Genomic DNA, 57,671 nt, shown 5'->3' on the forward strand with positions numbered 1-57,671 from the left:
GCTTAGTAGCGAGCAAGATGCTTAGTAGCGAGCAAGATGCTTAGTAGCGAGCAAGATGCTTAGTAGCGAGCAAGATGCTTAGTAGCGAGCAAGATGCTTAGTAGCGAGCAAGATGCTTAGTAGCGAGCAAGATGCTCGCACTACATACAAGAATTTCGCCATTATTGACATTAAGGTTTAAATGCCGAACTGCTTAACGTTTCCTGGCGATGAGATGATAGGCTTGCATCCCAGACTACAAACTTATCGAATTTCCCCACGCCAATTCATTTCCTGTTGGGCTGAGTTTCCCGCAAAGGAACGAGTAGCGACTAACTCAATTTCGATCGCGACTCCAGGACGCAGGTATTCGGCTTGTATGGGGAGTTTGCCTATTTCTAGGGTGTAGCGGTTGTTATGGCGAGTGACAAGTTCCGCCGGAATAATTCCTTCATACCGGGTTCTGTAATTATAGAAGCGACGGAAGCGATCGCCTGAATTGGCAGTACGATATTTTAACCAGAATTGGGTGTCTAACAAGTCGGACTTTCCGGCTAAGTCCACCACACTAAAGGTTAACTCTGAACGATTTCCGGCAAAATCTGCCCGGGTAAGCTGGGTGGCTTCCCGTTCCAGTAACGCATTGGTGACGACAAACTTTGTCACATCCCCCTGTTGTGACATTGTGCCATCAAACCAGACTTCTTTGGGCAAAGATACATCGATGCGTTGATCAGATTTGAGACTGAGGGATATCGGTTGATTATAGAAGTCGGTAATCGCCCGGTCTGCATTCCAGACTAACTCAAAAGACCGTTCTAAGCGTCCAACAAACTCCCGATACTGGTTGGCAATAATTGAATTAGGTGCGAGTAAAGCGGTTGCACTACTACGAGTTTGCCATTGATTCACAGAGAGTGCGATCGCGCCGTTTTGCAGTTGGGGTAGAGTAACGGTAGCGGTGGGTTTGTCTGGGGGTAATGCTTCAGTACGATTAATTAATGTCAGCGTCCCCATGCTTCCGTCTTTTCCGTCTTGACCATCTCGACCATCATCACCCTCTTCACCCTCTTCGCACTCAAATCGCTCAGTTTCACAGTCTTCGTCACCATTGTCTGACTTTTCACAGGTTTCTATCTCCCAACTTCGGTCATCACAGTCACAGCCATCACCCCCATAAGCGCCGCGTCCAGAACGTCCCCTACGTCCGCCCAGGGAACGCACATAGATTTGTTTCAAATCCTCTCGATTCGTATAATAAACTGTCAGCGACCCGCCATCCCCACCATCTCCACCATTTCCACCATTTCCACCATCGCCCCCATCTGCGGCTTGCAGGTCATAATCAACCTTTCGCGGCTGTCGGGAACAATCTCCATCTTCACCCCGTTTCCCATCATTCCCATCACCGCCATCTCCTCCCGACAACTCCAGATTAATCGGAGAACCATCCACAAAAATTGTCCGATTTTCCCCATCTCGTCCCCGTCTCCCCGCACGTCCATTTGTACCATCTCGACCATCTTGTCCAAAGTCACGTTCTGGGTGACGACTCCACGCAACTAAGGGACAAAAGAGGGAGTTTGAGGTGGGAGGAAAAACAAAGGAGAATGTCAGGGTTAGTAGAATGAGTGATAGCTTCCCAGAGACATGCATGAGCATTGATAGAATTCTGCAATCTGGAGGAAAAATTCCCCAGTCAAGGGATGACTAGAGTGTAGGGGGATTAGTTCCGGATTGACCCTTCACGACCTTCGAGGAAACCGGATTCGTAGGGGCGGGTTTAGGGACTACTGTTGATTGTTTTCCCTAACTTGGCTGCAAAACCCGCCCTTTTTTAATCGTGCTAATACCTAACACCTGTTCTCTGTTCCCTGTTTCCTAACTAATAACAGGTAACTCAATTTCAAAGGTAGTACCCTCACCCTCGACGGAGTGGAACTGAATTTGACCGCCATGTTTTTCAACCACAATTTTATAGCTAACCGATAAGCCCAATCCTAGAGCTGTTCCCACAGATTTTGTCGTGAAAAACGGGTCAAATAGTTGTTTTTTTTCCTCCTCACTCATCCCACAGCCATTATCAGTAATGCGAATAACCACAAAATCTTGCGCCTTTGGGGGATTTTTGAATGTTGAGTTTTGAGTAGTGAGTGTTGACCTTTCACGACCTTCGAGGGCAGGGTTTTGACCCTTCGCTTCAATCAAGGGTAGGGCTTTGAATTTTAACTCTTCGCTTTGCTCATCTGAAACGGGGTTGGTAGGAACAGGTTGAGGAAATTTTGTTTCGCTATTGATCATAACGTCTGTACAAAACTGGCGCTGACTGAGAGATGAATTAATTTCTCCATTGCTCCCAGATATCCCATCTCCTCCTCTTGCCATTTCCTCATCCCCTTTATCTCCAGATTGCGGCGGAACCTGACGACAACTAATACTGGTATCAATGGTAATGATACCCGGCATCCCTTTCATTTCTATCGCATCAATGGCATTATTCAACAAATGGATAAATACCTGATGCAACTGACTCGCATAACCCATTAAAAAGGGCAATTGACCATAGTTTTTGATTACCTGAATTTCTGGTTTTTTACCTTGAGGTTTAAGCCGATGATATATCAGCAATAATATTGAGTCAATCGCTTCATGGATATCAATCGTCTTTTGATCCAGTTCATCTAATGTTGAGAAGTTTCGCAGCGCTTGCAGTGAAATTGTGACATCCATGAGCCGTTCTGCACCCATTTGAATCGAATTAAACATCTTTTGCCAATCTTGGGCAATAAACTCTAAATCAATCTGCTCCCTAAAATGCTGAATGTCTGAATTTGGATTAGGATACGCTTGCTGATAAAACTCCAGCAATTCCAACATATCTCTAAAATAAGACCGACCTAAAACAATATTCCCACAAATCCAGGTAATCGGATTATTGAATTCCTGAATTAATGCTGTTGCCATGCGCCCTACGCTAGAGAGTTTCTCAGATTGAATCAGTTGAAATTGGGTGGCTTTTAACTCCGCTAATGCCTGTTCTAGATTGAACTTAGCTTTCTCTAACTGGCTCGAACTACTGATATCTTGAAACACCAATACCGCCCCAATCACATTCTCTTGCTTATTATGAATTGGCGTCACACTGCCACCCAGGGGAATTATTTTACTTGGCTGGGAAATTAAGAGACTATGTTTAGGTATGGAAAACGCAAAATTGGTTTCAATTGCTGTTCTTAACGGAAGGTTTACGGGTTGTCTCGTGGTTTGATCAACGATTTGAAAAACCTCAGTTAACTCTCGATCAATTGCCTCAGAAAACTGCCAGCCTGTAAAGGTTTGTGCCACTTCGTTGAGAAAACGGATGCGACATTGAGTATCCGTGACAATCACACCATCCCCCATTTCGCGAAGAATCGTGGTGAGTAGTTGTTCGCGAGAATAGCGATGTAAGGCAATATCAATCGCTACAAATAATTCTCGTTCTTTGATAGGTTTTAAAATGTAACCAAAGGGAGAAGAAAGTTTGACTCGTTCCAATGTACTCAGATCAGAATGTCCGGTGGCATAAATCACCGGAATGGAAAGACGTTCCCAAATAACCTGTGCGGCTTCAACACCATCTATATCCCCCTGGAGGCAAATGTCCATTAACACTAAGTCAGGACGGAATTTTGTTGCCATTTCCACTGCCTTCTCTCCCGATGTCGCGATCGCGCAAACACAATACCCAAAAGCTTCTAACTGTTCTTTCAGGTTTATGGCGATAATTCGCTCATCTTCAACGATGAGGATTTGAATCAGTTTCCGAGAAAATAGTTTTGATAATTTTTTCATCACAAAAATCCTGAAAAGACGATAATCTAGTTATTTCAACTAGCTAGAGAAAATAATTCAACATTAAATCTAGGGACAATTCAGTAGCCTTAATGTACTATTTTGATCCAGTTTTAAACGAGAATCAAAGTAGTGGACAGACATGGGTTTTGGGAAATGGTAATGTAACGGTAAACGTTGTCCCAACCCCCAAGGCGCTCTCAAAGGCTATTGTTCCCCCATGTAAATCAACAGCTTTCTTAACAATCGCTAATCCCATACCTGAACCTCGGATAGTCCCAGCATTGCTGGCGCGGCGGAATGGATTGAATATATGGGGTTGATCCTCTGGCGGAATCCCAATACCATTGTCTTTTACCTCTACTTTTAGCCTATCAGTTTCACAGCTCAATGTCAGATAAACGGGACTTTTTTCGGAAGAATATTTCAAGGCGTTGGTAAGTACATTCCGCACGATCAGTTGCAGTAATTTTTTGTCCAGATAAGCCATTTGACCTTTACCGCAACTGATCCATTTTATTTCTGCTTGTTCGCCAGCAATTAAGCGGTATTCTTCAATAAGCTGTTGACAGAAGAGGTTTAAATCCAAGGGAACCGGATCAAGTATAAGTTGACCGGCTTCAGCTTGCCCAAAGGTTAATACATCTTCCAGCAATCCCACCATATATTTAACCGCCTGTTTAATGCGCTGGCAATTCACCAGGTTATTTCCAGATTGCACCGATGAACCATTGGCTTCGATGAGGAAGGTTGAGGCTTGAATAATCGAGAGCGGTGTGCGATATTCATGGGAAACGGTGTGAATAAATTGCCGTTGAAACTGATTGAGTTGTTGTTCCTTTTCTAACTGTTGGCGCAAGGCGGCTTCGGCTTGCTTGCGATCGCGTATATCTTGGAACACCATTACCACCCCCGCGAGGTTTCCCTGCTTATCCCGAATCGGCGCGGCGCTGTTTGCGATCGGTAGGGGTTGACCCGTCTTGGTTATCAAGACAATATCATCGGTAAGATAGACAATTTTATCCTGTTCTAACGCCAGAGTCACCGGGTTATTAACAGGCTGCTGGCTTTGGACATCAATGAGTTTAAATACATCCGTTAACTCCCGATTTTTGGCGTCTGTAAATTGCCACTCAGTTAGAGTTTCTGCCACCCGATTCATAAACTGAATCCGACAATCTTTGTCTACCAAAACTACTCCATCCCCAATTCCCCGTAGCACCGCACTCAAAAACTGCTCCCGTTCATAGCGCTGCAAGGCAATTTCAATCGCAACGGATAATTGCCGTTCATTCACGGGTTTGAGAATGTAACCAAAGGGTGCGGTTACTTTTGCCCGTTCCAACGTAATTTTATCGGAATGTCCGGTTAAATAAATCACCGGAATTTGTAACTCATCCCAAATCTGTTGTGCCGCACAAATCCCATCCATGTCTCCCTGTAACCAGATATCCATTAGCACTAAATCAGGATGCAGTGCCAAGGCTTTCTTTACAGCTTTTTCTCCAGAGGCGGCAATTCCGACAACGCCGTAACCCAAAGCTTCTAAATTTTCCTTCAGGTTCAGTGCAATAATTCTCTCATCTTCCACAACCAGAATTCGAGCCATTGTTGCTATGTCAGTTTCAGATAAACAAATTTCACTGATCATGATCATGCTCCACCTCCGTCCCCTGGGATTGTAAACTTGGAATAAAAATTGTGAACATTGTCCCGTCGCGATCGCTCATCACCTCCATCTCGCCCTGGAGTCGATGCACTAAGGTTTTCACCATTGTCAATCCTAAACCTGTTCCTCCTTGGTTCCAAAAATAGGAACTCGGAATGCGATAGAATGGCTTAAAAATTTTCTCTTGTTCATCCGGGGGAATTTCTACCCCAGAATTACTCACCTGAATCTCGACAGTACAAAACCTGTTCCCCTGACGTAGAGACGTTGCATGCAACGTCTCTACATTGCCATCTTCCCCAACCCGCACTGTTACCCCAATATTCTCCCCTGCTGGCGTGTATTTAAATGCATTATTTAGTAATTCGGTCAAAATCCGAGTCAAACTCAACTGATCAGAAACCAAGGGGGGTAAATTCGGATCAATATCAATATGCAATCGTTGCTGTTGAAATTGTGCCCAGGCTGCAAACGGTTGCATCAACTCAGGAATCCAATCGGGGAATTGAATCCACGTTAATTGTAAGGGATAAACTTCTGTCTCAATCGCACGGATATCCAGCAAATCGTTAACCAGCTTCAGTTTCTGATTACACTGCTCCTGGACAATCCGCCAATAACGAGCAATCACTATGGAATTAGAACGGACTTGTGAACTTAATAAACTCTGTTGATCTAAAATAGTTTCCAGAATCCGAACTGCCATTTTTATCTTCGCTGGAGACGTGGGCAATTCTAATGACGCTGTACTTAAACTGTCATCGTGGAACAGATCCAAACATTGGAGTTCTGCCAGATCATACTCTAATTGGCGGGCGCGTTCCAGGGCGCGATTCTGTTCCTGGGCTAAACGCTGTTGCGTCGCATCTCGAAACACTAAAACTGCTCCCGCGATCGCACCGTCGTTATTTTTAATCGGAGCAATGCTATCAGCAATAGGGATCGGCTTTCCTTGCTTAGGGATCAACAAAATTTGCTCTTCTAAATAAATAATTGTCTCTTGTTCCAAGACATTGGTGAGGACATCGCCGACAGGTTGCTGGGTTTGCTCATCGACAATATTAAAAACCTCCGTTAATTCCCGATCCCTGGCTTCCGCTAATTGCCAACCGGTTAACGATTCCGCCACCTGATTCAGAAACTGAACCCGACAGTCTTTATCGGTAACAATCACCCCATCTCCAATCCCTCGAAGAATGGCGCTGAGTAATTGTTCTCGTTCATATCGCTGGAGTGCGGTTTCAATCGCTACGTAAAGCGCTTGTTCTTTAACGGGTTTGAGGATATAGCCAAAGGGAGCAGTGATTTTTGCCCGTTCCACCGTACTTTGATCTGAATGTCCGGTGACATAAATTGTGGGAATTTTTAGGCGATCCCAGATTTGCTGCGCCGCTTCAATCCCATCGATAGCCCCTTTTAGCCAAATATCCATCAACACTAAATCGGGACGAAACTCAGTGGCTTTTTCAATTGCTTTTTCTCCCGACGCTGCGATTGCGGGTACGGTATAACCGAGGGATTCTAAGCTCTCTTTTAGATTAATCGCGATAATTCTCTCATCTTCAACGACGAGAATTTTCATTGTTTGTTTTAAGTTAGGCGGTGGTTTAGTATACATAATTGGATGATCCTTGGTTCTATACATTATCGAATTCTGAGTTTATGGTTAAAGGTGATGGTAAATTCTGTTCCCGAATCACAATTTAGGTCTAAGGTTCCATCGATTTGATCGACTAATCCCAAAACTAGCGTCAAACCTAATGAAGTGGTTGTTTCAATATCAAAGGATTTGGGAATTCCTACACCGTTATCCTGGACAAGCAGGGTCAGTGAGTTATTCTCCAAATTTCGTTGAAATTTAATCTTGATTTCTCCCTTCTGATGCTCTGGAAAAGCATATTTTAGGGCATTAGACACCAATTCATTTAAAATTAAGCCACAGGGAATCGCCGTGTCAATAGCGAGAGCAATCTCCTCAACCTGATAGGAAATTCTAACTCGACTGGAACTGATGTTATAAGAATCAAATAAATGAGTGATTAAATCGGGAACATATTGGGCAAAATCAATCTGAGCTAAATTTTCAGACCGATATAACTTTTCATGCACTAGGGCAATGGAAGCAATGCGATTTTGACTGTCTTGCAAGACTAACGCCACGTCTTTATCTTTAGTCCGCCGCGACTGCATTTGCAACAGACTACTGACAATTTGCAAATTATTTTTAACCCGGTGATGAATTTCCTTGAGCAAGACCTCTTTTTCTTGGAGGGAGGCTTTAAGTTGATCTTGAGTTTGCTTTTGCACGGTAATATCTTGTTGAACAGCAACCATGACAGTGCCATAGTCGGGATGCTCAAAACGAGACGTTGTCGCTTGACACCAGAAGGGAGTTCCATCTTTCTTCACGTTATGGATTTGGTAAGTATATTCCCCATTTTTCATAATTTTTTGAGTAATCAGCTGTCGAGCTTGATCGGCGTCAACTTCATCATCTTTATAGTTAACAATCGTCACCGGTTGGTTGTTTAGTTCACCGATTTCATAACCAAACATCTGCTCAAACTTGGGATTAGCATAAACGATCATCCCGTCAGTCGCACGAACCAAACAAATGCCTTCTGCCATGTTTCGAGTAATCACAGCCTGTAGTTTTAGCTCTTTTTCTGTTTGCTTGCGATCTGTGATATCAGTAACCCGAACTAAATTAATAGCTGTATCAGCAATATGAATTCGCTTTACCGCTAAGTTGCCCCAAAACTGTTTTCCTTTTTTAGTAATATATTCAACTTCTTTACTCCAAATACCATATTGATTAATCATTTGATTGATTTTGTCTAATTCTGCGGACGTAAATTTGCATTTTTGTAGAGTATGTCCTTCAATATTAATCAGTTCATCTTCCCTAGCAGCTTCAAACAAATAAACAGCAGGTTGATTACAGTCAATCGTCAGTCCCGTCTCTGGATCAACTAAAAATAGGGCATCAGTGGATTCATTGAAAATCGCTTCTTTGAGTTCTCGACTGCGACTTAGGGCTAACTCCGCTTGTTTGCGATCGCTGATATCCACGAAATACCCAACAACCTCAATAGGTTGACCCGTTTCATCCCGAATTAACTTCCCTTCATCCAAAAGCCAGCGATAGGTTCCATCCTCATGGCGGAAACGGTATTCAAAGGAGTAATTCCCCCGCTTTAACCGTTGGGGTAATTCCTGGAGAATCAAGTTAATATCCTCAGGATGAATATGATTGAGCCAGAAATTAGCCCCGTTCAAAAATTCCTGTGCGACGTAACCCAGAATATTCGCGACATTTTCACTAATATAGGTCAGCTTATAATTTGGATTAGGCTGGGTGCTAAAAATCACAGCAGGGCTGGAGGTGAGGAGATATTGCAGATGTTGCTGATGTTGACGTAATTGATCTTCGGTGGATTTGCGATCGCTAATATCTTGAATCTGAGTGATAAAGTAGAGCGGTTGATTCTGGGAATCACGCACCAAAGAACAACTTAACAGAATCCAGACGATCTGCCCCTGTTTGTGGATATAGCGTTTTTCCATTTGATAGAAGCGAATTTCACCCGCGAGTAACCGTTTTGCCAAGGTGACATCGGCGGCTACATCGTCGGGATGGGTAATCGCCTGAAAGGTGGTAGCGAGTAATTCAGATTCCGAATAACCGATCATCTGACAGAGGCTTTGATTAACTTTCATGAAACGCCCGTCTACATGAACCAATGCCATGCCAATCCTCGCATAGTCAAAGGCATTGCGGAATCGTTCTTCGCTTTCTTGTAGGGCGGCTTGCGCCTGGATAGATGGCTGAGTTTGCCGTTCAATCTCCCTCATGGCTGGAGGGTCAAGTCCCACACCTGGCACAGCGTCTGGGTTGAGCGCCAGCAACTCCACCTCAGCCCGGTGTAAGCGATCGCGCAAATCCTGTATTTCTTTTTGGAGTTTTTCTTTAACTTGATTATTCATATATCTGTCTCCAACTAACATAAATTTTTCATGTTAATTTTGCGTTTAAAATTATTACAATAAAGTTTTACTTCTCTACGGCAGACCTATATTGATATGTTCAATCTAGCATAAATTATAAATTATTAAACCTAAAAATTAACAAAAATTAACTTCATTAACGAACTAATAATAAATAACTCAAAAAAAGCAAAACTTGCTTAACATTAAAATGTAAAATTTTTGTGAATATATCATGGGGCAAAAAGGTACCATCTAGCTATCAATTGAGCAACTTTCCTAGTAGAGACGTTCCGGTGGAACGTCTGGGAACTTGTCATCCCGCCAAAGCGAGAAAGCTACTTTCTTCCGGCAGAGCCGCCGTGTGGAAGCGTTATCCCTTCACCATTATTATGAAAATTGAGGTGAAAAATCCTGTTGAGAAAGTTGGCTCCAATTTCTTTTATTTCAATGGAACGGGTACGGTTCGATACTCAGCGACTCAATCACCCGGAAATAGCTGGTATCGAGTATCAACAAGGAGAACTTTTGGGTTACGAAGTCCGGGAGTATCTATTGACCAAATGGAATCGCCAATGTGCTTACTGTGGAGCTTCTGACGTTCCCTTACAGGTGGAACATATCCACCCCAAATCCAAGGGCGGCAGCAATCGGGTTTCTAACCTATGTTTGGCTTGTCAACCCTGTAACCTCAAAAAGGGAACCCAACCGATTAAACAATTTCTCGCGATGCAATTAACCAGCGACCTGCGGTACAGCGTGGGTTAGCACTTTTGAGTGAAAAACGGGTCAGCAACATGGATAAAAAAGCACGAGAAGCCTTATTTGGTTCCCGTCAATTAGATCAGCGATGATTTGTCATTGGTCATTGGTCATTGGTCATTGGTCATTGGTCCTTTGTCCTTTGTCCTTCGTTATAGAGTTCATCTGTCATGCTGAGTGGAGTCCGGAGCGAAGCGGAGGAACGAAACGAAGCATCTATCCAGATTCTTCGCTTCGCTCAGAATGACACGTTAGAACAGAACTGTTAACGCTCCAGTAATTACGATTGCCGAAGCCAAAAATGAAAAAATTAAATCAGGATTTGGTCAATGTATTGCCGAAATGGTCGCCGCCCAGATATTTAATCAAAGAGCCGGAAATGAAATTGATAAAATTTATGGTGCTGTAACAACAGGGACAGCTTGGCGATTTTTGGTCTTAGAGGAACGTACCGTATTGATTGATCAGTTAGAATACTATATTAAGGAAGTCGATAAGATTTTGGCAATCCTCTTACAACCCATTCAAGCTTATTTGTCAAGAAGCACCGGAGGAAATGAGATATGTTAAAAAATCTGACGATAAAAAATTTTCGCTGTTTCAAACATTTTGAGCTTCAGCAGCTAGGTAGAGTTAACTTGCTTGTTGGCAAAAACAACAGTGGGAAGACGTCAATACTAGAAGCCATTCAACTTCTATGCTCCAAGGGTAATCCTGAACCATTACTTGAAGCTCTGACGAACAGAGGTGAATATTGTTGGAGTGATGATATTAGAAGAGAGCGTGAACTTGATATCTGTCATCTTTTTCACGGTCATGAAATTGAATTAGGCAGTGAATTTTTAATATTGGCTTCAAATGATAATATTGAAAATAAACTGTTCGTATCTATAGTCAAACAATCGATTAATTCCAAGGCAGATTCGGAGATTGAGTCTGATGAATCTACCAGTGTCGTTGAAGAATTTTCAGATAACTTAATAGAACTTGGGTTTAAAATTTTGTGGACTGATGGCAATAAGCCAGAGAATTGGAAACACATTTTGTCATCTAATGGAGGACTATCTGAAGATTATATTCGTCGATGGCGATTTAGAGGTAAGCAATCAAAAAATGCAGCAATAAATCAATATATCACATCATCATCTTTAACAACCAAAAACATGATAGAGCTATTTGATCAAGTAGTTCTAACAGCCGATGAAATGCTTGTCTATAAAGCACTTCAGACGATTGAACCCAAAATTGAGCGCATTGCTTCTATTACATATGAATATGAAAGCCGCAGAACTTCAGAGTCTCGTGGTGGATTTGTCGTGCGTCTTGCTGACAGTGATCAGCGCGTTCCAATTGGAAGTATGGGGGATGGAATATGGCGGATGTTGGGTCTAGCATTATCAACGGTATCTGCTAAAGGTGGAGTATTGCTAGTTGATGAAATTGATACCGGACTTCATTTCACCGCGATGGAGGATATGTGGAAACTTATTTTGGAAACAGCCAAAAAACTCAATGTTCAAGTTTTCGCGACGACTCACAATAGTGATTGTTGGACTAGCTTGGCTAGCATTGCCAGTCAGGAACAAGACACTGAGGATGGAATTACAATTCAACGAATAGAACCGGGGAAAGAAACAGGTGTCGTTTTCACTGAACGTGAGATTGTCATTGCGGCTCAACGAGGGATTGAGGTACGTTAGAAATGGCAAGCAAAGAAATGGCAAGCAAGTATTATCCGAAGAAGCTTATTGTAGAGGGAGATCAGGACAAACGAGTTATACCAGAGCTAATTGAAGCTAATGGAATTCCTTGGATAGACATAGGGGAAAAAGTCCCCTACATCGACTCCTTTGGAAGTGATAAATTTATTGATGCAGATGTAATCTCCACAGAACTGAAAGCGTCAGAATTGACAACATTAGGGTTAATCGTGGATGCGGATGATAATTTATCTGCACGCTGGGACAGTATCAGAAACGCCTGCTTAAAAAGTATGCCTAACTTTCCGGAACAATTGCCAAAAACTGGATTAATCCATAGTACAAATGGAATAAAGTTTGGCGTCTGGATTATGCCCGATAACCAAAAGTGCGGAATGCTAGAGACATTTTTAGCCTACATGATACCCGATGAGAGTGAACCATTTTGGCAATACGCCCAAGACGTTGTAACAGAAGCCAAACATAGAGACGCACCCTTTATAGATGCTCATTTGGATAAAGCGAATATCTACACCTGGTTAGCATGGCAAAATCCACCCGGACGACAATTGCATAACGCTATCATGGAGCGTATTTTGAATCCCCAACATCCCCAAGCTCAACTGTTTATGACTTGGTTTAAGGACTTGTATGACCTATAATTTGACAAGTTTCCAGGACTTACCCCTGATTATCGCCATCTGAGACGTTACTGTCTGAGTCTTTCACTCAACATACTTTTTCACAAGAAAAGATACATCCTCTTGATGGGAATGTCTCAACTCTTGAGCTTTATTTATGGCTGCCTTCATATCATCATAAGGACCTGCCCAGAGGTATGATTTAACTAATTGATCATCACCAGCCAGTGACCCATAAACCGTATAATAAACCCCATAAAGCGTATTTTGATCCGAGTCAATAACTTTTCTAAGCATAAGAGTTCCTCGATTGGACTTTCACACGAAATCGAATCGTATTTGGCTGGATAAGACTGTATGATGCCTAACAGCGTAAAGTCAAATCGAGTGCGGCTGATTCCCCCGATAGACTCATCTGACTGTTTGTAGTCAGCGCTGTCTTCGCTTCTGGCACTAAAGTGCCTACTACAAAACCCGCTTAAGTCAGTGAGATTTAAATTAAAATAAGAATTTCCCCGTTCCATCATGTCCCCAACCATTGCCTTAATTGCCCACGATCGCAAAAAAGACGATATTGCTAACTTTGCCAAACAATACACCCCCATCCTCTCCCGTTACCGCTTAATCGCCACCGGAACCACCGGACAACGCATTCACGACCGGAGTAAGTTAGAGGTTGAGTGTCTATTATCCGGTCCTTTGGGCGGAGATGCCCAAATCGCGGCGGAAGTGGCTACAAGTCAGGTGGTTGCGGTGATTTTTCTCATCGATCCCCTTTACGCTCAACCCCATGAACCGGACATTCAGGCATTGTTACGCATCTGTAATGTTCACAATGTCCCTCTGGCTACTAATCTTGCCACGGCTGAAGCCATTATCGCCAATTTTGCCAAAAATCGCTTTGCTTACCTAATTTTTAACCCTGTTTCGGGTCAAGGCAACGCCGAGAAGGATTTAACGCTGATTCAGCAGCTTTTAAAACCCCAATTGCATCTAGATATTCACCTAACGACGCCCGATCGCTCTTCGGTAGAGTTGGCGCAAGAGGCGATCGCATCGGGTGCCGATCTGATTATCGCCTCCGGTGGAGATGGCACCGTCTCGGCTGTCGCGGGTGCTTTAATTGGTAGCGAGATTCCCTTGGGGATTATCGCCAGAGGAACCGCTAATGCGTTTGCAGTGGCGTTAGGGATTCCCACAAATCTTCGCGCCGCCTGTGAACTGATTTTATCAGGCATTACTCGGGTGATTGATGCCGCACGGTGCAATCAGCATCCGATGATTTTGCTCACAGGGATTGGCTTTGAAGCCGAAACCGTAGAACGAGCGGATCGAGAGACGAAAAAACGCTTAGGTGTCTTAGCGTATATTTTGGCAGGGATGCAGCAACTCAACGAACATAGTGTGTTTGAGACAGAATTAGAGATTGCCGGGATTACCAGTCAATGTCAAGCCGCCGCCATCACCATCGCCAACGCAGCACCACCAACCTCTTTGATGGCACAGGGAATGGGACAAGTGATTGCCAATGATGGGTTATTGGAAGTCACGATTAACACCCAAAACACCAAAATCGAAGCCATGGATGCGATCGTGGATTTACTCGGTGCTGCATTAATGCGGAGAGCCGCCCGTCGAGAGGATACAATTTGTTTACGGACGGGACAAATTAAGGTAAGTACCAATCCTCCCCAAAAAGTGGTTGTTGATGGGGAAATTATTGGCACCACTCCAGTCACGATTGAATGTATTCCCCAGGGATTAACCGTGATTGCTCCCCTGGAGGTGTCAAAACCTGCGGATGAACAACCACCTGTCACTGAACCAGAGTGAATACTAGGAGTTACAGATGAGTAATCAGCATGATCTCGATCAACGCAAGCTTTTATCCGCGCTATGCCATGGCTCAATCTTTTTGAGTTCAGTTGTTATTTCTGTGGCGATCCCCATTGTAATTTTGTTCGTGACGGATGATCCGATTGTCAAGGCAAATGCCAAAGAAGCCCTCAATTTTCACATTAACCTTTATATCTATGCTTTTGTTTCGATCCTGCTAATCGCTGTCATCATTGGCTTCTTCTTACTGGCTATTTTAGGCATCGTTAGTCTGATCATGCCGATTATTGCTCTGATTAAGGTTCTGGATGATCCCAACCAACCCTACCGCTATCCGTTTATTTTCCGCTTGGTGTAGGTGATGACGATTGGGAAAGCTCTTTGGCATCCTCCACCCTCTACTTTAGTCCTCTCCGCTCAAGAGATTCATGTCTGGCGGGCGGATCTAAATCAACCGATCGCACAGATCGAGAGATTAGCACAACTCCTTTCCCCGGATGAACAGCAACGGGCAAAGCGATTCTACTTTGAGCGCGATCGCAACCATTTTATTGCAGGTCGGGGAATTTTACGGACAATCTTAGGTCGCTATTTAAACCAACCGCCCGATCAAATCCAGTTTGACTATAGTCCCCGTGGCAAACCCACTCTGGCAACCAGCAACCCTAATCAAACACTGGGCTTTAATCTGTCTCATTCTCATGGATTAGCCTTGTATGCTCTATCCTCAACCCTGAAACTAGGGATCGATCTCGAATATCGGCGTCCGATGCCTGATGCAGAGAAACTCGCACAACGTTTCTTTACGCCAAGAGAATATGCAGCAATTCAGACTCTGGCTGGGGATCAACAACAACTCGCATTTTTCAACGGTTGGACACGCAAAGAAGCCTATTTAAAAGCAACCGGTGATGGGTTAGCCAAGTTGTCAGAGATTGAGGTATCTCTGATGCCAGGAGAAGCGGCTAAACTGTTGAGTATTGCGGGAGACTCTAACGCGGCGTCTCATTGGTCACTTTTTCCCCTGATCCCAGCATCGGATTATGTGGCGGCTGTTGCGGTATTAGGGCAGAATTGGCAGATCAAATGCCTTGAGGTAGAGACGCGCCATGGCGCGTCTCTACTTTGACTTTCAGGTTGTTACATAAGACATAAGACATAAGACGAATGACGAATGACATAAGACATAAGACTTACACTATTTCAACGCGATCGCAGATTGTTTGACCAAACAGTGAATCTTGCTCAACTTCTGGCGGGTGAGGAGGAGCCACCAGAATTACAGCATTATGCTGAGAGACGATCACCTCTGGATCAAAAATAAATTCACTATAGTCAGCCAAATCATCTAATCCCAACACATTTAAGACGATCTCAGATAAAACCCAAGTCGTCACTTTGAAACATGCCTTTTTCCACTGCTTATGCCTATTCATCGGTTTTAGGCTCCTGCGATCGGTGGTTGAGGTTTTGCCTTCTGGCTCGAAGATTGGTGTTTCGAGCAGTACCATCACTGTTAGCGGCTCAATCCCTACTGGTACATTCAGTGCGATTACCTTGATTTCAGCAATCTTTACAAAAACTTGTCCAGAACTTACGCATTTCTTTATCTTGACTGTGTTGAAGGCTACACATCTTGACTACACCCTGTTTCCTGCGTTAGTTCCTTGTTGATGCCAAGCCCTAAATACTCACAACTTGGCTTTCATTCAATACCCTAACTAAAGTTATGTAAAGCATCACACCTTCAACCTGGCGCTTTAAGTAAAGTTTTGATGAAATTTAGCGTGGGGAGATAAAAATCAGCAATACCCTGCTAGTCGTCAGGGTTTCCAGGGAGATGGGGTGAGGGGGTGAGGGGGTGAGAGGGTGAGAGGGTGAGGGGGGGTTCATACCAAACCTGGCGATAAATAAGTTCTAATTCACTTCCCACCTCTGCAAAGTAATCCATTTGCTGGGAGTGTAACGTGACGATAGTTCGGAGAATTAAAAGCGCAATAATTGCCACAATCATACCCGCTGCTGTAGTAATTAGCGCTTCACCAATACCTCCAGCTACTTTTGTCGCCTCAACGGTTGTCCCACCTCCACCAATTTTTAGGTTATTGAATGTACTAATTAAACCCGTAACCGTTCCCAATAGACCCAATAGAGGCGCAACCGCTACAATAGTTTCCAGGAGTTTTTCACCTTTTCGCATTTTGATCAATTCTTTATCACCGGCAGCTTCCATGGCTAAACGAAAGGTTTCTGGTGTTGGCTGTTTCAGCTTGAGGGGTGCATAGAGAAAGCGACCAATGGGCAACTTTTGAGCCGATTCAGCGATGTCTTTAGCCTGTTCTAAATTCGACTGTGCTGCCTCTAGCACATCGTTAACCAGGGTCGCTTCTTGGCTTAATAATCTAAACCAAAACCAAGCACGGTCTAGCCCACATGATATCGTTAGTATAGATAATCCCAGCAGGGGCAGCATGACGAAACCGCCTTGGATTAATAAATCATAGACTCTTGTCATTTTAAATCTCAGACTAATTCCGCACAATGAACCCTGGTAACTTTTATCTTATAACGGTACAGACCTATTGTCCAACAGGTAAGGAATTAGATTCCCGACGGACTCGGGTAGTAGATTTATCTTCAGTTTAAGTCTTTCGCGATCGAGCCTGGAGTTGATTTAATGTGCTTTTGAGTTTATTTCACTGTCAAATTACAAATTGTAACTTTATGTTCTTTTCCTGTTTTTTTTAGATTCAATGAATGACAGCTCTTTAAAAAAGTTACGAATTTAGCGCTGATGTTTAAACCTTTAAGTACCTGAGTAATTCCTTGCTTATGCTGTTTGCAGAATTCACTGCCTACATTAGAAATAGGAACATAGGTTTGACCTGAAGCCGCCATGAGTCTTTTGACAATTCTAGCTAACTCTTGTTCTAACTCAACTTTTGATTCAATCGTTGTATGTAAAGAACTATCTAAATCTGTAGATTCAGGCAAGGCACTCGGATTAGGAGCGATAACTGAAGTATTCATTTCAAACAAGGTTACATATAACCCTGACGGTTCCGGTAAATCATGTAACACAAACTCCTTCGGATAATCGCGAAAAAAATCTTGAACGGTTTTGCCAGGACAGTAAAATGAAACTAAGTGACTGATCCGGGTCTGGTGATGGCTGCAAAATAAAGTGGAAACCTGAGACAGTTTCACCCAAAGATTCCCGGTGCGAGTTTGTTCAAGTCTAATAATTGCTTTGATTTGATTAATAAATTCTTCTAGACCAGGGATTTCCGGGGGCGGATTCAGGGAATGCCGTTTAGTTTGGTTGGTGTCACTATTTAAAACGGTGATAGTATCCCCTTGTTTGCGAACTAAATAGACGGTAAATCCATGGGTTTGCAGCGTATTATAAAGATGAGTCATCCCGCCATCTGAGGAGCAAACCAATATTTCCCTTGCATTGGGATAATGGATGAAAATTGATGCTCCCACCGTTGCCATTTTCATATCGGCACTATCTTTACCCGGTGGGACGTGAATCAATTCATATCCACGACTGTGGAATTCTGCGTCTTTTTTGCCAAGGCTGCGCCAATTGGCAAAGGCAACTTTAATTTGAATCGGATAGGTACAGAGTTTCCCTAGGAATTTTTCCGTTTTGATATCCAGTTTTAGGTTTTCGGCGTCGAGTAAAAGAATGGCAATACCGGGGGAAGGATTAGTCACTGAAGCCGGAGATGAGACAGATTCAGAACTATCTGAACTGACCAATTCCGGCGACGAGGATGGGGACGTTTGGGGAATTAAGGATTGTAGAGTTTGAGTCAATTCAGCAAAACTGGGTTGGGTAAAATAGCTGGGAAGGAGTAAGATTTCCAAGAAACGCCGTAGGTTTATCAGTTTGGCTTCCTTGTCCTCAGCTTGAGTCAGTCTAGCTTTTAGCTTCGTGATCAAGACAGACTGATTGTGGGAGGTGTGCCAAGGAGTCGTCCTATACTTTTGTTTGAGGAGTTCCGGATGCTGCTGTTGGATATCCAGGACGATTTGGTAAACGCGATCGCAAATTTGATCAATAGTCACTGTATCAGTTGCCAATGGCACGCTGGACGGATCGGACATATCACAAAGTAGTACAGAGAATGGCGTATGCATCCATAATAAAAGAAAGAAAAAGCTTTACACATCTTAACTATGGCGAGAGATCTGCGGACATTCATCCAGCTTTTAGAGGAACGGGGACAGTTGCGTCGGATTACGGCGTTGGTTGACCCGGATTTAGAAATTGCCGAGATATCCAATCGGATGCTACAAGCAGGCGGACCTGGACTATTATTTGAGAATGTCAAGGGTTCATCATTTCCCGTCGCCATCAACTTGATGGGAACCGAGGAACGGGTGTGTTGGGCGATGAATATGGAACATCCCCAAGAGTTGGAAACATTGGGGAAAAAGCTGGGAATGCTGCAACAGCCGAAACCACCGAAGAAAATTTCCCAGGCGGTGGAGTTTGGCAAGATTTTATTTGATGTCGTCAAAGCCAAACCGGGACGCGATTTTTTTCCCGCCTGTCAGCAAGTGGTGGTGGAAGGAGACGCCCTAGATTTAAATCAACTGCCCTTAATTCGTCCTTATCCAGGGGATGCGGGCAAAATTATTACCTTGGGGTTGGTGATTACCAAAGACTGTGAAACGGGTACTCCTAATGTGGGTGTGTACCGTCTGCAACTGCAATCCCGGACTACCATGAGTGTTCATTGGTTATCGGTACGGGGTGGGGCGAGACACTTACGCAAAGCGGCGCAAAATGGCAAGAAACTAGAAATTGCGATCGCACTTGGGGTTGACCCCTTAATTATTATGGCAGCCGCTACGCCGATTCCCGTAGACCTTTCCGAATGGCTGTTTGCGGGACTTTACGGTGGTTCTGGGGTGCAACTGGCAAAGTGCAAGACGTTAGATTTACAAGTCCCGGCTGACTCCGAGTTTGTCTTAGAAGGGACAATCACACCAGGGGAGGTATTACCTGATGGACCCTTTGGTGATCACATGGGGTATTACGGCGGCGTCGAAGATTCCCCAGTGATTCACTTCCACTGCATGACCCATCGCCAAAACCCCATCTATCTTACCACCTTCAGTGGGCGTCCCCCCAAGGAAGAAGCAATGATGGCGATCGCACTCAATCGGATTTATACGCCAATTTTACGCCAACAGGTCTCCGAGATTGTGGACTTCTTCCTCCCCATGGAAGCCCTCAGTTACAAAGCTGCGATTATTTCCATTGATAAAGCCTATCCTGGACAAGCGAGACGGGCGGCTTTAGCGTTTTGGAGTGCGTTACCCCAATTTACCTACACCAAGTTTGTAATTGTTGTGGATAAAGATATTAATATCCGTGATCCGCGTCAAGTGGTGTGGGCAATTAGTTCCAAAGTAGACCCGACGCGAGATGTCTTTATTCTGCCCAATACGCCCTTTGATAGCTTAGATTTTGCCAGTGAAAAGATTGGTTTAGGCGGACGCATGGGGATTGATGCAACAACTAAAATTCCTCCCGAAACTGAACACGAATGGGGCGAACCATTGGAATCCGATGCTGATGTTGCGGCTATGGTGGATCGGCGCTGGGTCGAGTATGGCTTAGAGGATTTGGAATTAGGAGAGGTTAATCCGAATCTGTTTGGCTATGATATGCGGTGAACAGATTTATAAGTGATTAGGAGATAACCCTTGACCGAACCAAAAAAAACAATTAAACCCTCTACCCAAGACCTGGAAAATGAAGTACAAGCAATGCAGGAACGCGGCGTTACGAATGCGGAGGTTCTTCAAGCCATGGCAGTTATTGCTGATAAACAAGGTGATTCGACCTTAGCCAGAAAACTCGCCAATACAGCCGAGGAGTTAGTCAAAGAAAGCCAAATTTAAATCAAAACCATGTCCTCTTTCCGAAGTGAAGGGTCACGCGCCATGTCTTAGAGCAAAGCGAAGGATTAATCGGGGCGGGTTTTGTTGCATCTGGGTCAAAAAGAGACGATAGTAGTGAAACCCGCCCCTACACCCCTCAAAACTTACCAGTAATACACAACCGACGCTACCGAACCCGGCTTGAATGAAGATGATATGGCTTGGCTAAATACCTTACGTTAAGTCGTCAGACACCATTAAAGTTGAGCATAAGGAGAAGGGAACAGGAAACGGAAAATAGTCAAAATTTGACATCTTTTAATATTTTTTAGTACAACGAACATCATTGTTCCCCACTCCAATCCCAGAAATAGTAGAGCGCGTCAATTCAGTGCCGAGGCAATCCGCCTTGGCATTTTTCTGCAACATTATATGACATAAAACACTTATTTATTGGAATTGTATCGTTCATCTTTGGTTCATCAGATTTTGGAACTAAAGATGAGCCACAAAAACGATAATTATCTTGCCCGTCTGGAACAAATCCGGTGGGGTAAGTATCCCCAATGCCCCTATTGCCAATCAACTCACTCTCGACGCTTAAAAAAGGAACGCCGATATCAATGTAACGAATGCTTTACTTCATATAGCGTTACAGTTGGGACTCTGTTTCACAAAACTCATGTTGACTTAGAAAAATGGGTTTTGGCAATTTATCTGGTTCTCAATCCTCTGGAACGAATCAGTGTGCGTCAGTTAGCCAAGAAGATTGGAGTCAACAAGAATACCGCCTCCTATATGATTGCCCGGATTCGTCAGGCAATGACAAAAGAGGCGGACTTGCTACAGCGACTTGTTGAACTAGATTTTGATTGAATAATAAGTCCAGTGAGTTTTTTCTCCTATCTATTGTTACATTAACCCCCTAAACCAAAGCCATTGGAGTTCCCTCCCCTGACCAAGGGGAGGGTTAGGGTGGGGTCTGTCTAAAGGTATTGGAGATTGTCAACTTAATCGGTTAACTCTTTTTGGGAATGTCTAAGGAAGAAAGGTATTTAGACAGCGATTCTCCCAATTGTTCTTCGGGTGTCTTTTTTTTCTCTGGTTTTTTAGCCGTAAATCCACCAAAGAACCAAACCCAAAGCGAAGCATAGAGGAATAGTATGAAAAATGGTGACAACATAATCGTTAACGGTAGATAACCCTAATCAAACTAATCCCAGAGATAGGTAAGACTGAGGATACAGTCTTTCACTCCCTCTGCGACTACTGACGGTTAGGAAACTTTCCTTACATCCAAGTGTAGGACTGTGTGCCGAAAAAGTCTCGACCGCTAACTGGGACACTCGGAGTAGAGACGTAGCGTGCTACGTCTCTACAGGGTTTGGGGTGGATGTCAATCCAATTCTATCCGTTATATGGCATGACTAGAGAGCAAGGTTCTCCCGATTATATTGTGTGATTTTTTTTGGATATGATGGCTAACAATTTGCTGGATTTTATGATGCAAATGTTTTTCGGTATTTTTAAGGCTTGCCAAAAAGGTTAGTAATCGTTGCTTATCTAATAGCGGTAAGTCCCTGAGCAATTCTTCAGCTTCCTCTAACATTCGCTCTTGTGCCTCTGGCATTAAGTTTATCCAGTTGGAATACAATAGGTTGCGTTCGACAATCGCCAGCTTCCATTGATATTCGGGCATGATGCTTGTCCCACTTAATCATTTGCTATCTGTTGATCATCCTAAGTGAAAGATTGTGAAGGAATGGCAAAGACGGCTCTTTCGCTTGTAAAAAGATTGTAAATTTAGCACTAGGAAAGGGCGGGTTTTGGACAACTGTTATCGGTTATGTGCCGATAGGTTAGTTCCTAAACCCGCCCCTACAGATTGTCTTATCGCATCGCATCCCCTACTTATTTTCCGCCAACGCCTTGGTGCGAGCTTGAAATCCCGCCGACTTCAGCCTGTCAACCATACCTTGATAATCTTGTACCCAGTATTTAGGATCAAAGCGCACAAATTGGCTCTGATTTAACGCCCCAACCCTAGCGATAACTGGCACTTTCTGCGGTTTCCTCTCCCCAGATTGTTCTTGCAAAATCGATTGGAGACGCTTCAGGGTGGCTGTGTCCACGCGCTGGGGGGTCAGTTCCACGATAATCATTTGTGCCGTTTCAATCGGTTCGACATCTTCGATAATCATCTGAATTTTCTCATCTCGTTCATCCGCCTTACCCCAAACAATTAGACGGGCATCTTTTTCAATGAAGGAACTAATCCGCTCAAAGGTTTTCGGAAAAATAACGCCATCGGCTTGACTGGTGAGATCTTCCATTTGCACAAATGCCATGCGATCGCCGTTTGTTTTGGTATTGTGAAATTTGACCTCAGTCAGCATAACGATAGCACTCAGGATGGTGCGTTTATTTTGATCGGCTAACTCATTTAGGTTAATTGGAGTCAGCACCTGATTGGCGAATAGACGCACGGATTTGAGGGGGTGATCGGAGACATAGAAGCCGAGCAATTCTTTTTCTTGCTGGAGTTTTTCTTGCGCCGAGAAATCCTCAACCTTGGGGGTTGTCGGAGCAGCTTTCCAGGCATCATTCGCCTCACTGTTGTTATTATCCGTGTTTCCTAAGACATCAAAAATATTGATTTGACCACTCTCTCGATCCTTCGCCCGATCTTGCGCCCAACTAATCAGCACCTCTAAATCGTGAATCAGTTGTTTGCGATTCTTCTCTAGGCGATCAAACGCCCCAGAGTAAATTAGGGGTTCCAAGGCGCGACGATTCACCACCCGCAAATCCACGCGATCGCAAAAATCGGCTAACGACTGAAAATCCCCTCCCGCTTCCCGTTTCTGGAGGATAATCTCAATCGCCCCCTCGCCCAAATTCCGGATGGCTGAGAATCCGAATAAGATTTTGCCAGAGACTGGGGTAAAATCAACCTGCGATCGGTTAATATCCGGCTGCAAGACATCGATGCCCATGGTGGTACAGGTGGCGATGTACTTCTGCACCTTATCCTGATTCCCACTACTAGCGGTTAGCAGCGCTGTCATGTACTCCACCGGATAATTGGCTTTCAGAAACGCTGTCTGATAGGTAACATAGGCATACGCTGTCGAGTGGGACTTGTTAAAGCAATTGGACGCCACCGAGCCATTGAAGAGCAGAAAATTATGGTCGCGCTCGACGCCAATGTCATAGACTGGTTGAGTACCCAAGGGTTTACGACCGATAATTTTAACCACGTTTAGAACTCCTTAAATCGTTTCCAAATTGCGCTGACATGCTAAGAGCCGGAATTGTGGGATTGCCCAACGTAGGCAAATCAACCTTATTTAACGCCCTCGTCGCCAATGCGAAAGCAGATGCGGCGAATTTCCCCTTCTGCACGATTGAGCCGAATGTCGGGGTTGTCGCTGTACCCGATGAACGGTTGTCTGTACTGGGGAAGATTTCCACCTCTGTCGCAATTGTGCCAACTCGGATTGAGTTTGTCGATATTGCTGGATTGGTGAAGGGGGCGAGTAAAGGGGAGGGGCTTGGTAACCAATTTTTAGCCAATATCCGGGAAGTGGATGCCATTGTCCATGTAGTGCGCTGTTTTGATGATGAGAATATTATCCATGTTTCCGGTTCCGTTGATCCAGTACGCGACATTGACGTGATTAATCTGGAACTGGCGTTAGCGGATTTAGCCCAAGTGGAACGCCGCATGGAACGCACCCGCAAGCAGGCGAAAACCAGTAAAGAGGCGCAGTTGGAACTGGAAGCCTTGGAGAAGTTGAGCGCGGGATTGAATGAAGGTAAATCGGCGCGAAATATTAGTTTAACCGAAGACGAAGCCGAGGCGGTGAAGCCGTTAGGATTGTTGAGTGCGAAACCGATTATTTATGCGGCGAATGTGTCAGAAGATGATTTAGCTTCTGGGAATGAATGGGTGGAACAAGTGCGCCAAGTGGCAACGTCTGAAGCGGCAGAAGTTGTGGTGGTTTCAGCCCAAGTTGAGTCAGAATTAATTGAGTTACCCGAAGATGAACGGGGCGATTTTTTGGAGTCGTTAGGGGTGGAAGAAGGGGGATTAAAATCCTTAATTCGGGCTACATACAACTTGTTAGGATTACGCACCTTTTTAACCACCGGACCCAAAGAAACCCGGGCTTGGACGATTACAGCCGGAATGAAAGCCCCCCAAGCAGCAGGTACAATTCATACTGATTTTGAGCGGGGATTTATTCGGGCGGAAACGGTTGGTTATGATGATTTAGTAACGTCTGGCTCAATGAATGCGGCGAAGGACAAAGGATTAGTGCGGGCGGAAGGGAAAGAGTATGTGGTGCAAGAAGGCGATGTAATGCTATTCCGGTTTAATGTTTGATCCAGCCCGGGCATAAATAATCGCTGATTCAATTTGAATGCTTGGCTAACACACGATGGCGGCGTGGCACACCTAATTTGGTGGATTAGAATTGTAGGGGCGCACGGCGTGCGCCCTAAACGGCTGCAAGGTTTGCGCTCTGGATGGGTTTGCGCTCTGGATTGACACCCTTAAACCCGGGTAAATCTAGATTCATTGGGGTAGATTTAAGAGAATAGATTTGCGATCGCGCCAAGTGATGATAGACAAGGGAAACGCCGACAACCGCCGACATTATGGGTGCACGCCGGGGTTTATGGGTGCACGCCGGGGTTTATGGGTGTACGCCGGGGTTTATGGGCGCACGCCGGGGTTTATGGGCGCACGCCGTGCGCCCCTACAGGTGACAATGGGGGTGAATGAAAACGGCAGGGAATTAGAAGGGTAAATCCGATGATTCGGTCTTCCTCCTAATGGAGTAATAATGATAATACCGTGGAGATGATTGGGCATAATTATCCATTCATCCAATTGGATTTCTTGGCGTAATTGAGCCGAATACAGCCATTCTTGGGCGACAATTTTACCAATTTGATTTAAACCCATTTGACCGTCGCGAATTTCGCCAAACCAGCAGTGACGTTGGTACGTGCAAAGGGTGACAAAATAGGCTCCGGGTTGGGCGTAATTGTAACCTTTAAGGCGAATCGACTGGCGATGATGGTAATCTGGTTTAAATTTCATAACCAATTGGCGATCGCAGGATTATTTTACCCGTATGTCTGCCCATCCGTCCATCCATCTGTTCATCCATCTGTATCATCCATCTGTAGGGGCGCAAGGCTTGCGCCCATATTGTTGCGGTGCGCTCATATTGTCGGTGATCTAAATTTACAAGGGTGTGGATGTCCTCAACGCTGCGCGAACGGGAACGCTGCGCGAACGGGAACGCACCCTACTGGACTGACCCAGCTAAAATGGTGCGATAGATTTGCTTCGTAGTGAGGGCTTCAGCCCTCTCCAGCTAGGCGTTCAAGAACTAAAGTTCTCACTACAAACAAAGCCCTATTTTAGGAGGGTCACGCCACTACGAATCGGGGCGATTTGAAATTGATCAAACTTGATTATGTCTGAGTCGGGTTCCCTGGTATCAAAGCGATAGCTGCTGACGATTCCTGTGCTGGTGTCTAAGATGCTAAATACGGTGATATCGTTACTGGAAATATACGGTAAGGGTTGGTTATTTTCCCCTCGCAATGGTGCAATGGTTGGCATAACTGGATTTAATCCATTGGGATCACCCGTCGCCGCGTATCCTTTCCCCTCTGGTACGTTACGCTGCTTTTCGCCCAGATAAGCCCCATAAGTATTCCCCACATTTGATGATTCCAGAAAATGGATTCCTTGAGGACTCACAAAGCGATTCCAGAGATGAGAATGTCCATATAAAACCAGTTGTACACCTGCGGTTTCGAGTAAGGGAATCACATCCCGAATAATATAATCAGCTTGGGAGGGATAGTCATACCGCACCGCCGTAATCGTTCCATTCCTATCCCGTTCCACAATTTGTACAGGGTCAGTATAAGGTGGGACAATATTGTCTCCTAAGGAATGGGGCGGATGATGAAACATAACGATTTTGTATTTGGCTTGTTGGAACTCTGGACTGTTGAGTTCTGCCTTGAGCCAGTTATACTGTGGACTTCCCGGTTTAATCGGTTCAAAAATGTGCTGTCCATATCCCCAAGCTGTGGGATTATTTAAATCTGCTTCTCGTTCCCGATATCGTCCTTTGGCATTGGGTTTGAGGCTGGGCGTTCTCCAGATGTTGGTAATATACAGGGAAATTAGACGAATATCACCAAAAGTAATGGCATAATAGTTCTCTTTTCCCGGTAGCGTAAAAATTTCGTTGTAGGTGTCGGTATTAAAGGAATGCTCTTTGAGCCAAATGAGAGGGTTATTCGAGTTTGACTGAGCGGAATCTTGTTGATATAGTTCTGCTGCAACTTGGCGAGGAATGGGGTCATTGAACTGGTCATTTAATCCCCTATCCATGGAAAATCGTCCCATAACCTCGTGATTTCCTGTGGCGGGAAATAAGGGCGCATGTTGAATTAACTCACCTCCGGTGTAGCGGGTAGTAATGTTATTCTTCTCTAGTTGATAATTAGCCTGACCTTGAAGCGCCGGAAAGAAAGCACCGCCGCGATTATCATCAAACCATTCGGAAGCGCGATCGGGAATATTTACTAAGTCTCCGGCGAGAAAAATGGCATCCACTTTACCCACAGTTTCTGCTACCTTTTGTAAATTAGCGGCTGTCATGGGCATGAGTTGGTGATCTGAGGTGAGCAGAATTTTCAGGGGGGTATCAGGGGGAGGTACGGCGGCTAAGGTAAATGGGTTACTCTTGACGATTTGTCCATCATTCCGCACGCTGGTTACTTGATAGGGAACTCGTTCACCTGGAGTGAGTCTCGTTACCTCGGCTTCATGTCGCCAGATATCCCTTAGCGTCGGTTTCTGGTAAACTTGAGCATCTTCGGTTTGCTCACCAACACGGGATTTTTGGTCTTCCCGGGTGCGACTGAGTTTGGTGGTATGCGCGATCGCCACCTGTCTTAATCCTTGTCCGTAAGCTACACTATGACGGGTTCCGGCAAATTCTGTAAACCAAACGACGCGCACAGAGGTGTCAGTGGGCAATTGTAGAAACGGATCAGTCAGCAGTTGTGCTGGGGAGAGATAAGTGGGTGGGTGGCTGAACAGCACCACAATGGGCGCAAGCGCAATAAAGACGACAAGTAAACCTGCAATAAGAAGTGGGCGACTGGTTAAACGATTGACCATGAATCGTCCTCGATACAAGATTAGATGCAATACTGCTCAGTTAAATAGGACAGTAAGAGTCTGTTCGCCTACTGTCACTTTCCTTTTATGCTATGAATAGGCGGGGCGACCAAATTACTGGTTTTTGGTGTTACTAGAACAAGGTTCAGGTAATCGTTTTCTCGGTAAAAGTTCCAATTGGCAAATTGATGCCAGCTTTGCCAGTCGAATGTCTCTCCGAAAACCCTTTGAAACGCCTTTTGGTCAAAATCTCCGCAGACTAGCCAGAGGCGAGAGGGAAAAGGTGATAAGCTACGCAGCGCATTCTCTACAGTTGACGGTTTGATTTTGGTCGTAGGGCAAAGTTCTGGTTGACGCTTGATGGGGGCTGCACCTTGATAGTAATGCCTCAGTGCTAGAGGCGCTTTTTCAGAAGCCGATCCTCCCGATAAAACGATAATGTCACCGGGTTTTTCATTAATGCTAATCGTCTGCATTATGCCTTGCCAATCTTGGCGGTCTTGCACAGTATAGTAGCGCACTAACCCACCACTGACCGCGATCGCATAAACTATTACCACACCAATCGCTAGGATTCGCTGTAAACGCCAGACTCGGAGAAAGCCTGCGGCTAAGAGAATAAGTACATAAGGGGCAACAAACAGGATGTAACGGTCAACCCATAATCTTTGGGAAACCAAGTATAGCATCGCTGAAGGCAAAAATGCCCACGCTGCCACCCATAGAAGGCGTGCTGAACGGTGTTTTTTGAACAGTGCGATCGCTAGCAAGCCTGCCAACATTAAGGTATATGTCTTGTAAAACAGGCTCATCAGCTTTGAGGTGGAAGGGAAAGGAAAAGCCGTAAAATGGTTCAACTTGCGGATAATCTCTACCAAACCTGCCTGTTGAGGTTCAGACAACCAGCCACCCACGGCTGACGTTGTTCCAGAAACGAGACTAAATGCAGAGGGAAGACAGAACACAATGACGAGTAACAGCCACTTGCTGAAGGCTAATAAAACACGGCGTTGTTTGCGAAACTTCAACCCAAATAACAGAACATCTGGAAGCAGGAGGGTGCCATTAAGTGGTGTCGTCAGAAACATTAAAATACGTGTACTTGCCCAACACCCCATTGCAGAAGCAGTAGGTTTCTCAAGGGCATGGGCTAAAGCCAGACTACCTCCTATCGCTAAACAAGTCCCCAGCGAGTACATCCGTACCATTTGAGCAAAATTGATGAATAGCGGCGAGAGCGCTAAGAGAAGGGCAGAAATGAGACCCGTTGCCTCTCCAGCAACACGACGACCGAGCAGGTAGATTAGAAAGACACTACCCAAGCCAAAAATGACAGCTAATCCCCGCAACCAAGCATCGTTAGTGCCAAATAGCATCCAGATTTTTAGCAGGATGTAATAGAGGGGACGTATTGTGGCGATTTTGAGTATGAGTGAGTGGTTTAATTCTATTGGCTTGGCATCATGAACGCTATATAGTTCATCAATCCACAAGCTTTCTGTTCCTAATTGATAAAGGTATAATGCTGTGGTTAGCAGCAAAATTAAGCCAATGGGACTCCATCGTCTTATCCAATCGGTTTCGGATGATTTTTTTACTGTACCTAGGGCTTTTGTTTTCATGATCAATCAACAAAATTATTGAGTGTATCTATCGATTATCTAAAGAATAAAAAAACTCAGAAAAGGGCTTATTCTTACAGAGTTGCTATAGAGGTGTTTTTAGAGTTAAATTTTAGACGATTTATAGCTTATTGATGACTACCTAAAAGGTATAGACGGTTAAATAGCTATTAACCACCTTAAGCCCTCGGCAATCGTAGTTAACAGTGAATGAAATAGTTATCCCCTTATCTGTGTATTCATCAATTCCTTAATTCGCTTAATTAAGCAAACATAATACCATAAATATTAATTGAAAAGCAATAATAGCAAAAAGCTATAATCCTTCTCTTTATTTAAGTGTTTTTTTAAGATTCGGTGAATATCCCCCATAATTTGTAAAGATTCAGTAAAATTAAAATTTACCGTCGCAGATAGGCGATCTAAAGATTATTCTCTGGAGCAGTGTATTATTAATCCTAGTATCTCCAACAATCCCGGTGTTGTAACTTTCAGTACAAATCTCTCCCTGCTTTCAGGGAGGTAATCTAAATCACTTTACCTGACTGTGAGAACTCTACTTAGTCGTTTAGATCTGTCCTATCTCTATGTTCTGGTGGGAGAAGCAACTCTCGCTCTAACATTTCTCTTCTATATCATTCTCGCTCGTGTCCTCGGACCTGAGCGATATGAGATTTTCTCCGCTGCTGTTGCTTTGGGAGCCATTCTTTCCCTGTTCATCCAGTTTGGGTTTCCAGGACTACTGACTCGTGAGGTAGCAGCCAACCCGGTCGAAGGTTCAAAATCGACAGGTCAGTTTCTGATTATTGAGGGATTGAGCTTTCTGTTAGTTCTTATTTTTCTCTTCCCCTTGGCTCGCTTATTAGGTTATCAAGGTCAAGGCTTAATTGTCTGCTACTTAGTCATTTTTGCAGAACTTTGTCGTAGCGTGAAAATGACCCTGCGCGGTGTCCTTAAAGGGATGGGATGGTTCAGAAGCGAAACGGTTTCCGTAGCCATAGAGCGATTTTTCACTGTGCTGCTTTCATGCGTCGTTCTGTTCCTGTCCAAAAATTTAGTGTTGGTAGTGGGAACGTTTGTTCTTGTCCGGTTCCTGGATATCCTAGGGTTACTGGTTTACCTGAGTCGAAAAACCTGTATTTGGTTACCTCTAAGCCTTAATAGACTTTGGCAATCTGTTCGTACAGCTTATCCATTTGCGCTGTCTGGGGTTTTATGGATTCTTTACTATCAGATTGATGTGGTTATGCTCAAGGGATTATCTCCTACTGGGGAAGCCGGGTTATATAGTGCAGCTTACCGCCTGCTGGAAATTTTTACTGAGTTACCACAAGTTATTTTCTATGTTGCCTTCACCCGATTTGCTCGATATTATGCCAACGAACCTGAGAAACTTCCAGAGCAGATTTATAAGTGTACGCGCCTTCTTTTAGGAGTAGCTTTGCCTGTGATTGTTGTGGCAGGTTTTACCCAAACTCTAGTCGTGCAAATTATTTATGGCGAAGCCTTTGCTGCTTCTGTTAAACCTCTGGCGATTTTACTACCTAGCCTGAGTTTCAAGATGTTTGGCACCTTAGTACACAAATTACTTCAAGCGACCGGACGGGAAAAACAACTGCCTCCTCTTCTGTTTGGAGCAACAATCACTAATGTTCTTTCCAATTTTATTCTTATTCCTTATCTAGGAGGTGTTGGTGCAGCCATAGCAACTTTATTGAGTGAACTAATCCTGTGTTCAATTGGTCTATATCTAATGAATCGGATGGAGTATAAGCATATCAGTCAACACCTTGGCATTATTGCGGTAATAACTTTGCTGGTGACCGCAATTCCATCTCTAATCCTGTATGGATTGACACTAATGGTTGGACTGGGATTAATGGTTGCCAGTATTGCGCTGATAGTTGTGTTGATGCGGCGCGATCGCTTCTTGAAACAGCCTCAATAAATAAACCTTAATTGCCACTTCGGTGAGTTTCACCACTTCCTATTCTCCGGTAGAGTTCCAGGATTCTTGATGCAGATGCTTCCCAACTAAAATCTTTAACTCGTTCAAGTCCTTTCTGTCGTAAGGTTTGCCAAAGTTGCTCATCGTCGAGTATTTGCTGAACAGCTTCAAGCATCTTTTCTACATTTTTAGGCTCCTTCAGTACTAGTGCTGCTCCATCAGTAACCTCAGGAAGGGCTCCGCGATCAGAAACCACAACGGGTACACCGCAAGCCATGGCTTCTAAAGGAGGGTTACCAAAGGAGCCGAGAAGAGGGGGATAGAGCAGTAAAGCGGCTCCATTATATATATAGACTAGGTCGTCATGATCCACATAACTCGTAAAGATTATATCCTTATCTAACCTTAGCTGTTTGATTAAATTAAAAAAATCGGCTTGAGCATACTTTATATTTCCTACTATTACTAACTTAGGAGCTTCTTTATTTAGCTCTTTGAGTTTAGCAAGCATTTTAACTACTGTCTTGTAGTTTTTGTGTGGATACAAATTACTCACACATAGAATATAGTTTTCAGGCAGGTTATAACGATGGCGGACTTCTGTAATTAATTCTCGATCCTGAATAATCTTAAATTTTGGGTCGAGTCCATGATAATTGACACTTATTTTATCTTCAGAAATTCCAATTTTTTGGATAATTACTGTCTTAGATTCATGAGATATACCAATAATATGAGTAGCTCTTTTCAGTCCTAACACCAGGATATAGTTCCAGTAAATTTTGTTCACTAGATTGAGTTGAAAAGCTTCTTGTCCTTTTTCGTGAAAGTGACCAACTTCACGCAGGTAAAGTAGTACCGGAACACGAGTAAACAGAGGACCCACATGTTTTAAGCTGTGGTAAATGTCAATTGCGTATTGCCGGAGCAACTTAGGTAAATAAAACTGTACCCACAAAAATTCGACCAGAGTGTTCTGTGACGGAACTACAAGCTTCTGAACATTGGGGTACTGTGGAAGTTGCTGCCCTTTATGTTGTAGGATTACAAAGTCATGTTCGGTATTAAGTTTAATTAGATAATTGAGGAGATAGCAAGTAGTAACATTAGGACCTGCTCCTTTTTGAAATCTACAATCTAATAAAATTCTCATAATTTAACCATTGATTTAGCTGAATATAGAGCGGAAGCTATTTCGTAATTAGTTAATTTTCTCAATTTACGGTTAATTTATGTCAGCAATCCGTTAGAATGAAGCCATTTTATTTAGTACAACTGAGCAACATCAAACCCGTAAATACTTTGTTGTGATCCATAAACTTATTAATGGTCGTGATGTCGCCAATAAGCTGCAATTGAGCTTTTGCTATCAAGTCCGTCATCTCTTTAGTGGTGTAATATTTAACATGACTTTTCTCAAAATAGCGCCGCCCTCGATCTTGCAGCCAGATGGCAAATGAAACATCTCTGGCTGAATCTAAAATTACAATGGAGCCGTCTGGTTTCAAAACCCGCTTCATCTCAGACAAAGCACTAACAGGATTCTGATAATGATGGATGGAAAAGGTACATATAATTGAGCTAAAAGATTCATCAGGATAAGGTATTGCTTCAGCATCACCGATCTGGAATTCTATGTTATGCGCCTCTGAAGTTTCGGCAACGGCATTCTCGATCATTTTTGCAGAAATATCGATTCCACAAGCTTTACCAACTTGAAGTTGTTTAGCGGCTTGCCTAACCGCCCAACCTGTGCCACAGCCCACGTCTAAAAATCCACAACCTTCGGCAATTTTTAGCTGGGACATTGCCATTGATTGATAGAATCTGAACCATGATGAAATTCGCCCTTCACTGTATGAATCTGCCCAATCATCAAACCGGGAAGCTGCTTGCTGGCTGTGATGTTTCATTTTCCTTGGATATGACTGATTTATGAACTATTGTATAGGAAACTTCACCTGGATTTAAATATTGATAATTTTTATACAAACAGCCGATGCCACAGAGCCAAATTAATCAAAGCCCAGAGGATGTGGTTATGATTCGCTCTATAGTCTAAATGCTCTTGGATAAGCTGTTCGATATAGTTAATGTTGAACGCCTCCTTCATTAACGAGGAGGATGTTAACAATTCGATCATATAGTCCCGCAGTTCCTGTCGCAGCCAGTTCTTAATGGGCAAGCTGTAGCCCTGTTTTCCCCGATGGCGAATCTTATCTGGTAGAATATCTTTCATAGCTGACCTAAAGATTGCCTTAGTTGTAAAACCCCTGAGCTTAAGTTCAGAAGGAATTGTGGCACAAAATTCGACAAATCTGTGATCGAGGAATGGTACTCGGACTTCTAACCCATGAGCCATACTCATCTTGTCCACTTTCATTAGGGGACTATCCGGCATCATGAACTTGAGGTCTACATAGATCTCTCGGTCTAGCCGCTGGTTTGAGTTGCAACCTGCAACCTGCTCTCGGATTGGTGCAAAGGGATTTCGGGAAATTTCCCCTAAGATATCCGGAGAAAATAGGTCTTGGTCGTGTTCCGGCATACCAAAGTATTGCCAACGCATATGTTGACCCTCTTCTGACAAAAGTCCCCCTTGAATAAACCGTTTCAGCATATTAATAGCTCCTTTCTTTTGAGGCTGATCTGGTAGAGCGTTGATCAGTGGCGCGACTAGCTGGCGTCGAATTGACTTAGGAATGACAGCATAGTAGCTATGAGCCTTACTTGCCTTAAATCGGTCATAACCCACCAATACCTCATCCCCCCCTTCACCGCTCAAGCAAACCGTGACCTGTTCTCTGGCTTTCTTGCAAATCAGATAAAAGGGAATAGTTGACAAATCCGTCATGGGTTCATCTAAGTGCCAGACAGCGGTTTCGAGTAACTCTGGTGTAATCGGATCAACCATGAGTACCTGATGCTGAGTTTTGAGTTCTCTAGCCATGAATTCAGCATAGTCCAGCTCACTGAAAGAGGGGTCATCATACCCCAAGGCAAAAGTTTGGATAGGTTCCACGCCACACCGATCCATCATTGCCACAACTGTACTAGAATCTAACCCACCTGAGAGAAAAACACCTAAGGGAACATCGCTGATCAACCGTTGGCGAACCGAGTCTTCCAGGAGATACCGCATTTTCTCCTCGTAATAAGCAGTTGGTTGAGTCTCAGTTTCAAACTTGAGATCCCAATACTGGGTCAACTCAACTCTGCCTTCCCGATATTGCAGATAATGCCCAGGAGGAAGCTTGTGAATGTGGCGAAAGATTGTATCTGGAGCTGGCACAAATTCGTAGCCAACGTAGTGATAGAGAGCTTGAGGATTAATCTCCCGTGCGACTTGGGAAGCTTGAAGGATGGCTTTGATCTCGGAGGCGAAAATCAACTGACCATTGTTCAAATAATAGTATAGTGGTTTAATACCCAAGCGATCGCGTGCCAGAATTAACTCCCGTTTCGTCTTATTCCAGATGGCTAGAGCAAACATCCCGTTGAACTTTTCTACACAGGCTGATCCATATTCAGCGTAGGCATATAAAATGACCTCGGTGTCAGTTCGACTGCGGAAAGTATACCCTTTGCGCTCTAATATTTGGCGCAGTTCTTGAAAGTTATAAATTTCCCCATTGTAAACCACCCAAATCGAGCCATCCTGGTTAGACATCGGTTGGCGTCCATGTTCACTCAGGTCTAGGATACTCAGCCGTCGATGACCTAAAGAGATTGACTCGTCGGTATATACTCCATACTGATCAGGTCCGCGATGAGCCAACGTCCGGGTCATCTGCTTAATTAAGTCATCATCTAGCCACGAAAATCCGGCGATACCACACATTGTTTTTCTTCCCCTGGTGTGAGTTAAATAATGCCCTGTTCCCGATACCACTGACCCGTTAATGTTAATCCCTTGTCTAAATCAACCTGGGGTTGATAACCCAGTTCTCGTTTAGCCTTTTCAATACTGAACGCTCGATTTTGCCGGAACCAATCAACCCGTCTGCGAAACAGAGGGGGATCGATTCCTGGTAAGGGTTTATACGCCATTTCTGTTAGCAAAGCTGCTGTCCAAAGGGGCCAGAACGGCAGATGCGTAATAGTTAGATTGATGCCGATGGCTTTGGCGATCGCAGTCACTAACTTATTCAGGGTATGATAGTTTTCATCGGCAATCAGGTAGGCTTCCCCATTGCCTTTCTCCGAGGCGGCAGCGAGTTCAAAGGCATCGACTAGGTTATCAATATACAAGGGGTGGTAATGACATTGACCATCTCCAAACATTAAAAAGCGTCCCTTTTTCACTCGTTTAAAGAGAATAGAAAAGCGCTCTGGATCTCCGGGACCATAGATAGCTGCGGGTCTCAGTGTCAGCACTTTTAGACCCTTTTCCACAAACTCTGGTATCAGTTTCTCGCCTTCGTATTTTGTGTACTGGTAGTAATCCGCCGGAGTAATCGGGGCATTTTCATCAGCAGGGGTTTGTTTAACATCTCCGTGAACCCCACAAGTACTGCAATAGACGAATTTGGCAACGCCATACTTAAGAGCCGCTTCTAGCAGGTAGCGGGTTCCATCCACATTGACATCCCAGTATACTTGTTTTGGAAGATTAACTTGGCGAAATGCGGCGGCTAAATGGTGAACCACTTCACAGCCTTGGGTCACTTTATCCACAAGATCTCGGTCTGCCACACTGCCAATGTGAATCTCTGCGCCTCGTTCCTTGAGTTCATCAAAAAAGAGACCGGGTTTATTATCAATCACAACTAGATGATGCCCTTTATCCAGTAGGCGGCGCGTCAAATGGCTGCCCGTAAAGCCTGTCCCACCTGTGACTAAAATTTTCATTTTTTTACTCCAAATTAATACAGAAATTTCACCGTAAATATTTAAACATCTTGGGTTTCTTTCCGGTTGCGAATGATGCGAGCGGGGACTCCCACCGCCACCGAATAATCAGGAAGGTCTTTGGTGACAAGAGCACCTGCACCAACAATACATCCTTTGCCAATGGAAACCCCATCCAGTACAATGGCTCCAGCACCTAACCACACATCATCGGCGATTGCAACAGGTCCTTTTGAGTATAGTCCCTGTTCCATCATTGGAATATCGCAACGGTCTGAAAGATAGCGTCCACCGCCGATATAACAGTTGCCAGCAATTAACACAGAACGACCAATAAAAATTCCAGTAGCAGACGCCAGAATAGTATTACAACCAATATCGGTTTTAGCCCCGATTATCACTGAACCAGTTTTACCCTGTATCACACAATTCCGGGAGACAATTACATCATCTCCTAAGCGGATTCCTTCCTCACCGGCACCACTAGCATCTAATAGTCCGTAATCGTCAATAGCCACACGATTTCCAAGGATAATCTTTCCAGGATGACGCAATACAATGCCTTTTCCTAAAATTATCCCTTCACCCACATTCTTAAAAAGGTTGCGATACAATCGTTTTCGGAGTAAATATCCCAAGCCACCAGAAATATCACCAAATAAAGATGTTATTATTTCGTATTTTAATAAAGAAAAAAAACTTTCACTCCCCAAAACTTTGTTTTTATACCGCTTTAATACAGAAGATTCCGTTTGATTCAGTTGCTCTGTTAAAGGGATCTTAGAAACTAGCTTTCCTGTTTTTTGTGAGACCATAGTTTCCTCTCAAAAATAATGATAATTTATCTATAGTTTTATTCTCTATTCTCTATAAAAATTAACACTTCGACAGTTGAATACTAAAACCTAAAATCAATTTATGCAAATAAGATTTTATTCATAGAATATTTTTTTATATCAAAGATAACAATAATTTTGAAAAAAATCAATTTACGGCTAATTTTTTATTAAGCTTTAAAATAACAGGAGATCCGAACCAATGGGTTAATCCTGATACTCTGGATAATTTTTCTAACGCCAATGAAACTCGAGGAGATTTTAACGTCCGATGTAGTACCATGGGCAAGAAAAATTGCGGGTAACGGTCAATGGGGGCAACTCCTAAAGCATGAAAGTAATTCAGCAGTTCTGATTCCTGAAAACAGGTAAAAGGTCGTGTATTGCCTTCTAAACCTTTCTTCAGCTTAAATAAGTAGGGTGCGATCGCGTTCACACTTCTGACTGTTGGATAGTCTACAATCACGGCTTTATCCGCCACCCGGACTAACTCAGTCAGAAAGGGTTTCCATTGACTGACGTGTGGGAGTAGCCGATAGCTAATCACAATATCAAAAGTATTATCCGGATAGGGTAAGTCCAAAATATTACCCACCTTAAAGTTACAACGATTAGCGTCCACAAAATGTTGAATTCGCGCTTTACAACTCTCTGCACTTCCCAAAACCGTAACTTGATAACCGTTCTGAATCAGCGCCCCCGTCAGTTGACCATGCCCACCGCCAACATCTAAAATCTTGGCATTAGGATAAGCCGCTAGCATCTGCAACGTTGCTTCTTCTTGAACCTTGAGTAACCAAGCACCAATTTCCCCGGCAAAGCGGGATGCATAATCATCCGAGGATGTTTCGATATCTGCTGTTTCGGGAAAATTAAAATTATTTGTTTTAACCACTGTTTCATGCCCCTGAACAACTAAGGTTATGTCAACTATATCCTAGGTCTTATCAATTCTGGCTTTGACAATCAGCATATAACCACTTGCTCCAAATAGTAAACTATCTAGCTTGGAAAACAGCCAAACAACCGGATAAACCAAAGAGTACATTCTGAACATTTTTTGGTATCGCTTCATGTCTTGTCCGGTAACAATTCGACCCTTCTGAGATTTTGCGCCTCCTCGTTTCAATACGTCAAGTGCCAATGTCATCAAAGTGTCAATGGCTTCCGAGAAAAACTTAGAATAGGTTCTGTGACTGACTATTTTAAACCGACCCATTAACAGGGATACTAAGTCATCCACCGTATACCCCGGTCTGACATGACCATGTTTTTCATCCGTCTGCCCAATTGCCAGCCGAAACCTTCGCAATAAGCTGTTTTTGATATGCGGCACGTTAATGATTAATTCTCCCCCAGGTTTGATAATGCGGAATAATTCCTTAATAAATTCTTCATCGGTGTGAATATGCTCTAAAAAATCGATGATAACCACTCGGTCAAATTTGTTATCAGAAAATGGGGTTTGACGACCATCAATCTGAAATACGTTGTCTTTCACCAGCCCCCGGATAGAATCAACTGTATGTTCATCCAGATCAGCACTTTTCCAGGTTCCACCCCGTTGGCGAAGCAGATAACTAATCACACCATTATCAGAACCAATGTCCAGACAGTGCAAATCAGTAGTTTGCCCCAATAAGCCAGTAATTTCCTTAAACTTCCGCTGTTTTAGGACTGATTTTCTAAACAGTAAGATGGGCCAATTTTGCTCGCTGTTGTTTCTCATGGTCGTCCTAGGATTGGTTCATACTATTTTGGCTGAGATGAATTCTCTTTCTAAACTGGGAATTTTTCCACCATCTGACTCCCCACATTAGTAATAGGGAATAGACCAATTCAAAACTAATCGGGATCAGGTGGCTGTAATGCCACAACCCCCTAGAGTGATGAACTCCCGGAAAAATAGTTATTGAAGAGACAAAAAAGTTTTCAGTAAATGGATACAGCAATGGAATCCCTCTGCCTTCGGTAAAAAAATCCAAAACCAGATGAGAACCATAGAGAATAAAAGTTATCCAAGCCAATTTATTGTAAGAGAACTGCCATCGTTTACGGAGTATGAACGCCAGAATCAGACTAAAGCCAAGGGTAAAAATCAGGCTGTGGGTCAAACCGCGATGGAATGATTCCCCGGTAATGATTTGAGGAATAAAATCTAGGTCAGCAACGGTAGCCACAAAAACCGGATACAAACACAGGATTTCCCATCGCCTACGCCTAGAGGTTCTGGGTTGAGTCAAGGGTAAAAACTTGGCAAGGACATATCCGGAAACAGCGTGGGCAAGGGGAGATGGCATAGGTCAAACAGGAGATGACTTGTGATTGTCAACAATTTATACTACGGTTAGAAATCGATGCTGATTAACCTCCTTCACCGCTTGTATTTCTTGTTCAATTCGGGTGAAACTCCAACCCAGTTCTGTTGCCATAGTCTCAGCACAATATTTAAGAATGTGAGGTTCAGGAACGCCAGCGCTACCCAGTTCTGTGCGGCGAAATATCACATCACTTAGGGTTTGCGCCATTTCTTCGCGAACGGCGTGAATCATCTCAGCTTTGAGAACGGCTAACTCATCTACTGGCATTTGCTGCTGGTGAAGATTATCCTCTAGGGACTGGAGGATATTAGGATAGACAGACCCATAGTTATAAACCAGACGGCGCATGGTTTCCTCAGTTAATCCATCAGGGGAATTCGTCAACGCCGTTTGCAAAAAAGTATCAAATCGTTCAATTTCTCCACCGTAAATGGGAGTGATATTAGAAACCGATTTTGGTGGTTTTTGTCCCCATGATGTGAACAGTTGATCTATTGCCTTTTCCGCCACATCTCTGGCGGTGGTATACTTCACGCCAATGATTGAGAGGAGTCCTAGCAATCCTTCACGGGCATGATCGTGGATGTGATACTGTTTTTCCAGTAGGGGTTCTCCCGTGTGGGAATCTACTCCGGTTCTGGGCAATAGTCCCCCGTGAACAAAATCAACGTCTTCGGGTTTGAGATTGGCAGGTGGATATGCCTGGTTAATTTGATCCAGCAAGTCTTGAATATCTGCTGTGGTAACCTGTAAATCATCGGGTTTTTCATCCCAAACTGTATAGGATGTACCGATTATTGATTTACCTCGCCAAGGGGCAATAAATAGGAAGCGACTCCCTTTATTCACTATGGCATCAGGGTCACGATAGCTATTGGTACTAGAAATTCCTACGGCATAGGTTTGGAATAGGGGACGAGTGACGAGGTTAACTGCTTTCGCTAGGGGTACTTTAACTGATAATGAGTGTCCCTGAAGCCAACCCAGAACCTGATTCATCCAGGGACCACTGGTATTGATGACGGTTTTGGCGCGGATGTCGAAGTGATCCCCGGTGAGGGTGTCTTTGGCTTTGATACCCGTGATGCGATTCCCTTGTTTGAGAAAGCCGATTCCTTCCACATAGTTGGCGACATCTGCACCCGCTTGTGCGGCAGACTGGAGAAATGAAAGGGGAAGTCGTTCTGAGTTGTAGACTTGAGCATCATAGAAGAGTGCGCCCCCCGTTAACCCTTCGTTGGGAATTCCCGGAAGCAACTGCTGACAGTCTTGAGCAGAAATGACGCGACCATTAGGAATATGTTTTTGGGGATCTGCGAGTTGGTTGCGATCGCAACTAATCATATCATTCACTGCCAGTGCCAGACTCAAGGCTTCTTTTCCCTTCATCCCATGTCCATAGGTGGGAATCAAAACTGGGAGTGGGTGGATTAAGTGAGGCGCAATCCGTAATAAGGTTCTGCGTTCCCTTATCGATTCCCGCATACGCCGAAAATCAGCATTTTGCAGATATCGCAATCCCCCATGAATCGTCTTTAAGCTGTTAGCAGAAGTGGCTGAGGCAAAATCCCCTTTCTCCACCAACGCCACGGATAAACCCCGCAAGCTGGCTTCCCAGGCGATGCAGGCACCATAGATACCACCGCCAATGATCAGTAAGTCGTATGTGTTTCTGGTTAAATTGAGCAGGTTTCTCTTCATGATATGATGCTCCTCACCCTGATTTTGATTAAACTAAGCTTCTAAACTTAACGCTCCGGTTGCACCCTCCACTACTCCTGCATACAACCAATCATAGAGAAGATTGAATTTTCGACAAAACACTTTATAAGTGTGACTCTGTTCAATAAATTGCTTTCCTGTGCTACCTAGTTTGAGACGTAAATCGGGATCATCAATCAGATGCACCATTCCCTGGGAAAAAGCTTGAGGATTGGGTGTAGCAAGCATAGCAATTTGGCTATTCAACACCTGGGTGTGAGTGGGTAAATCCGTCGCTAGTAAGGCTTTGCCGCTGTGTAGATAGGAATAAAGTTTCATGGGTGTATTCTTCCCTTTGACTCTAGGCGAGACGACAATATCAGCTTGTGCTAGATATAACCCTAGATCATCAACGGGTTTAGGTCCAAAAAAATGGACGTTTTCTAAAATGCCAAGTCGTTTAGCCTGCTGTTTGTACTTCTGAATGTCAGACGCCTCACCACCGATAATGACTAAATCAACCCGCTTATTTTCTTTTAAAGTCAAGGCAAAGCTTTCCAGGAGGAGATCTACCCCCTGATAGGTTTCCAGATTACCCACATACATAAGTAGTACATGGTTGATTCCTAGTTCAACTCTCAAATTACTCTGCATTTGCATACACCATCCTTTTTACAGAATCTCAGTCAGTTCAATAACGATATATCGGGGATAACCACCACATTTTTGGGCTTGTAGGCTTGAATATCAGTTGCTAATGCCTGACAAACCGCCACAACAACCGCCGCCTTTTGCACCGCTACTCGTTCACAAAAATTCAAAAATGAATTGAGTAATGTTAACTTGGGATACTTTTCGATAAGCTGCTGTGCTAGGGAAGAATCCATGTCATATACATAAGGAAGCTTGCAGAATAGATTCAGCATTAAGGCAATAAAGACCGATTCCTCTCCGGCATGAACCAAATCGTAGCGCTTACGGGACACCAAAGCGATGACTTTAATAATCATGAAAAAATCACAGACTAATTTCTTCCAGGAGAAACCTGGTCTAATGTTGTGAACAAAGGGTAGCCGTGGCGTCCGATGTATAGTTACGTTGGGATAATCAATATCGCGTCCTTCTGGATAAGTCACCATGTCAACCTGGTCTCCTCGTTCAGATAACACCCTTAAAACCAAGTTCACGGCAATGGGTGTACCCCGGTTTTGGTAAAATGGGTGGGGGGCTAGTAATAGAACATTCATCTGAGGAGAGCTTTTTTTTGAGCCAGATACAGTCCTTTTCTGAAAGCGACTTTTCTTAGCCGAGCGTCTTTTTTCTCTTGTCAGAGGTTTTTGGTTAATTAAAAACATTTCTTTCTCCTTTCTTAGGTTGATACTTATAAAGAATTTACAGTTATCGGTGGCAATAGGGAGAGCAAACAATCTTTACACTATGTCTATGATTCTCTCTCTAGAAGATACAAATCTTTACCTGGATTGGATTTTCCTATCCCTATTGCATATAAAAGAGATAACATATATGAATAAAATTTTTCTATTCTTGAAGAAAAAGTTTATGAAAACTATAAGTTTTGCTTTATAAGCAAAACTTATAGGCAAGAGTGGCTAGAAGGCAGAAGGGAAAGAGCAAGGTTGCAAGGAATAAGAATATAAGGGTTATTTCGGCGGACACGATATTATATTAGAGGATATCTAATTCGACACATTCTCCTGATCCCAGCGACTGTATCAGAACTATCAATCCAAAAAACATAAGAAAAATTTATACACCTTAAGAAGTAAGCCTATAGACTTACTTCATACAAGCTTTATAAAGCCCTAGTGAAAGAAGGTAGAAATACTTAGGGCTTGCTGAATAAGTGTTGTGGTGAGGGGAAGCTGGGGAAGCAGAGGGAGCTGGGGGAGCAATGGTACATTTTCGGTGATTCTATTGCCCTGGTTTTGACGGATATGCTCACATTTCCTTGAAGATGAACAACTGTCTTAAGGAAAATGCCTGAAACCTTTGCTGTTAAAGCCTTGCAATTATGGGCAATCATCAGGATATGCTATGAATAGCTGAATTAGCCCTCAGCCTCTTGACGCAATGCGGCAATAATCTGACTATTAGCCTTGGGAAACGGAAACTGGTCAATTTCCTCTAGGGTTACCCAACGGATTTCATCACATTCCAGGGCTTGAGGCACACCTGATAGATGACGAGAGTGATGGACAATCAACGTCACGCGAAAATGGCTATAGGCATGATCAACCGTGATTACGCGATCGCCTACTTCGATCTCAATTCCCAATTCTTCCCGAATTTCCCGCTTAATACAGTCTGCCACCGTTTCATCTGGCTCAATTTTGCCGCCAGGAAACTCCCATAATCCACCCAATAACCCCTGTGCAGGGCGGCGGTCAATTAAAATTTGTCCTTGATTGTTCCAAATCACGGCAACACCAATGATTTTGTGAGGTAAGGGGGTAGAGGCTTCACGCATGGGTAACTTAGATGCAATACCTAGATTGTACGCCTGACAGTAACCCTGCCAAGGACAATGGCAACAATCGGGGTTTTTGGGAGTACAGATAGTTGCCCCTAAATCCATTAACGCCTGATTAAACGTGCCAGGATGTTCTGGATCAAGCAACGTTTCCGAAAGTAGCCAAAGCTGTTTCGTTGCTTTAGCAGGTGGTACTGATAAAGCTACCAATCGTGCCAGAATTCGTTTCACATTCCCATCTAAAATTGGCACAGGTTGATTAAAAGCGGCGCTGAGAATTCCACCCGCCGTGGTTCGACCAATTCCTGGTAATGCTAAAACGTCACTCAGTTGATCTGGAAAAATTCCCCCGTAGTCCTGGATTATTTTTTGAGCGGCTTTGTGGAGATTTCTGGCTCTACTGTAATACCCTAATCCCTGCCAAACCAGAAGCACCTGTTGTAAATCCGCTGTCGCTAGCGCTTCGATGGTGGGAAATTCAGCCAACCAACGGTGATAATAAGGGATAACCGTTTTCACCTGGGTTTGCTGCAACATAATTTCCGAAATCCAGATCGGATAGGGATCGGTGCTACCTCGCCAAGGCAAGTCTCGACAGGCGTTGGCATACCAGGTTAAGAGAGTTTGTCGCTGGTTTTCTACAGATGAAATCGGCAGCCCAGCGAATGAGTCTGCCGATTTTCGATTTCGTCCCAATTATCCTAATTTCGTGTAGATGACTTTCTTTTCTTCTGCCTTCTTACTCTAGCCAGCATCTGCGCCGGAGGAATCGGTCTTTTGCAACGATTTTTCAAATGTCATGCGTTGTTCAGCTTTGCGTAGGAAATAACCACTGACCATTGCTGAGGCTAACAAACGTCCTAGATTCTCGCGGTTAGTATTAATAGTGACATCAAAATGGTCTGGAGGAATATTACCCAACAATCCCATCACATTACGTTCCATGACCTGAAACACATCAGCAGAGGTGGGTTTGGATAAATGGGAAACGGTTTCTGGACTCAACGATTGTACGTACTCCCACAAAAGATTATTGTCTCCATCGCCTTCAAAAAATTCTGGGACGCGATCAGATTTGTTTTTCACCGTTTACCTCCGAGCAACAGGTCTCTATCTCTAACTTAACAAGGGATAATTGATAATCAGGTAGGTGGAACCGAACCCATAATATCGGGTTGTCTCATAAGACCAATGACATAAGACCAATGATATAAGACCAACTAACTCACTGCAATATATTCGCGCATATCGGCTTGGCGCTTGCGAAGCTTAGACAGCGCTTCCCGTTCAATTTGGCGGACTCGTTCCCGGCTGATTTTGAGTTGATCTCCAATCTTGGCGAGTGTCATAGGTTGACCATCAACTAGACCAAAGCGTAGCATTAGCACTTCACGTTGCTGTTCGGTTAAATCCGCCATTAACTTCTCCAGATCGACTTGCATGGCTGAATAGGTAGCAAAATCTTCTGGCGAAGGTCCGCTGTCTTCGAGCAGTTCTCCTAATTCCGTATCTTGATTATCGCCGACTCGTAAATCTAACGACAGAGGTTGACGGGCTTTTTCCAGGTAGTCCCGGACTTGCTTTGGTGTCAGGTCTAATTCTGTCGCCAACTCTGAGATTGTAGCGCCACGCCCTAGCTCCTGGGAAAGGTAGCGCTGGGCTTTTTTGATTTTGTTCAGCTTTTCGGTGATGTGGATCGGTAAGCGAATCGTTCGTCCTTTCTCCGCGATCGCACGGGTAATCGCTTGACGAATCCACCAATAGGCGTAGGTGGAAAAACGATACCCTTTAGTCGGGTCAAATTTTTCTACGCCCCGTTGCATGCCAATCGTACCTTCCTGAATTAAGTCCAGCAAGTCTACATTGCGCTTGATATATTTCTTGGCGACGGAAACCACCAGACGTAAATTGGCTTCCACCATCTTGCGCTTAGCCGTTTGACCCGCCCTGATGCACGATTGTAACTCGGCTTCCGATAGGGACGAGGCTTTTGCCCACTCGCACAGCGTTGGTTCGTAACCTAATTGTTCAAACAGCGACTCTTTGGTTTGCTCTAAGGCACTTAAACGCTGGACTTGTTTTCCATACAATATCTCTTGCTCGTGGGTCAACAGGGGTACACGACCAATTTCTTGGAGGTAAGTGCGGACAAGGTCTGTAGAGGTCTGAGCAGTTTTCATAGCGATCGCTATATCTATATTATGAGTGGAGTTCAAGCAACTAAGCTCCTGTTCAGGAGGGTTCACCTCAGGCTGGGGTGAACGATTCTCTATGAGAGAAATGTTAAGTTTTATTTCAATAGGGGGAAATAGATTGATTAGAAAACTCGAAATGTGTATGACTGGGTGAGTTACAAGCCCCCATTCCTAACCCAGATTTAGAATTGGCTATCTATCCGATTTGTTTTTGCCTCTGCTTATTGCATACGTTATATCTGACACTAGCTAACACTTCGTTAAATATTGTAACATATCTTAATCAAAAGCCGTCCATCTAGAGCTGGGGGAGATGAGGGAGATGAGGGAGCTGGGGGAGCTGGGGGAGATGGGGAAGTTGGGGAAGTTGGGAGTTAACTCAAAACTATACCTTACCCTGTTCCCTGTTCTCTGTTCCCTGACAAATGACGAAGGACAAATGACGAAGGACAAATGACGAAGGACAAATGACTCAAACCCTCTGGATTGCCCGACACGGAAATCGCCTCGACTTTGTTAACCCTGACTGGTTTAACACAGCAGAACGTCCTTATGATCCCCCGTTATCAGACGATGGCGTTGGTCAAGCGCGGGAATTAGGTCAACGGTTACGCGGGGAGAGGATTAAGCACATTTTTGCCTCACCGTTTTTGCGAACGGTACAAACCGCGAACCAAATTGCTCAGATTTTGGACTTACCCATTAAGATGGAGGCGGGTTTGAGTGAATGGCTGAATCCGGAATGGATGAGAACAGAGCCAGAACGACTGTCTGTTGAGGAATTAAAACAGCGTTTTCCCTGTATTGATTCGGGGTATACCTCCCGCGTCATCCCTCAGTATCCAGAAACAAACGAGAAAGTGCTAGAACGCACCGCTCAAACAGCTCGCCTGCTGACCACAGAATTCGGAGACGATATCTTATTAGTGGGTCATGGTGCTTCAGTCGTCGGTGCAACCTGGGGATTAATTCCAGGTCAACCCGAAGTGAACGCCGCTTTATGCTGTTTGGTCAAACTCGTGCGTCATCAGGAAAAATGGGTGATGGAACTCAACGGGGATACCTCTCACCTCAGTCAAACTGAGAAGGTAATTCGATTTCACTAACGTTAAGATTTTATGACATTAATACTGGCAGGAGATATCGGCGGGACGAAAACGATTTTGCGACTGGTGGAGGATTCAGACTCGGAATCGTTATCGGTTCTCCATGAAGCCCGTTATCATAGCCGTGATTTCCCTGACTTAGTACCGATTGTCCAGACATTTGTATCGGAAGCGGGACAAAAGCTACAACGGAAACTGAGCATTGACAAAGCCTGTTTTGCGATCGCAGGTCCTGTGGTCAACGATACCTCTAACTTGACCAATTTAGCCTGGGTGTTGGACGCTAGACGGTTAGAGGAAGAACTCGCGATCGCTAAAATCACTCTGCTCAATGATTTTGCGGCGGTTGGCTACGGGATTCTCGGCTTAGAGGCGGATGACTTATGTACGCTGCAACAGGTTAATCCTCAATCGGATGCGCCAATTGCGGTCATTGGTGCAGGTACAGGGTTAGGACAAGGATTTCTGATTCAGAACCAGGACAGGTATCAGGTTTTCGCGTCCGAAGGCGGACATGCGGATTTTGCCCCCCGCACTGAACTGGAGTTCCAACTTTTACAATATTTACGCGAGAAGTACGATATTCAGCGCATTTCCGCCGAACGAGTGGGTTCCGGTCAAGGAATTGTCGCCGTTTACCAGTTTTTGCGCGATCGCGAATTTGCCCACGAATCTCCAGATATTGCCCAAGTTGTTAGAACCTGGGAACGGGAAATGGGACGCAGTGAGAAAAGCGTTGATCCGGCGGCGGAGATTTCTAAAGCAGCACTGCAAAAGAGTGACTATCTCAGTGAACAGACCTTAAAAATGTTTGTGGAAGCCTATGGTGCCGAAGCCGGGAATCTAGCACTCAAACTCTTACCCTACGGGGGGTTATATATTGCTGGCGGGATTGCGGCTAAGATTTTGCCCTTGATGCAGGATGGTAGTTTCTTGCGAACCTTCACGGAAAAAGGTCGGGTTAGTCCCCTGCTGGAAAAGGTTCCGGTTCATATTGTGATGAATCCCCAGGTTGGGCTAATTGGTGCAGCAATATGCGCCTCTCGATTGTAAGTTGCTCAAAACGTTTTCGGTTGAGGAGCATGTCACCTTTTTAGGTTGGGTTCTTGGAATAATAGAGTTAAACTATTGTCAATTCCTTGACTCAGGTTAAAATCTAGGTCTGATCATCAAACAAGCTGTTATTCCAGAAAACAGACATTTGATGATTAGTGTTTCACCTGAGAAAACAGGATAAATTGTACTTACAGTAGGCTTTAGGATAGCGACAGAAATAATCATGAATCAGCGCGGTGTAACGATATGGTTCACGGGTCTAAGTGGTGCGGGTAAAACCACCATTACCCAAGCATTAGCCAAAACCTTGCAAGACAAGGAGTGTAAGCTAGAAGTTTTAGACGGCGACATTGTTCGTCAGAATCTCACCAAAGGCTTGGGCTTTAGCAAAGAAGACCGCGACGAGAATATCCGTCGCATTGGTTTTGTGTCTCACCTACTAACCCGTAATGGTGTAATCGTTTTGGTATCGGCTATCTCGCCCTACCGGACAATTCGAGAAGAGGTACGCCAAAAAGTTGGTGATTTTCTAGAAGTTTATGTTAATGCTCCCCTGGCAACCTGTGAAGAACGAGATGTCAAGGGATTATATAAACGCGCCCGCGCTGGAGAAATTCTTGGGTTTACCGGAATTGATGATCCTTACGAACCGCCACTCAACCCAGAAGTGGAATGCCGCACTGATCAGGAGGAGTTATCTGATAGTGTAGCCAAAGTTTTGCAAAAGCTGGAAGAATTGGGTTATTTGCCAAAGCAGCTTGCAACTGAAGGCGCTTAAAGACTCGTTCAAGAAGGTAGACAGCAGACGGCTACTTGTTTAGGGTTTTATTTAGGGGCTGCTGAATAAGTGTTGTGGTGGGGAGAGGGAACAGGCAACAGGCAACAGGCAACAGGCAACAGGTTCATCGCCCTGTCTTCGCCAGATTCTGCATCGCCTCTTCCCAGAAATGCTCTTGATGTAGAACTTCCTTGGAGCCAAAACCTTGCACTTGCTTCAGCTTTAATAGCCTTCTAAACCTTGATGGCTAAGGGTTTCCGGCTTTTACAGTAAATCCGATTTAGTCTCTGGTTAATGGGTGAGTTATTTCCGCCACGCTGCACGATTAGCGTCCCTTTGTAACCCTAGCCGTCAAAAGCAGTAGAGACGTTTCGGCGGAACGTCTCTAAATAGTGCGGCACGTCTCTAAGAAATTAATAAAAATCCTAATATGAAATTAACGATAACTCGGATTTTTTTAGGTGTTGCTGCCCTGTTCGGCCGTCTATAACTCTATCACATTCTGTGCTTATTTGTTATCTTCCATGAACGCAAGCCATCTTGTAAGTTGGCTGAAAAGCCCTATGGTGACAACAACATTCCAACCGCAGGGGATTCGCTGCCCAACTTTTAAAATCAGGGGCTAGTCGAATCATCTTTTGCAAGATTGTATCGTCGATCCACAAAACAAGTGGAAAAGGAAACTGTTTGCGAAACTCTTCACGCACCAGATTAGTTGCACTCAAGACTTGATCAACAGCAACCACCGAATCAAGACCAAAAACAACGACAGCCGGAGGTGGGGGTTCATCCACGGCTGCGCGTAAGGCGGTAAACAGAGTATCCCCAGAGGGAGGCAGGATCACACCCTGAATGGGAAGTGCAGAGAATTCTTGTAACTGGTTTAATACGGATAGTGGTTGGGGTGAAAAGTTGCAGCACACCAAAATCAGGGCAAAATGACCTTGGGACATAATGATTGCTCTGGCAAGCTTTCTCAGGGATTTTCCGTTATTGGCGTTGAAAGCTTGTGCTTCTATATTAGTCATAGGAAGATGCTGACAGTTTTTCCTAATTTGAATGGTTGGATTCTATCTAAGTTTTTCCTCGTAATTATTTGTATTTTTAAATAAAAAATTAATCCAACTTCCTAATTTCTAATAAATCTTAGGGGATAAGTGAGTATGAACCGATAGAGGACAACAAGGTGTCGATCTTCCAATCCGTTCAATTGTAATAAAACTTAACACTTCCATCCAGTGCAGATTTTCTGAGCTAGGGCGGACGTCTCTAGTGCAGCATGGCTCTAAATAGCTGACCAGCTAATCTCCCCAGTTCTCCCGCACCTGGAACCCTCCTGCTCCCTCTTGTTTCCCCGTCTTGTCATCCTGAACCTTTCCACTCATTTAACGCCAAGTTTTGTTAACCTAGCCGATGGAGAGATGGAGATGGGTTCAGCCGTTTAAGGTTCTTTATCCCAAAACCTGCTGGGGCAATCATGAGGAAATGGGGGAGATCGGCTAAGATTCCTGACTTAAAGACAGTATTACTCACAAAATACACCTTAAATGTGAAATTTTTGGGTAAGTCTTGGGAGTACCCCAGCCGGAAAATGTTGAAAAACTTAAAATATTATGCCAATTCGTCATGTCATTGACCGACAATACAAAAATGTTTGTAGCCAAAAATACAAAAAGTTTCGGAGTAACGTTCCAAATCAGTCAGAGTCCCAAAACTCAAAACGACTCTCCCAGTCTTGATCCGACAGCCCATGGCGATAAGTCGCTTTGGCAACCTTTGCCTAACTCAGCGAGTCATTCCTGATCAGGAAGGTGTGTAGCCCGTCAATAGAATAGTGATATCTCTAGATTTGCTCCTTTTATGAAACAGTTGGTCAAAACATTATTTACAGCCTTTGCCAATGGGCTAGTTGCTTTTAGCCGTGCTTGTGGGCATCAGGCTTGGTTAATGTTTCTGTTTATCTTGGGCTTGTGCTTAGCCTTATGGCTGCCAACCCTAGCTTACGCTCAAACGCGGCTGAGTGATATCCAAGAAAATTGGGCGCAATCGTGCATTGAACAGTTAGCACAGCAGCAGATTATTCGTGGTTATCCAGATAACCGTTTTCAACCCAATGCCCCTGTAACTAGGGCTGAGTTTGCTGCTATGCTAGGTAAAGCCTTTCCGGATGCGCCAGAGATACGCACGGGCGGAAAATTTGCCGATGTGCCAACTCAACACTGGGCAAGCCAAGCGATTCGCCAAGCCTATCAAACCGGATTTTTAGCGGGCTATCCGGGCGGACTATTCCAACCCAATCAACCGATCCCCCGTGTGCAAGCCTTAGTCTCTTTAGCCAGTGGGTTGAAGTATGTTCCCCAGCAACCTGCCGTTGAAACCTTGATATCAGCCTTTGAAGATGTTAATGCGATTCCCAATTATTCCCAAGGCGCGATCGCAGCCGCGATAGAAAACCAGCTTGTAGTTAATTATCCCAGCGTGCAAACCTTTAACCCGAACCAAAATGCGAGTCGGGCTGAAATTGCCGCTTTTTTGTGCCAAGCGACTCAAACCGCTGAGTTGATCCCCTCCCAGTACATTGCCAAAGTCGAGACTCAAGTTCCCAATTTGGCTCAAGCTGAGTTACGTGGGGTGTGGCTGACGAATATTGATAGCCAAGTCTTATTTTCTACTCAAGGCATTACCAACGCCATTCAACGCCTAGATCAACTCAACTTCAACACCGTCTATCCTACCGTTTGGAACTGGGGTTATACCCTCTACCCTAGTCAAGTGGCTGAACGGGAAATTGGGCGGGCGGTAAGGCTAGTGACTCCTTTGGATGAATCCCTTGATCCCAATCAGGGAACCCAAGGACGAGATATGGTCAAGGAAATCATCCAACAAGCTCATCAAAAGGATATGAGGGTGATTCCCTGGTTTGAATTCGGGTTTATGGCACCGGCTGACTCGGAGTTAGCCAAACGTCACCCCGATTGGCTGACGCAAAATCGTCAAGGTGTGAAGATTCAACCAGAAGGAAGTCACGATCGCGTCTGGCTTAATCCCTTTCACCCGGAAGTGCAGCAGTTTATCCAGGATTTAGTGGTTGAGTTAGTCAACAACTATGACATTGATGGGATTCAATTCGACGATCACTTCGGTTTGCCCTCTGAGTTTGGTTATGATCCCTTGACAATTAAGCTCTATCAACAAGAGCATCAAGGTCAATCCCCTCCCCGTGATCCCAACGATCCAGAATGGGTGCGCTGGCGGGCGAACAAGATTACCGACTACTTAACCCAACTTTTCCGAGCGATTAAAGCGCAAAAGTCGGATGTGATTATCTCCCTGTCTCCCAATCCTCAAGATTTTTCTTATGAATTCTTTCTCGCCGATTGGTACACCTGGGAACGCCGGGGTTTAGTCGAAGAGTTGATTGTCCAGATTTATCGCAATGACTTTGATCGGTTTATTGCAGAACTCGAACAGCCGGAAGTCCAGGCGGCGCGGCGTCATATCCCTGTGGGGATCGGGATTTTAGCCGGGTTAAAAAATAAGCCCATTTCGTTATCACAAATTCAAAAGCAAGTGGAAGCTGTGCGTCAACGGGGATTTGCGGGGGTGTCATTCTTTTTCTACGAAACCCTGTGGGACAATGCGCCCGAACCCTCACCTCAACGTCAGGCAGCGTTTCAGGCACTCTTCCCTCTACCTGCGCGATCGCCGGAAATTTCAGCGGATTGGGAAGTCTCTGATTAGCTTGTTTCGCCGGAAGCCCCACACCATACCTGTACTCAGGTTGGTGTAGGAGTATGTCACAAAGGGCTTTAAGTAGGTGGGGACAATTAAAGGCGGGCGGTGGGGATCGTCATTCGTTATACTCGCTATCGCGAGAAGCAAGCTACGTCATTCGTCCTTTGTATACGCTGACGATCCCAAAATCGTGCTAACCTACTTACTAGAATCAACGTTACTGCTTTCTAATTTAACCACGGAACCAGAAGCATCCGTGCGATAGATCCAGCGGTGTTGCCCCTTGGCAACAGCCACTTGCCATCCAGATACAGGTATCTGCTGACAAGAGGCTTCTGCCTCAGCCAATTCTAGGCAATTATCAGACCAGGTATGGGGTTGCACATCAACCAGGTCGAGTTTCGAGGAAGGCACTCGTGTATGCTCGGAGGCGTGTTGCAAAACAATATGACCAATTGCCGTAGATAGCTGAGGATTCACCTGAGGAGACTGATTTCTCATCCCTTTATTCTTGGGTGATAGATGACCCGCACTAAAGGACAAAATCAGAGTAAAGGCAATGGCTTGAAGAATTAGACGAGGTTGGATGGCCTTGTTTTGAATGGTTGATGTTTCCGAGTTAGTTGGTTTAATCGTTTTCATCACAAATCTTACATAAGGGGGCTCGAGTTGGGATAGCGTACCAATCGGTAGATCACAGCACCCCAATGCCGAGTTAGTCCGGAATCTAGCCGCTTATTCCGGTTGCAGCATTTTAGAATCGATTGCTATAAAATTTTTAACGGGAACAAAGAAATATGTTGTTTGATTGGACGCTACCCAATGGCAACATCTACAGAATCAAGTCAAACGTTGTTCTGTTCGCTTAACTCAATCCTTATAGTTTGTCAGTCTAGTCACTCGGCTTGACAGAGAATTGGCTTTTCTACAACTTTAAACAGGGTGAGCTGCTAGAGTATAAGGGGTCACAGAAGAGCAGGTATAGTGTTGTGAGCAAGGGGTTCTATGGTTGAGCAAGTGATTAACAAGCTCTTTTTAAGCTAGGCTTGAAGTTTATCCCTCAAGCTGACGTTGTACCGTTCCTATCGGTCAGCGTTTGGTAGATGACTCTTGCTGCGTTTACCCTTAGCTATTCTTAGTCATATATTATTTTAACTGATAAAACAATATATTTCTAGCCGCTAAAGACCCAGATGCTTATAAACTAACTGTTATAAAGACTACATTCGCGATGCACCCCCAGCCAATTTCTCCGGCAACCTTTGGCTGATCACAGCAAACCTCACCTACAATGATCCCTGTTCAGCCTTACTGATGTGTACTCCTCCCCTGCTAATGAAAGAAATGAGGAATCGGGCAAGTAATAGAAATTAGGTAAGTTTAATCGATAAGAATAAATTATGAGTACAACGGACGATGCACGGCAATATGCACCTGCGACTCAACGCAACCGCGAACCGATTCTTGAGATTCTACGTCGCGTACTGCCTGCAAAAGGTACAGTTTTAGAAGTTGCTAGTGGCACAGGGGAACATGCTGTTTTCTTTGCCCCCCGTCTAAAGCCGCGTCAATGGTTACCTTCTGATGCTAATCCTCTGATGCGTGCCAGTATTGCAGACTGGTCTGCTTACGAACCTGCTGATAATCTTTACCCACCCTTAGATATTGATGTGCAGACACCGAGTTGGTCTGTAGAGAAGGAGTCACCTGTTGATTGGGAAACCTCACCGTTGAAGGCGATAGTCAGCATTAATTTGATTCACATCGCCCCTTGGTCAGCGTGCTTGGGACTGATAGCCGGGGCAAGTCGTCTGCTTCCTCCAGGGGGTGTTCTCTATTTATATGGCCCATTCAAGCGCAATGGACAGCATACTGCTGCCAGTAATGCTGCCTTTGATGCCTCGTTGCAGGCGTCCAATCCAGACTGGGGTGTGCGTGACCTTGAGGATATTGTGGCAATCGCCCAAGATCAGGATCTAGTCTTGGATCAAATCTACCCGATGCCTGCAAACAATCTTTCAGTCGTCTTTCATCATACTTGAGCGGTTTGTGTTGCTTTCTCCAAAAGATTGGTACGAATACATCCGCTATACCAAGTCCAGTTTGGTTGAGAGTCTAAGGGATTGTATTGCGCCCAAATCTTGCCGCTATGGGTTTGATAAAAGTCTACAATTTCTGCTGTCGCCTTACCTCCCCAAGGCGCTTTTACTGTAATCGAGTCGCCTTTGTGAAACAGTTCGCCAGCTTCATTTGTCGCTTCTGTCACTGGAGGGGGTGGCGGTTTCTTTTCAACGGATTTGGCAGGGATAGGTTTGGGTTTAATGGCTAGATAGGGTTTCTTTTCTGCCGTTGGAGGATTAGCTAGAGTAGAACTCTGGGTTGACGTTTCGGGTTTCTTTTCTGCCGTTGGAGGATTGGCTAGAGTAGAACTCTGGGTTGACGCTTCGGGTTTCTTTTCTGCCGTTGGAGGATTAGCTAGAGTAGAACTCTGGGTTGACGTTTCGGGTTTCTTTTCTGCCGTTGGAGGATTAGCTGGAGTAGAACTCTGGGTTGACGCTTCGGGTTTCTTTTCTGCCGTTGGAGGATTAGCTAGAGTAGAACTCTGGGTTGACGCTTCGGGTTTCTTTTCTGCCGTTGGAGGATTGGCTGGAGTAGAACTCTGGGTTGACGCTTCGGGTTTCTTTTCTGCCGTTGAAGGATTGGCTGGAGTAGAACTCTGGGTTGACTCTTCAGCTTCAGCTTGAGCTTGAGGAGGATTAACCTCAGTGCTGTCCTGGGTTGATTCCTCAACTGTTTTCGTGGATTCAGATGTCTCTGACGTTTCAGGAACATTCGACGTCAAAGATTCGATATTGGTTTTTTTGCGGCTGGATTTTTTTTTGCGAGCCATAGCAGTCTGGTAGTTGTCAGCTTATTAGAACCTGAATTTTTCTGTAGGGGGTGGGGGTATTACCCCTCATCCCATCCTAGACGAGTTGGGTTAGTGTATATATCTGGGGTGCATCTACATTTACCCCATAATACTCAGAGCTTCAGGAAATTCCATATATTGATCCTCTCGCTTTCCCATAGAGGAAGTCGTGTAGAGGAAGTCGTGTAGAGGAAGTCGTGGAAAGCAGAATTCGAGTTATTCTCAGGATTAAAGATATATCATCGCTGGCGCAGCCTTGCGTGAATGTTCTACTACCGGAACAGAGCAGGAGATTTAGCGATCGCCAATAGATTTGACCTTGGCGTTAGTATAGCATCGCTGCCAGTCCTCGCCTCAGGATGGCGTAATATCATGTCCGGTTGAATACCCATAATTACGGTGAGGGGGAGATGGGGAGATGGGGAGAAGTTTTTATTATGGGTGATTTGCCGGACATAATATAATTAATAGCGATATTTGGTATGTCAGTAGCTTCGCTTCACGCGACGGACTGCTATGGATAACGATTATATGATTTATCAGTCATTCCCTGCTTCACACTATCGAGTACCAGTTTAGAGTAACTTTTGACTGCCTCCAGAAATTGACAAACGGCATTCTTCTCTGGTTCTAATCCCAGTGCATCTAAACTCTCTAAACAATTGTCCCAGCGAATCAGATAACTTTCATCCCGTTTACTACACTGAATCACGCCCACCACACCCCCCAACTCTTCGGCAAAAACTGCGCCGCCGCTGGTTTATGAATCAACTTTCGTATCAATTCGATGGGATACAAAGGTAGACTGTTATTGGGGTAATTGATTCCAAGGATTTGTCGCGGTTACGGTTTGGATGCGATAGGTGGGTAGAATTTTAACAGGCGCACTGGGGCGAATGGTTGGGGCGGAAAAGTTAATTCCTTCGAGAAAATATTTCTGTTGTGAGGGCGGAAATCCATAAACCGTTATCTTTTCGATTGTACCCAGATGCAATTAAACCCGCCCTGATTCACAGGTTTTGTGTTTTCCGGTGAATTGTTAGGTATGGGGGAGTTATCTTATTTCATCATAGATGATGTTTGGTTCTGGTGTTTGGGTATGACGAAAGGTTTTGGCTGGGTTCTTGGGGTTTGATAGGCTAAGGTTCCTTTACTACGAACGACGAACGACGAATGACAAAGGAATTTGGTTTTGTCCTGGGATTTTGATAGGCTAAAGCCATTACTACGAACTACGAACTACGAATTGGGTGGAGTTTTTTGGCTTAAGTCCCATTCAATGGTGATTTTGACATTGGCTTGAGCGCTTCCTTTCGTGACAAAGGGGATTCCGGTTTCTCCCCCGGTTTGTAAGCCAAATTCCAAGGCGACTTTTATTTATTCAATCTAATGGATAATATTGGTCACTCCAAAACCTCCACAATACCCGATCGCCCATCAATCCTTACCCGTTGCCCATTGCGGAACATTTGAGTCGCATTATGAATATCCATCACCGCTGGAATCCCATATTCCCGCGCCACGATCGCGCCATGGGATAGCCGCCCCCCAACTTCAGCAATTAAGCCACCTGCACGCGCTAATAAGGGTGCCCAACCCGAATCAGTATACGGGACAACCAGAATCGTTTGGCGGTCAATTTCTGGAACTGATTGTAAGTTATCTAAAACTCGAACCCAACCTTCCACTTGTCCAGCGCTTGCACCAATTCCCACAAGACGCTGTTGAGCGGGTTCGGATTGAGTTTGCATCAGAAATGAAACGGCGGGAGGATTCCCATAGAATAGAGGCGGAACACTGCGTAATTGACGATGCTCATCTAACTGCGATCGCCGATAGTTAATCAATCTGGGAAGTTCCTCTCGCAAAACCCGATCGGTTTCAGCGATTAGACGCTGAATCTCCGCAAATTCTAAGAAGAAAATATCCCCAGCTTCAGAGAGTAAACCGGATTCTAACCACCGCTTTTCTAGGGCGACAAAACTCCAACGCAAGTCGGCTAAAAATTGGGAATAGACTTCAGTCACTCGCCCTTTTAAATTCAACCGCGCTTGTACCACTTCCGCTTTCCAGCGCTGACGCTTGGGCGGTTTAGGTGTTGGGGGAGGATCACATAAAAACTGGGCAAAGAGTTGTCGTATCGGTCGCGGGTCTTCTTTCCATCTGGGAACGGCAATATCTGTGGCGACATCGCTGAGATAGCCATATTGTGACAGAAATTGGTCGAATTGTTCTAAAACACTTTGAGCATCGGGAATTTCTGACAAGGCGGTAAAGACAGAAGCGTGATTATCACAATTAATTTGTTTGGGACTTAATAAATGGCGGGTATCATCAGCTAATTGGGCGAGCGATCGCAAACTGGCAATTTCTGGAGTTTGGCTACTATCTAATTCTTCATCTTTTACCTTGAGCAACGCTTGTCGCAGGGAGAGACTTAATGGAGCCAGAATACTATAGTATGTGGCTCGTTGTAATTCCGATAAAATTTGGTTCACTCGTTCCAGAATTTCGGCGTCTGATAATTCCGAAACCGATTGCTCTTGTAGTTGACGCAAAGCCGTAGCAAAATGGTGTTGATAA

The 57,671-nt window shown here is 44.4% G+C and carries 51 protein-coding genes and 3 pseudogenes (1 of these 54 running past the window's edge); 19 read left to right on the forward strand and 35 right to left on the reverse strand.

The window, feature by feature from the left end; all coding sequences use genetic code 11:
* Positions 1 to 243: 243 nt before the first annotated feature.
* The 5 genes from RIB93_RS07445 to RIB93_RS07465 all read right to left on the reverse strand — a co-directional run bounded on the left by RIB93_RS07445 (position 244) and on the right by RIB93_RS07465 (position 9,469).
* On the reverse strand, positions 244 to 1,641 hold the full coding sequence (locus RIB93_RS07445) for a collagen-like protein (RefSeq protein ID WP_446371783.1): 1,398 nt from the start codon (positions 1,639 to 1,641) through the stop codon (positions 244 to 246).
* 219 nt (positions 1,642 to 1,860) lie between these two features.
* Complete coding sequence (locus RIB93_RS07450; RefSeq protein WP_446371785.1) at positions 1,861 to 3,813, reverse strand: ATP-binding protein; 1,953 nt, start codon at positions 3,811 to 3,813, stop codon at positions 1,861 to 1,863.
* Between the two features lie 124 nt (positions 3,814 to 3,937).
* Entirely contained in the window at positions 3,938 to 5,422 is a 1,485-nt protein-coding gene (locus RIB93_RS07455) for an ATP-binding protein (protein WP_446371787.1), read from the reverse strand.
* 31 nt (positions 5,423 to 5,453) lie between these two features.
* Positions 5,454 to 7,100: an ATP-binding protein gene (locus RIB93_RS07460; protein WP_446371789.1), complete on the reverse strand. Its 1,647-nt coding sequence runs from the start codon at positions 7,098 to 7,100 to the stop codon at positions 5,454 to 5,456.
* A 26-nt stretch (positions 7,101 to 7,126) separates the two neighbouring features.
* Positions 7,127 to 9,469, reverse strand: a complete 2,343-nt coding sequence (locus RIB93_RS07465) for a PAS domain S-box protein (RefSeq protein ID WP_446371791.1) — start codon at positions 9,467 to 9,469, stop codon at positions 7,127 to 7,129.
* 296 nt (positions 9,470 to 9,765) lie between these two features.
* Here RIB93_RS07465 and RIB93_RS07470 point away from each other — a divergent pair.
* From RIB93_RS07470 to RIB93_RS07490, 5 genes and pseudogenes are all read left to right on the forward strand, one after another.
* Positions 9,766 to 9,874 (forward strand): annotated as a pseudogene (locus RIB93_RS07470) (RRXRR domain-containing protein); the annotation flags it as partial.
* A gap of 12 nt (positions 9,875 to 9,886) precedes the next feature.
* Positions 9,887 to 10,198, forward strand: a pseudogene (locus RIB93_RS07475) (HNH endonuclease); the annotation flags it as partial.
* Between the two features lie 375 nt (positions 10,199 to 10,573).
* On the forward strand, positions 10,574 to 10,801 hold the full coding sequence (locus RIB93_RS07480; protein WP_446371793.1) for a hypothetical protein: 228 nt from the start codon (positions 10,574 to 10,576) through the stop codon (positions 10,799 to 10,801).
* Positions 10,795 to 11,931: an AAA family ATPase gene (locus RIB93_RS07485; RefSeq protein ID WP_446371795.1), complete on the forward strand. Its 1,137-nt coding sequence runs from the start codon at positions 10,795 to 10,797 to the stop codon at positions 11,929 to 11,931. Before RIB93_RS07480 ends, RIB93_RS07485 begins: the two co-directional genes overlap by 7 nt.
* A 17-nt stretch (positions 11,932 to 11,948) precedes the next feature.
* On the forward strand, positions 11,949 to 12,593 hold the full coding sequence (locus RIB93_RS07490; RefSeq protein ID WP_446371883.1) for a DUF3226 domain-containing protein: 645 nt from the start codon (positions 11,949 to 11,951) through the stop codon (positions 12,591 to 12,593).
* A 185-nt stretch (positions 12,594 to 12,778) separates the two neighbouring features.
* Here the strand turns inward: RIB93_RS07490 and RIB93_RS07495 are convergent, their stop codons facing one another.
* On the reverse strand, positions 12,779 to 13,111 hold the full coding sequence (locus tag RIB93_RS07495; protein WP_446371797.1) for a hypothetical protein: 333 nt from the start codon (positions 13,109 to 13,111) through the stop codon (positions 12,779 to 12,781).
* Here RIB93_RS07495 and mgsA point away from each other — a divergent pair.
* The 3 genes from mgsA to RIB93_RS07510 are packed head-to-tail and all read left to right on the forward strand — an operon-like array spanning position 13,098 to position 15,537.
* Positions 13,098 to 14,405, forward strand: a complete 1,308-nt coding sequence (gene mgsA / locus RIB93_RS07500) for a methylglyoxal synthase (RefSeq protein WP_446371799.1) — start codon at positions 13,098 to 13,100, stop codon at positions 14,403 to 14,405. The two genes, RIB93_RS07495 and mgsA, sit on opposite strands and share 14 nt — an antisense overlap.
* A gap of 16 nt (positions 14,406 to 14,421) precedes the next feature.
* Positions 14,422 to 14,766: a DUF4870 domain-containing protein gene (locus tag RIB93_RS07505; RefSeq protein ID WP_446371801.1), complete on the forward strand. Its 345-nt coding sequence runs from the start codon at positions 14,422 to 14,424 to the stop codon at positions 14,764 to 14,766.
* Positions 14,767 to 14,769: 3 nt separating this feature from the next.
* Entirely contained in the window at positions 14,770 to 15,537 is a 768-nt protein-coding gene (locus RIB93_RS07510; RefSeq protein WP_446371803.1) for a 4'-phosphopantetheinyl transferase superfamily protein, read from the forward strand.
* A 64-nt stretch (positions 15,538 to 15,601) separates the two neighbouring features.
* Here the strand turns inward: RIB93_RS07510 and RIB93_RS07515 are convergent, their stop codons facing one another.
* From RIB93_RS07515 to RIB93_RS07525, 3 genes are all read right to left on the reverse strand, one after another.
* Entirely contained in the window at positions 15,602 to 15,919 is a 318-nt protein-coding gene (locus RIB93_RS07515; RefSeq protein ID WP_446371805.1) for a hypothetical protein, read from the reverse strand.
* Positions 15,920 to 16,224: 305 nt separating this feature from the next.
* Positions 16,225 to 16,923 carry a MotA/TolQ/ExbB proton channel family protein gene (locus RIB93_RS07520; RefSeq protein WP_446371807.1) on the reverse strand — a complete coding sequence of 233 codons (699 nt, stop codon included), beginning with the start codon at positions 16,921 to 16,923 and terminating at the stop codon, positions 16,225 to 16,227.
* A gap of 176 nt (positions 16,924 to 17,099) precedes the next feature.
* Positions 17,100 to 18,524 (reverse strand): NYN domain-containing protein, encoded by a 1,425-nt coding sequence (locus tag RIB93_RS07525; protein WP_446371809.1) that lies wholly within the window; start codon positions 18,522 to 18,524, stop codon positions 17,100 to 17,102.
* A 72-nt stretch (positions 18,525 to 18,596) separates the two neighbouring features.
* Here RIB93_RS07525 and RIB93_RS07530 point away from each other — a divergent pair, with 72 nt between their 5' ends.
* The 3 genes from RIB93_RS07530 (at position 18,597) to RIB93_RS07540 (ending at position 21,188) form a co-directional block, all read left to right on the forward strand.
* The gene (locus tag RIB93_RS07530; RefSeq protein WP_446371811.1) at positions 18,597 to 20,105 is read left to right on the forward strand and encodes a UbiD family decarboxylase; all 1,509 of its coding nucleotides are present in this window, start codon (positions 18,597 to 18,599) and stop codon (positions 20,103 to 20,105) included.
* Between the two features lie 30 nt (positions 20,106 to 20,135).
* On the forward strand, positions 20,136 to 20,333 hold the full coding sequence (locus tag RIB93_RS07535; protein ID WP_446371813.1) for a hypothetical protein: 198 nt from the start codon (positions 20,136 to 20,138) through the stop codon (positions 20,331 to 20,333).
* A 480-nt stretch (positions 20,334 to 20,813) separates the two neighbouring features.
* Positions 20,814 to 21,188, forward strand: coding sequence for a transposase (locus tag RIB93_RS07540; RefSeq protein ID WP_446371815.1), 375 nt, complete (start codon positions 20,814 to 20,816; stop codon positions 21,186 to 21,188).
* A gap of 538 nt (positions 21,189 to 21,726) precedes the next feature.
* Here the strand turns inward: RIB93_RS07540 and RIB93_RS07545 are convergent.
* Positions 21,727 to 22,011 (reverse strand): hypothetical protein, encoded by a 285-nt coding sequence (locus RIB93_RS07545; protein WP_446371817.1) that lies wholly within the window; start codon positions 22,009 to 22,011, stop codon positions 21,727 to 21,729.
* A gap of 208 nt (positions 22,012 to 22,219) precedes the next feature.
* Entirely contained in the window at positions 22,220 to 23,572 is a 1,353-nt protein-coding gene (locus tag RIB93_RS07550; RefSeq protein ID WP_446371819.1) for a helix-hairpin-helix domain-containing protein, read from the reverse strand.
* 38 nt (positions 23,573 to 23,610) lie between these two features.
* Here RIB93_RS07550 and ychF point away from each other — a divergent pair, with 38 nt between their 5' ends.
* On the forward strand, positions 23,611 to 24,702 hold the full coding sequence (ychF, locus tag RIB93_RS07555; protein WP_446371821.1) for a redox-regulated ATPase YchF: 1,092 nt from the start codon (positions 23,611 to 23,613) through the stop codon (positions 24,700 to 24,702).
* A 333-nt stretch (positions 24,703 to 25,035) separates the two neighbouring features.
* Here the strand turns inward: ychF and RIB93_RS07560 are convergent, their stop codons facing one another.
* The 3 genes from RIB93_RS07560 to RIB93_RS07570 all read right to left on the reverse strand — a co-directional run bounded on the left by RIB93_RS07560 (position 25,036) and on the right by RIB93_RS07570 (position 29,159).
* Positions 25,036 to 25,425: a hypothetical protein gene (locus RIB93_RS07560; protein ID WP_446371823.1), complete on the reverse strand. Its 390-nt coding sequence runs from the start codon at positions 25,423 to 25,425 to the stop codon at positions 25,036 to 25,038.
* A 321-nt stretch (positions 25,426 to 25,746) separates the two neighbouring features.
* Entirely contained in the window at positions 25,747 to 27,537 is a 1,791-nt protein-coding gene (locus tag RIB93_RS07565; protein ID WP_446371825.1) for a metallophosphoesterase family protein, read from the reverse strand.
* A 74-nt stretch (positions 27,538 to 27,611) separates the two neighbouring features.
* The gene (locus RIB93_RS07570) at positions 27,612 to 29,159 is read right to left on the reverse strand and encodes a glycosyltransferase family 39 protein (RefSeq protein ID WP_446371827.1); all 1,548 of its coding nucleotides are present in this window, start codon (positions 29,157 to 29,159) and stop codon (positions 27,612 to 27,614) included.
* Between the two features lie 547 nt (positions 29,160 to 29,706).
* Between RIB93_RS07570 and RIB93_RS07575 the strand changes: the two genes are divergently transcribed.
* Positions 29,707 to 31,107, forward strand: a complete 1,401-nt coding sequence (locus RIB93_RS07575) for a flippase (protein WP_446371829.1) — start codon at positions 29,707 to 29,709, stop codon at positions 31,105 to 31,107.
* Positions 31,108 to 31,114: 7 nt separating this feature from the next.
* Here RIB93_RS07575 and RIB93_RS07580 read toward each other — a convergent pair whose 3' ends face one another.
* The 14 genes from RIB93_RS07580 to RIB93_RS07645 all read right to left on the reverse strand — a co-directional run bounded on the left by RIB93_RS07580 (position 31,115) and on the right by RIB93_RS07645 (position 45,487).
* Positions 31,115 to 32,260: a glycosyltransferase family 4 protein gene (locus tag RIB93_RS07580; protein WP_446371831.1), complete on the reverse strand. Its 1,146-nt coding sequence runs from the start codon at positions 32,258 to 32,260 to the stop codon at positions 31,115 to 31,117.
* A gap of 109 nt (positions 32,261 to 32,369) precedes the next feature.
* The gene (locus RIB93_RS07585; protein ID WP_446371833.1) at positions 32,370 to 33,020 is read right to left on the reverse strand and encodes a class I SAM-dependent methyltransferase; all 651 of its coding nucleotides are present in this window, start codon (positions 33,018 to 33,020) and stop codon (positions 32,370 to 32,372) included.
* A 71-nt stretch (positions 33,021 to 33,091) separates the two neighbouring features.
* Positions 33,092 to 34,948, reverse strand: coding sequence for an asparagine synthase (glutamine-hydrolyzing) (gene asnB / locus RIB93_RS07590; protein ID WP_446371835.1), 1,857 nt, complete (start codon positions 34,946 to 34,948; stop codon positions 33,092 to 33,094).
* Positions 34,949 to 34,971: 23 nt separating this feature from the next.
* Complete coding sequence (locus RIB93_RS07595; RefSeq protein WP_446371837.1) at positions 34,972 to 35,958, reverse strand: NAD-dependent epimerase/dehydratase family protein; 987 nt, start codon at positions 35,956 to 35,958, stop codon at positions 34,972 to 34,974.
* 41 nt (positions 35,959 to 35,999) lie between these two features.
* The gene (locus tag RIB93_RS07600) at positions 36,000 to 36,773 is read right to left on the reverse strand and encodes an acyltransferase (protein ID WP_446371839.1); all 774 of its coding nucleotides are present in this window, start codon (positions 36,771 to 36,773) and stop codon (positions 36,000 to 36,002) included.
* A gap of 169 nt (positions 36,774 to 36,942) precedes the next feature.
* Positions 36,943 to 37,689, reverse strand: coding sequence for a class I SAM-dependent methyltransferase (locus RIB93_RS07605; protein ID WP_446371841.1), 747 nt, complete (start codon positions 37,687 to 37,689; stop codon positions 36,943 to 36,945).
* A gap of 42 nt (positions 37,690 to 37,731) precedes the next feature.
* Positions 37,732 to 38,523, reverse strand: coding sequence for a methyltransferase domain-containing protein (locus RIB93_RS07610; RefSeq protein ID WP_446371843.1), 792 nt, complete (start codon positions 38,521 to 38,523; stop codon positions 37,732 to 37,734).
* Between the two features lie 7 nt (positions 38,524 to 38,530).
* Positions 38,531 to 39,094, reverse strand: a complete 564-nt coding sequence (locus RIB93_RS07615) for a metal-dependent hydrolase (protein ID WP_446371845.1) — start codon at positions 39,092 to 39,094, stop codon at positions 38,531 to 38,533.
* 36 nt (positions 39,095 to 39,130) lie between these two features.
* Positions 39,131 to 40,816 carry an FAD-dependent oxidoreductase gene (locus tag RIB93_RS07620; RefSeq protein ID WP_446371847.1) on the reverse strand — a complete coding sequence of 562 codons (1,686 nt, stop codon included), beginning with the start codon at positions 40,814 to 40,816 and terminating at the stop codon, positions 39,131 to 39,133.
* A gap of 33 nt (positions 40,817 to 40,849) precedes the next feature.
* The gene (locus RIB93_RS07625) at positions 40,850 to 41,476 is read right to left on the reverse strand and encodes a glycosyltransferase (protein ID WP_446371849.1); all 627 of its coding nucleotides are present in this window, start codon (positions 41,474 to 41,476) and stop codon (positions 40,850 to 40,852) included.
* Positions 41,477 to 41,502: 26 nt separating this feature from the next.
* Positions 41,503 to 42,063 carry a glycosyltransferase family 4 protein gene (locus RIB93_RS07630; protein ID WP_446371851.1) on the reverse strand — a complete coding sequence of 187 codons (561 nt, stop codon included), beginning with the start codon at positions 42,061 to 42,063 and terminating at the stop codon, positions 41,503 to 41,505.
* Between the two features lie 821 nt (positions 42,064 to 42,884).
* Positions 42,885 to 44,003, reverse strand: a complete 1,119-nt coding sequence (gene mutY, locus RIB93_RS07635) for an A/G-specific adenine glycosylase (protein WP_446371853.1) — start codon at positions 44,001 to 44,003, stop codon at positions 42,885 to 42,887.
* Positions 44,004 to 44,051: 48 nt separating this feature from the next.
* Positions 44,052 to 44,393: a DUF760 domain-containing protein gene (locus RIB93_RS07640; protein ID WP_446371855.1), complete on the reverse strand. Its 342-nt coding sequence runs from the start codon at positions 44,391 to 44,393 to the stop codon at positions 44,052 to 44,054.
* 134 nt (positions 44,394 to 44,527) lie between these two features.
* Positions 44,528 to 45,487, reverse strand: coding sequence for an RNA polymerase sigma factor, RpoD/SigA family (locus tag RIB93_RS07645; protein ID WP_446371857.1), 960 nt, complete (start codon positions 45,485 to 45,487; stop codon positions 44,528 to 44,530).
* Between the two features lie 482 nt (positions 45,488 to 45,969).
* On the opposite strand from RIB93_RS07645, the gene RIB93_RS07650 reads away from it, so the two are divergent.
* The 3 genes from RIB93_RS07650 (at position 45,970) to cysC (ending at position 48,442) form a co-directional block, all read left to right on the forward strand.
* Positions 45,970 to 46,608: a histidine phosphatase family protein gene (locus tag RIB93_RS07650; RefSeq protein ID WP_446371859.1), complete on the forward strand. Its 639-nt coding sequence runs from the start codon at positions 45,970 to 45,972 to the stop codon at positions 46,606 to 46,608.
* A gap of 12 nt (positions 46,609 to 46,620) precedes the next feature.
* Entirely contained in the window at positions 46,621 to 47,661 is a 1,041-nt protein-coding gene (locus tag RIB93_RS07655; RefSeq protein WP_446371861.1) for a glucokinase, read from the forward strand.
* Positions 47,662 to 47,887: 226 nt separating this feature from the next.
* Positions 47,888 to 48,442 carry an adenylyl-sulfate kinase gene (gene cysC, locus RIB93_RS07660; protein WP_446371863.1) on the forward strand — a complete coding sequence of 185 codons (555 nt, stop codon included), beginning with the start codon at positions 47,888 to 47,890 and terminating at the stop codon, positions 48,440 to 48,442.
* Positions 48,443 to 48,957: 515 nt separating this feature from the next.
* On the opposite strand, the gene RIB93_RS07665 is transcribed toward cysC, so the two are convergent.
* Positions 48,958 to 49,470, reverse strand: a complete 513-nt coding sequence (locus RIB93_RS07665) for a hypothetical protein (protein ID WP_446371865.1) — start codon at positions 49,468 to 49,470, stop codon at positions 48,958 to 48,960.
* Positions 49,471 to 50,092: 622 nt separating this feature from the next.
* On the opposite strand from RIB93_RS07665, the gene RIB93_RS07670 reads away from it, so the two are divergent.
* Together RIB93_RS07670 and RIB93_RS07675 are read left to right on the forward strand one after the other, a co-directional pair.
* Complete coding sequence (locus tag RIB93_RS07670) at positions 50,093 to 50,245, forward strand: hypothetical protein (RefSeq protein ID WP_446345891.1); 153 nt, start codon at positions 50,093 to 50,095, stop codon at positions 50,243 to 50,245.
* Positions 50,246 to 50,302: 57 nt separating this feature from the next.
* Positions 50,303 to 52,183, forward strand: a complete 1,881-nt coding sequence (locus RIB93_RS07675) for a glycoside hydrolase family 10 protein (RefSeq protein WP_446371867.1) — start codon at positions 50,303 to 50,305, stop codon at positions 52,181 to 52,183.
* 192 nt (positions 52,184 to 52,375) lie between these two features.
* Here RIB93_RS07675 and RIB93_RS07680 read toward each other — a convergent pair whose 3' ends face one another.
* Positions 52,376 to 52,819: a hypothetical protein gene (locus RIB93_RS07680; RefSeq protein ID WP_446371869.1), complete on the reverse strand. Its 444-nt coding sequence runs from the start codon at positions 52,817 to 52,819 to the stop codon at positions 52,376 to 52,378.
* A gap of 758 nt (positions 52,820 to 53,577) precedes the next feature.
* Here RIB93_RS07680 and RIB93_RS07685 point away from each other — a divergent pair.
* Positions 53,578 to 54,219 (forward strand): DUF938 domain-containing protein, encoded by a 642-nt coding sequence (locus tag RIB93_RS07685; protein WP_446371871.1) that lies wholly within the window; start codon positions 53,578 to 53,580, stop codon positions 54,217 to 54,219.
* On the opposite strand, the gene RIB93_RS07690 is transcribed toward RIB93_RS07685, so the two are convergent.
* The 5 genes and pseudogenes from RIB93_RS07690 to RIB93_RS07710 form a co-directional block, all read right to left on the reverse strand.
* On the reverse strand, positions 54,210 to 55,067 hold the full coding sequence (locus tag RIB93_RS07690) for a hypothetical protein (protein ID WP_446371873.1): 858 nt from the start codon (positions 55,065 to 55,067) through the stop codon (positions 54,210 to 54,212). The two genes, RIB93_RS07685 and RIB93_RS07690, sit on opposite strands and share 10 nt — an antisense overlap.
* Before the next feature lie 535 nt (positions 55,068 to 55,602).
* The gene (locus RIB93_RS07695; protein WP_446371875.1) at positions 55,603 to 55,800 is read right to left on the reverse strand and encodes a hypothetical protein; all 198 of its coding nucleotides are present in this window, start codon (positions 55,798 to 55,800) and stop codon (positions 55,603 to 55,605) included.
* A 96-nt stretch (positions 55,801 to 55,896) separates the two neighbouring features.
* Positions 55,897 to 56,082: a hypothetical protein gene (locus RIB93_RS07700; RefSeq protein WP_446371877.1), complete on the reverse strand. Its 186-nt coding sequence runs from the start codon at positions 56,080 to 56,082 to the stop codon at positions 55,897 to 55,899.
* 245 nt (positions 56,083 to 56,327) lie between these two features.
* Positions 56,328 to 56,462, reverse strand: a pseudogene (locus RIB93_RS07705) (CU044_2847 family protein); the annotation flags it as partial.
* A 29-nt stretch (positions 56,463 to 56,491) separates the two neighbouring features.
* Positions 56,492 to 57,671, reverse strand: partial view of a glycerol-3-phosphate acyltransferase gene (locus RIB93_RS07710; RefSeq protein ID WP_446371879.1) — the 3' portion only. It continues 1,802 nt past the right edge of the window; only the last 1,180 of its 2,982 coding nucleotides appear in the window; the start codon falls outside the window, past its right edge — the gene reads right to left on this strand; its stop codon occupies positions 56,492 to 56,494.

Source organism: Coleofasciculus sp. D1-CHI-01 (genome assembly GCF_040218875.1).
Taxonomy (GTDB): Bacteria; Cyanobacteriota; Cyanobacteriia; order Cyanobacteriales; family Coleofasciculaceae; genus Coleofasciculus.

Coding starts and splice junctions, on each gene's coding strand:
- RIB93_RS07445 (WP_446371783.1), bottom strand. CDS start 1,641: ATGCTCATGCATGTCTCTGGGAAGCTATCACTCATTCTACTAACCCTG.
- RIB93_RS07690 (WP_446371873.1), bottom strand. CDS start 55,067: ATGGCTCGCAAAAAAAAATCCAGCCGCAAAAAAACCAATATCGAATCT.
- RIB93_RS07510 (WP_446371803.1), top strand. CDS start 14,770: ATGACGATTGGGAAAGCTCTTTGGCATCCTCCACCCTCTACTTTAGTC.
- RIB93_RS07675 (WP_446371867.1), top strand. CDS start 50,303: ATGAAACAGTTGGTCAAAACATTATTTACAGCCTTTGCCAATGGGCTA.
- RIB93_RS07525 (WP_446371809.1), bottom strand. CDS start 18,524: ATGTCCGATCCGTCCAGCGTGCCATTGGCAACTGATACAGTGACTATT.
- RIB93_RS07680 (WP_446371869.1), bottom strand. CDS start 52,819: ATGAAAACGATTAAACCAACTAACTCGGAAACATCAACCATTCAAAAC.
- RIB93_RS07460 (WP_446371789.1), bottom strand. CDS start 7,100: ATGTATACTAAACCACCGCCTAACTTAAAACAAACAATGAAAATTCTC.
- RIB93_RS07480 (WP_446371793.1), top strand. CDS start 10,574: ATGGTCGCCGCCCAGATATTTAATCAAAGAGCCGGAAATGAAATTGAT.
- RIB93_RS07515 (WP_446371805.1), bottom strand. CDS start 15,919: ATGGTACTGCTCGAAACACCAATCTTCGAGCCAGAAGGCAAAACCTCA.
- RIB93_RS07625 (WP_446371849.1), bottom strand. CDS start 41,476: ATGCAAATGCAGAGTAATTTGAGAGTTGAACTAGGAATCAACCATGTA.
- RIB93_RS07565 (WP_446371825.1), bottom strand. CDS start 27,537: ATGGTCAATCGTTTAACCAGTCGCCCACTTCTTATTGCAGGTTTACTT.
- RIB93_RS07670 (WP_446345891.1), top strand. CDS start 50,093: ATGTTTGTAGCCAAAAATACAAAAAGTTTCGGAGTAACGTTCCAAATC.
- RIB93_RS07595 (WP_446371837.1), bottom strand. CDS start 35,958: ATGAAAATTTTAGTCACAGGTGGGACAGGCTTTACGGGCAGCCATTTG.
- cysC (WP_446371863.1), top strand. CDS start 47,888: ATGAATCAGCGCGGTGTAACGATATGGTTCACGGGTCTAAGTGGTGCG.
- RIB93_RS07600 (WP_446371839.1), bottom strand. CDS start 36,773: ATGGTCTCACAAAAAACAGGAAAGCTAGTTTCTAAGATCCCTTTAACA.
- RIB93_RS07650 (WP_446371859.1), top strand. CDS start 45,970: ATGACTCAAACCCTCTGGATTGCCCGACACGGAAATCGCCTCGACTTT.
- RIB93_RS07560 (WP_446371823.1), bottom strand. CDS start 25,425: ATGAAATTTAAACCAGATTACCATCATCGCCAGTCGATTCGCCTTAAA.
- ychF (WP_446371821.1), top strand. CDS start 23,611: ATGCTAAGAGCCGGAATTGTGGGATTGCCCAACGTAGGCAAATCAACC.
- mgsA (WP_446371799.1), top strand. CDS start 13,098: ATGTCCCCAACCATTGCCTTAATTGCCCACGATCGCAAAAAAGACGAT.
- RIB93_RS07665 (WP_446371865.1), bottom strand. CDS start 49,470: ATGACTAATATAGAAGCACAAGCTTTCAACGCCAATAACGGAAAATCC.
- RIB93_RS07455 (WP_446371787.1), bottom strand. CDS start 5,422: ATGGCTCGAATTCTGGTTGTGGAAGATGAGAGAATTATTGCACTGAAC.
- RIB93_RS07530 (WP_446371811.1), top strand. CDS start 18,597: ATGGCGAGAGATCTGCGGACATTCATCCAGCTTTTAGAGGAACGGGGA.
- RIB93_RS07520 (WP_446371807.1), bottom strand. CDS start 16,923: ATGACAAGAGTCTATGATTTATTAATCCAAGGCGGTTTCGTCATGCTG.
- RIB93_RS07610 (WP_446371843.1), bottom strand. CDS start 38,523: ATGAGAAACAACAGCGAGCAAAATTGGCCCATCTTACTGTTTAGAAAA.
- RIB93_RS07580 (WP_446371831.1), bottom strand. CDS start 32,260: ATGAGAATTTTATTAGATTGTAGATTTCAAAAAGGAGCAGGTCCTAAT.
- RIB93_RS07540 (WP_446371815.1), top strand. CDS start 20,814: ATGAGCCACAAAAACGATAATTATCTTGCCCGTCTGGAACAAATCCGG.
- RIB93_RS07585 (WP_446371833.1), bottom strand. CDS start 33,020: ATGAAACATCACAGCCAGCAAGCAGCTTCCCGGTTTGATGATTGGGCA.
- asnB (WP_446371835.1), bottom strand. CDS start 34,948: ATGTGTGGTATCGCCGGATTTTCGTGGCTAGATGATGACTTAATTAAG.
- RIB93_RS07490 (WP_446371883.1), top strand. CDS start 11,949: ATGGCAAGCAAGTATTATCCGAAGAAGCTTATTGTAGAGGGAGATCAG.
- RIB93_RS07570 (WP_446371827.1), bottom strand. CDS start 29,159: ATGAAAACAAAAGCCCTAGGTACAGTAAAAAAATCATCCGAAACCGAT.
- RIB93_RS07685 (WP_446371871.1), top strand. CDS start 53,578: ATGAGTACAACGGACGATGCACGGCAATATGCACCTGCGACTCAACGC.
- RIB93_RS07655 (WP_446371861.1), top strand. CDS start 46,621: ATGACATTAATACTGGCAGGAGATATCGGCGGGACGAAAACGATTTTG.
- RIB93_RS07450 (WP_446371785.1), bottom strand. CDS start 3,813: ATGAAAAAATTATCAAAACTATTTTCTCGGAAACTGATTCAAATCCTC.
- RIB93_RS07615 (WP_446371845.1), bottom strand. CDS start 39,094: ATGCCATCTCCCCTTGCCCACGCTGTTTCCGGATATGTCCTTGCCAAG.
- RIB93_RS07465 (WP_446371791.1), bottom strand. CDS start 9,469: ATGAATAATCAAGTTAAAGAAAAACTCCAAAAAGAAATACAGGATTTG.
- RIB93_RS07545 (WP_446371817.1), bottom strand. CDS start 22,011: ATGCCCGAATATCAATGGAAGCTGGCGATTGTCGAACGCAACCTATTG.
- RIB93_RS07485 (WP_446371795.1), top strand. CDS start 10,795: ATGTTAAAAAATCTGACGATAAAAAATTTTCGCTGTTTCAAACATTTT.
- RIB93_RS07505 (WP_446371801.1), top strand. CDS start 14,422: ATGAGTAATCAGCATGATCTCGATCAACGCAAGCTTTTATCCGCGCTA.
- RIB93_RS07620 (WP_446371847.1), bottom strand. CDS start 40,816: ATGAAGAGAAACCTGCTCAATTTAACCAGAAACACATACGACTTACTG.
- RIB93_RS07645 (WP_446371857.1), bottom strand. CDS start 45,487: ATGAAAACTGCTCAGACCTCTACAGACCTTGTCCGCACTTACCTCCAA.
- RIB93_RS07495 (WP_446371797.1), bottom strand. CDS start 13,111: ATGGTTGGGGACATGATGGAACGGGGAAATTCTTATTTTAATTTAAAT.
- RIB93_RS07630 (WP_446371851.1), bottom strand. CDS start 42,063: ATGAATGTTCTATTACTAGCCCCCCACCCATTTTACCAAAACCGGGGT.